Origin of the sequence: Liquorilactobacillus cacaonum DSM 21116, assembly GCF_001436735.1 — a bacterium.
Lineage (GTDB): Bacteria > Bacillota > Bacilli > Lactobacillales > Lactobacillaceae > Liquorilactobacillus > Liquorilactobacillus cacaonum.
In genome coordinates, this window is the sequence record NZ_AYZE01000015.1 from 60,886 (window position 1) to 118,556 (window position 57,671).

Genomic DNA, 57,671 nt, shown 5'->3' on the forward strand with positions numbered 1-57,671 from the left:
ATCAGTTCTGCCCCATTATCAAGCATTGATTGCGCACAGCCCCACGCAATACTTCGCTTATTAGCAACACCCATAATCAAAATTTTTTTACCACTTAGTAACTTTTCCAATTTCTTACCTCCGCTCTCTATATATCCACGTAACAATTGTTCCTTACCACACTCTAAAATTTCCGGAATCGCTCATACCTTTTAGCAAGTAACTCTTCCGTCGAAAGTGTACTTAATCTGCCTAATTCTTGTTCCATTGTTTTTCTTATTGCACGACAAACCCGTTTATGAGAATGTGATTCTGGAATAATTCCTTCAATAACATTTTGTGCTAATAATTTTTCTGGGGTAAGTTGCATCACTTCAGCAGCTTCATCAGCACGTTTACTGTCTTTCCACAAAATTGCTGCAAACCCTTCTGGGGAAAGTACTGAATACATACTATTTTCTACCATCCAGACTGCATCTCCACATGCCAATGCTAATGCACCACCACTGCCACCTTCACCGTAAATTACCGTAATTACCGGAACCTTCACACCACTTATTTCGAGAAGATTGTTAGCCAGTGCTTCACCTTGACCATTTTCTTCTGCAGACTTACCTGGATATGCACCTGCTGTGTTTACAAAAATAAAAACAGGTCGTCCAAATTTTTCAGCCTGTTTAATTAACCGTAATGATTTGCGATAACCTGATGGCTGGGGACAACCAAAATGAGTTAACATTCTTTCTTGTGCACTTTCACCCTTATTAGTTGCAATAACGGTAACTGCCTTGTCTGCTAACATCGCAATTCCACCCACTATAGCAGCATCATCTCCTGAAAGACGATCTCCATGTAATTCAAAAAAATCATCAAAAATTCCATTAATCAAATCATATGCCGACATCTTTTCTTGATTGCGGGCTCCCGCTACAATCTGTGCAGCTGTCTTTTTTCTATCTAATATATTGACCATTATGAGTCCCCCTTTTCATGAATGTTCAATAACCATGCAATCTTTTTTTTCAATTCTCTTCTTTGAACAATTGCGTCGATAAATCCATGCTCAAGCACAGTTTCTGCATCTTGCAAATTATTTGGTACCTTTTGATGAATTGTTTGCTCAATTACTCTTTTCCCAGCAAATCCTATTAAAACTCGTGGCTCAGATAAAATAAGGTCACCTTGCATTGCAAAACTCGCAGTCACGCCACCAGTAGTTGGATCTGTCAAAATAGTAAGATAAAACAACCCTTCATCTGAATGGCGTTTAATTGCAGCAGAAATTTTTGCCATTTGCATTAAGGAAAAAATACCCTCTTGCATTCTTGCACCGCCAGACGCAGTGAATAATACAACTGGAAGTTTTTCAGATGTAGCTTTTTCAAAAAGACGTGTTATTTTTTCACCTGTAACTGAACCCATTGAACCCATAATAAAGTTTGGATCCATGATACCTAATCCAAACTTTTTGTCTTGAATTGTCGCAATTGCAGTCAAAATTGAATCATTTAATTTCGTATTAACACGCGCTTTTTCTAATTTTTTTTTATAATCTGGAAAGTGTAAGGGATCAGTTGTACACATATCAGCATCCAACTCAGAAAAGTCATCAACTAACCAAGAAATTCGTTCTCTAGCCGTAATTCGAAACCCATATTCACAATTTGGACAAACCTGATATATACCTAAGTCCTTATGATATAGAGACTGATGGCACTTAGGACAAGCAATCCACAAACCAGAAGGAACGCGTTCACCAGCTTTTTTATCAGCTTTTATATGTTGCTGCCCAAGCGTTTTTAATTCATTAAATAATTGCATGGCTTACACTTTCTCCTTCCATTTTGTCATAAAAAGATTTTCAAGATAGTCCGTTGTAAAGTGGTTTTGTTGAAAATTATAATCTGATAATAATGCCAAGTGAAATTGTTGATTAGTCTTAATTCCACCCAACACTAGTTCATTTAACAAGCGTTTCATTTTTACAATTGCTTCATCTCTGTTTTGACCATGAGAAACTACCTTGGCAATCATTGAATCATAAAAAGGGGATACCATCGCACCTGCATATAAAGCAGAGTCAATTCGCATGCCCAAATTTCCCACTGGTAAATAAAGATAAGAAATTTTACCCACAGATGGTGCAAACCCATTTGCTGGATCTTCTGCATTAATCCGACATTCAATTGCATGTCCTAAACATTGAATTTCTTCTTGTTTAAAAGGTAGTTCCTCGCCAGCAGCAACCCTGAGTTGTGCCTTTACGAGATCAATTCCGGTAACCATCTCTGTAACCGTGTGCTCCACTTGAATGCGAGTATTCATTTCCATAAAGTAAAAATTATGATCTTTGTCCATCAAGTATTCTAAGGTTCCAGTGTTTACATAATCAATTGCATTTGCTGCTTTAAGTGAAATTTCACCTAAAAAGGCTCTTTGCTTACTAGAAATTAACTCACAAGGACTTTCTTCAATTACTTTTTGCTTATTTCTTTGTAATGAACAATCTCTTTCAGGAAAATAAACAGCATTTCCTTTTTGATCACGAAAGATTTGTACCTCAATATGTTTAACATTTTCCATTATCTTCTCAAGGTACATTCGCTTATCACCAAAAGATACCAATGCTTCTTGTTGTGCTTCCACAAAAGCCTTTTTAAGTTCGTCTTCATTGCGCACACGTCGAATTCCTTTTCCACCACCACCAGCAGCAGCCTTCAACATAACCGGATAGCCAACGTTGCTTGCTACTTTTTGCGCTTGTGCTGCATCGGAAATAAAGCCTTCGCTTCCAGGAATTACTGGCACACCGCTTAAACGCATCTGTTCTCGTGCATTTGCTTTATTACCCATTAAATCAATTGTCTCCGATTTGGGACCAATAAAAGTGATCCCACATGCCTCACACATCTCAACAAAACGACTGTTTTCTGATAAAAAACCAAAGCCAGGATGGATTGCCTCAGCACCCGTTCCAACGGCAGCACTCAAAATATTCTTCATATTTAAATAAGAATTTTTAGCCTTCGCAGTTCCCACACAAACTGCTTCATCTGCCAACTGAACATGAAGACTCTCACGGTCAACATCCGAATAGATGGCAACAGATTTTATTCCCATTTCCTTTAACGAACGAATTATACGTACAGCTATCTCGCCTCGATTAGCAACTAAGACTTTTTTAAACATCAAATCACCTTACCCTTAACCAATCATAAAGGTCAATTCAGCCGAACAAACTTTTTGACCATCTACAGTCGCAAGAGCTCTTCCCAAACCAACATTATTTCTAATTTTATCTAGTTTAACATCAAGAATCATTGTGTCCCCTGGTCGAACAACTTTACGAAACTTAGCATTTTTTATTCCACCAAAATAAGCTGTTTTCCCTTTAAACTCTGGAAGTGATAAAAGTGCAACTGCCCCCGTTTGAGCTAAAGCTTCAATTATTAGGACACCTGGTAAAACTGGATTATTTGGAAAATGACCGCTGAAAACCTCTTCATGTGCGGTTACGTTTCGTCGTGCAACTGCAGATTCCCCAGGAATTAATTCATCAACTCGGTCAATTAAAAGCATGGGATAGCGATGAGGAATTATCTTTTGTATTTCAGTAACATCTAAAACCATCTTTAGCCCTCCTCGATTCTAATCAGTGGTTGCCCAAATTCCACAAGTTCTTCATTAGTCACAAGCACTTCTTTTACTACACCATTTACATCACTTTTAATCTCGGTCATCATCTTCATTGCCTCAATAATGCAGACCACGTCACCTTTTTTTACTACCGAACCAACTTTAACAAAAGATGGTTTCGTGGGCTCTGGCTGAAGATAGACACTGCCAACCATTGGTGCATCAATGGTTATTCCTGGTGTTGGAACATTTGTTGAAACTAGTTTATTACTGTCTTTTTTTCTATCATCCTTAGGTGTTTCCTGTGCAATTATGTTATTTTTCACCTGAGATGACAGCTGCGTTGCTATTTCATTTTTGCTTAATCGTAACTTGAATCCATCCGTTTCAATCTCAAGTTCCCTAGTAGGTGAATCATTGAAATCAGCAATTATTTTTTGTATTTCGATAAAGTCCAAACTTACTCACTCCATTTTCTAAATGCCAAAACAGCATTATGGCCGCCAAATCCAAGAGAATTACTAATTGCATATTCTAAATTCGGAGCCTCTTGTTGATTTTTAGTAACTACATTAACATGACATTCTGGATCTTGACTTTCTAACCCAACATTTACTGGCAACTCACCCTTAGCAAGTGCAGCCAATGTAATCACTGCTTCCAATGCTCCTGCTGCTCCTAATAAATGCCCAGTCATACTTTTTGTACTGCTTACCATAACTTTGCTATTTTCACCAAAAAGTCGATTAATTGCAATTGATTCGCCCACATCATTTGCATGTGTAGCAGTGCCATGTGCATTAATATATCCAACATCAGCTGGTGTTACCCCTGCCTCTTCAATTGCTTGCTGCATTGCACGAGCTGCACCCTCACCAGTTGGATCCGGCGATGTCATATGGAAAGCATCACAGGTACTTCCATATCCAACAACTTCGCCATAAATTTTTGCACCACGCCTTCTTGCATGATCAAGGTTTTCTAAAACAAGTGTTGCTGCACCTTCACCCATCACAAAACCAGAACGATCAACATCAAAAGGAATTGAAGCACGTGTTGGATCTGTTTCCTTAGATAGAGCTGTTAAAGCGGCAAATCCAGCAATTCCAATTTCATTAACAGATGCTTCGGCACCACCGGCTAACATCACCTGTGCACGTCCTTCATGAATTTGACGAAAAGCCTCACCAATTGCATTTGTTCCTGATGAACAAGCAGTTACAACCGCTGTACAAATATTTTTTGCTTTAAAACGAAGTGCAATATTTCCTGCAGCCATATTCACAATTGAAGTTGGCACAAACATTGGTGACACACGCTGTGGCCCTTTTTCATGCATCTTGATAACTTGCTCTTCAATTGTTGTTAACCCACCAATTCCGGAACCATAAATAACACCAAAATCAAAAGAGTCAGTGTTTGTTTCATCAATACCCGCTTGCTCAACTGCCGCTACTGCACTATCAACTGCATATTGTGAAAATAAATCCATTCTCTTTGCAGCCTTTTTCCCAACCCTTAAAGTTGGATCAAAATCCTTAACTTCCGCTGCAATTGTAATTCCAGTTTGTGATGCATCAAATTTTGAAATTTTATCAAATCCAATTTTACCAGAAAAAATGTTGGCAATAAATGTTTCTACATCATTACCAACCGGAGTCACAGCCCCCATACCAGTAATTACAACTCTACTCATGAAAAAATCCTCCTAAATAGTCATTCCACCATCGACAGTGATTACTTGTCCTGTTATATATTCATTCTGTGCAAGAAAAATTGCGGTTTCAGCAATTTCACTTGTTTCTCCAAAACGGCCCAATGGAATTTCTGTTAGAACTTGATCTTTAACCTTTTGGTCTAAAACAGCCGTCATATCACTCACAATCATTCCAGGTGCAATTGCATTACATCTAATATGTCTTAATGCCCCTTCACGTGCAATTGACTTAGTAAAACCAATAATCGCAGCTTTACTAGCCGCATAATTTGCCTGCCCAATGTTGCCGTGCAGTCCAACAACACTTGCCATGTTGATAATTACACCTGTTCGTTTGCGCAACATCTTTTTAAACAATGGTTGAGTAATATTAAATACTCCCATTAAATTTGTTTCAATGACTTGTCGAAAATCTGCTTGCTTCATTCCAATCAATAATTTATCATTTGTAATTCCTGCATTATTGATTAGTACATCTAATTGTGAATTTTCCGCAAAAATTTCCTCTTGCATTTTCTTCACATCATTTACTTCTGAAACATCTCCCAAGACAATTTGATAATCACTACCTATATCCGCTAACTTTTCTAAAAGTTCTTGTGGTATTTCTTTACGAGCATTTAAAATAACTTTGCTACCTTCTTTTGCAAAGGCCAAAGCAATTGCAGCTCCAATCCCACGTGAGCTCCCTGTAATAAAAACCGTTTTATCCTTCAAATTCATATTTAGTAACCTCTTAATCTTGACTTGCTTCCACAAATTTGTTGTAGGTCTCAATGTTTTCAATATTAAAACAATTCAATTTCTTATCAATTTGTTTTGCAAACTTACACAATGTTTTGCCGGGGCCAAGTTCAACCACAGTATCAACCTCATTTACAGAAATCATTTTTTGTAAACATTCACCAAAATGAGTTGGTAAAATAACCTGTTGTGCAAGTACTTGTTTCAAAGTTTCTGATGAAAACACTTCAGCTATTGTATTGCTATATACCGGAAGTCTAGTCTCTTTAATCTCTACACTAGCCAAACGTCGCTCCATTTTAAAACTTGTTTTTTGAAAAAGCGGGGTATGAAACGCCCCGCTAACATTTAATGGAATGACTTTCTTTATATTCTTTTCTTTAAATAGCTTGAGTGCACGTTCCACTGCCTGACGATGCCCACCTATGACAACCTGACTAGGAGAATTATAGTTAGCAACCGTTACAACTTCTTCATCATTGCTTGCCTGTTCACAGATTTGTGTAATAATCTCCAAGTCCGTCTTCATAACAGCTAACATTGCACCATCAATCTCGTCAGCATCCAATTGCATATAAGACGCCCGGTCTTTCAAAACACCTATTCCATCAGAAATACTTAACGCATCAGATGCAATAAGTGCAGCATATTCACCGAGACTCAATCCTAACATTGCACGGATATCTAAATATGGTAAGTCTCTTTTTAGCATCTGAAAAATTCCCAGACTCATCGCAACAATTGTAGGTTGGACATACTTTGTTTGTGCCAATTGCTGATTTTCATTTTTCAAAACCTCTACTAAGTCTATATCAATGGTAGAACTAACATCATCAATTACCTTACGATAAAGTTTATCATTCTGATAAAAATCAAGCCCCATGTTGGTATATTGTGCACCTTGCCCACTAAACAAAAAGCCAATTCTCATAATCAAATCTCCAAACTATTTAGCTGCAACTTCTTTTTTTACATACTCAACAACATCTTTAATTGTCTTGACATTCTCATCAGCTTCCAGCTTAATATCGAGTTCATCTTCCAATTCATTCATAATTTCAAAAACATCTAAACTATCTGCTTCAAGATCTTCTTTAATATCTGCGTCCATCTTTACAGCTGCTGCGTCAACATCAAGTTGTTCTACTACAATACCTTGTACTTTTTCAAAAATTTCTTGTTCTGTCATTTTATAACACTCCTATTTTTAGTATTTTATAATCTGTGTTCCAACTGTCAAGCCACCACCAAAACCACTTAACGCAATAACTTGTCCACGTTTAATTTTTTCGCTTTTTACTAATTCATCTAGCAACAACGGTACACTTGCTGCGGAAGTATTTCCATATTCCTCTATGTTCATCGGGAATTTACTAATTGGTTGTTTTAATTTTTTTGCAATTTGCTCAACAATACGTGAATTTGCTTGATGCATAACAAACCAATCAATTTGCTCAAGTTCAAGACCTGCCTTTTTTGAAGCAGTAACTATCGATTCCGGAACCTTATGTGTTGCAAAAGTATAAACATCCCTTCCTGACATTGAGAAGCCAGAAATAACATGTTCTTTAGTTCTAGGAAAACTTTCAATTGGTTTTGTTTCTCCCGCTTTTAACTTGTCTCCAAGCTCACCATAAGTTTTTAAATCATGTGCCAAAAAAGCAGATTGTTTTGTACTTTTTTCTAATAACACTCCTGCAGCACCATCACCGAACAAAACTGCACTAGAACGTTCAGACCAATCAATTACTTTTGAAAGCACCTCACCACCGATGAGCATCACTTTTTTTATTTCATTTTGCATTAAAAAACTTTGTGCAACTGTAAGCCCATATACAAAACCTGAACATGCTGCACTAATATCAAAAGCAACTGCATTTGTAGCACCGATTTTTCCTTGGACAAGTGCTGCCGTAGCTGGTGTATAACTATCAGGTGACATCGTGGCAACAATAATTAAATCAATTGATGCACACTCCCAATCACTCTCTTGCAATAATTTTTCAGCAACTTTAATACAAAGTTCTGACGTATTTTCTGAAACACTGATATGTCTTTTTTTTATTCCAGTACGACTACTAATCCACTCATCAGAAGTATCCATGATCTCCCCTAAATCATCATTTGTAATCACTTTTGACGGAACATAACTTGCAATCTTACTAATTCTTATATTTTCCAATGTAACCCTTACTCCTTAAACATTACGAGTGCTCTCTTAAAAAATTCTCGAGATTTCGTAAAGCTTTTTCGATTGTCTTAATCTCATCAGGTTCAACATCTTTCAAAAAGCTGTCAACCATCATTCGGTGAAATGCATCATGCGCACGATACATCAATCGGCCTTTTTTCGTTAAGCCAAGTCTAACCACTCTACGATCATTATTGCTACGAATTCGCTTGACATAATCCTTTTTCTCCAAGCGATCGATTGTTGACGTCAATGTTCCAGGGGTTAAATGCAACTCTTTTGCAACTTGAGATGCAGTTTTTTGATCATACATCGTAATTGCACTGATTGCATGCATATCCTTGATTGTTAAGTCCTTGAAACGGCTTTGGCGTAGCTCATTTTCCTCAATCCACAATATGTCTCCGTATATGCGAACCAAGGAATCATTGATTGTCTTTACTCGTTTTTCCATTGCTATACTTCCATTCCTTGTATATTTGCTTACTTTGATTATCAAAGTAAATGAGTAAAAAAACAACCCTTTTGCCTATATTTTTTCATTTCTTTCAGCTACAACAAACATCAATTCCGCTGTACAAGCACTTTTTCCATTCACAACAGCTTTTGTTTCAACAATTCCCATGTTTTCTTTTTTCTTTGTTAGCGTGATATGTAACTTCAAAACATCACCTGGTCGAACAACATGACGAAATTTAGCTTTGTGAATTGCCCCAAGATAAGCCGTCTTCCCAAAAAATTCTGGGGACTTGAGAATCAAAATAGACGCCGCCTGAGCCAATGTTTCAATAATTAATACACCTGGCATGACTGGATTTCCTGGAAAATGTCCTCTAAAAAAAGATTCATTAATTGTTACATTCTTTGTTGCTACTATACTTTCTCCAGCAACCAGTTCATCTACATAATCGATATAAATTATCGGAAAACGATTAGGGATTAAGTCCATTATTTCTTGTGCATCCATAAGCACCACATTCATCACCTCACTAAATAATATTACAATCGATTTAAATTGTCAAATAGTGGTGTTTTTTGATATAGCTTAAATTTATTTTAGTAAAATATATTAATTTTAATTGATTTTTTTCATGTATCATCATTTTTCCCATTTGATTACATTCTTTGACCATACAATAATTATCTTGATAATCAAATTAATTTTTATGTTATACTAACATAAGATTTAAAAATATAAAAAGGACAAATTTTCTCATTATTTCATCTTTAAATATACTTTCTTACGGATTCTAATCTAAAATTAATTTTTAAAATTATTATAATCTCTTTCAAAAAATCGACTTAATTATATATTTATTAAAAAAGGGCTAAATCAAAATAATTATTTTGACTTAGTCCTTTGAGTGAAATACGTTTTATAGGTTTAGCACCTCAAACGTTTCCATATGATATATTATATAATTTTAGTAAATCAAACCTATACCACAAACAAAATAATAATATTATTATTTTGTTTCATCCGATGAATCATTGTTCTCTGGCTTTGAATCTTCAATAACAGAAGGTGATTGTGTACTTTGTTTAATATCTTCACTTGAAGTAACTCTCCCAATTGCAGAGCGATCAAATGTTAAAAAAATCCCATCGCAATCAAGTGTAACTGTTTGATCAACATCATTGATGCTATCAACAACACCATGTAAACGACCAATTGTAATTACTTGATCTCCTTTTTTCAATTGATTCATCATTTCTTTGCGCTTTTGTTGTTGCTTTTTTTGCGGACGAATCATCATAAAATACATTAACGCCATGATAGCAACAAACATAATAATAGTCGAAACTGAAGAACTACTCATTTATACTCACTCCTAATAATTTTACTTAAGTCCTACTTTAGCAAATATTTACACTACTTACTAGTCCTTTAATATAAAAACTAGAAATTTCGTGCATCTTTAGCATTAAATCCATACTCTTCGAAGAATGATTCCTTAAATTCAAGCAAGTTATCATCCATTATCGCCTGACGCACATTTTTCATCAAATTCAATAAAAAGTAAAGATTATGGTAACTTGCTAATCGTAATCCAAATATTTCATCTGCTTTTATCAAATGTCTGATGTAAGCACGTGTAAAATTACGACATGTATAACAATCGCACTTCTCATCTAGTGGTCTAAAATCATGTGCATAAACCGCATTCTTCACAACTAAACGTCCACTTGAAGTCATACAAGTCCCATTTCTAGCAATTCTAGTTGGCAAAACACAATCAAACATGTCCACCCCACGTATTACTCCATCAATTAGTGCATCGGCCGAGCCAACACCCATAAGATAACGTGGTTTATTTTCAGGCAACAAAGGCGTCGTAAAATCCAAGACATGATTCATTTCAGCCTTGCTTTCACCTACAGATAGACCGCCAATTGAATAACCCGGAAAATCCATTCCGACTAACTGTCTTGCACTTAATTCACGTAAATCCTTATGACCTCCACCTTGAACAATTCCAAAAAGGCCTTGACGATCGGCATGAAGATGTGCCTCAAGTCCTCTTTGGGCCCAACGACTTGTCCGTTCAACAGATTTCTTAATATAATCATAACTTTCAAAAAACGGTGGACATTCATCAAAACTCATCATAATATCAGAGCCAAGTGCATTTTGAATATGAATTGCCTTTTCGGGTGATAAGAAAAGTTTCTCACCACTCAGATGACTCTTAAAATGTACTCCTTGTTCAGTAATATCACGCATTTTTGCAAGTGAGAACACCTGAAACCCACCTGAATCGGTCAAAATTCCCTTCTTCCAATTCATAAACTGATGTAATCCACCTGCTTCTTCGACAAGTTTTTCTCCTGGTCTTAACCACAAATGATACGTATTGGAAAGTATGATATTGGCTCCCATTTCATCTAATTCCTCGGGCGCAAGTGATTTTACAGAAGCTTGTGTTCCAACTGGCATGAACATTGGTGTTGGAAAAGTCCCGTGGGGAGTAATTATTTCACCCAAACGAGCTCCGGTATGTTTTTCTTTTTTTATTAAACGATATTTTATCGCCGGTTCAGTCATTTAGTTATTCTCCATTTCTATAAATCAATTATTACTTAATAAACATTGCATCACCAAAACTAAAGAAGCGATATTTTTCATCAACGGCATGTTTATATGCGTTCAAAATATTTTCACGTCCTGTAAAAGCCGAAACCAACATTACTAGGGTTGATTTTGGCAAATGGAAATTAGTAATAAAAGCTTGTACTACTTTCCACTCATATCCTGGTTTAATAAAGATATCGGTCCATCCACTGTCAGGTTTAATTTCACCATTAAATTTTGATCCAATTGTCTCAAGTGTTCTAATTGACGTAGTTCCGGTTGCAACAATTTTTCCACCATTTTTTTTGACATCATTCAAAACTTTAGCTGCTTCTTCATTTAAACGATAAAATTCACTATGCATCTTATGATCTTCAATATTATCAACACTTACAGGTCTAAATGTCCCTAGTCCTACATGCAAAGTTAAGTAAACTAAATGCACACCTTTTTCTTCGATTTTTTGCAAAAGTTCTTTAGTGAAATGCAATCCAGCTGTTGGTGCCGCAGCTGAACCTATTTCCCTTGAGTAAACAGTCTGATACATCTCTGGATCATCAAGTTTTTCTTTAATATAGGGAGGTAATGGCATTTCTCCTAATTTTTCGAGAATTTCCATAAAAATTCCATCATATTCAAATTTAATCATTCTGCCACCATGGTCAAGTTCCTTTGTGACAATCGCACTAAGTTTTCCATCCCCAAAGTTTATCTTTGTTCCAACTTTAGCCCTTTTAGCAGGTTTCACCAAAGTCTCCCAATTATCACCATCCGTATTATTTAACAAAAGTACCTCTAAATGACCCTCAGTGTCAGTTTTTGTGCCGTAAATTCTCGCAGGCATCACACGAGAATCATTCATTACCAAGGCATCACCAGGATTGAGTTGATCAATCACATTATAAAAAATATCATCTTGATAATCGCCTGTCTTACTATCAAGAATCAGCATCCTTGAATGATCGCGTTCTTTTAATGGTGTTTGCGCAATCAATTCTTCTGGTAAATTATAATCGAAATCTTCTGTTGTTAAATGTTTTTCTGACAAAACAGCCACCCTTTTCCAATTCTATTTTTTTTCTATTTTAATGCCTAAATGTTCATAAGCAGCTCGGGTAACAACCCTACCTCTAGGCGTTCTCTTTATAAAGCCAATCTGTAAAAGGTATGGTTCAATCATATCAATAATCGTTTCCATATCTTCACCAATATTGGCCGCAATTGTATTTACTCCGACTGGCCCACCACTATATAAATTAATCATAGTCGTCAAAATTTGCCGATCGGTAGCATCTAATCCTTTGTTATCAACTTTAAGCAAGTCAAGTGAATAATCAGCAATTTTTCCTTCAATAACTTGTTTTTGTGCAACTTGTGCAAAATCTCTGACTCTTTTAAGAAGACGATTTGCAATTCGAGGTGTTCCGCGCGATCGCAGTGCAATCTTCAGTGCTCCCTCAGGGGTAATTGCGGTATCAAAAATACTTGCAGAACGTACAACAATCTCTGCCAGTTCTTCTTTTGAATAATAATTCATATGTGCAATTATACCGAAACGATCTCTTAGGGGTGCAGATAACAATCCAGCTCTTGTCGTTGCACCAATTAATGTAAATGGCGGTAATTCAAAATGAACAGGATGAGCAGTTGGTCCTTGCCCTATTACAATATCTACAAAAAAATCTTCCATTGCAGAATACAAAACTTCTTCAACAATTTTTGGCAAACGATGAATTTCATCAATAAAAAGAACATCGCCAGCTTCAAGTTCATTCAAAAGCGCCACAAGATCTCCAGGCCGTTCAATTGCTGGACCACTTGTTGTCTTTACCTTAACTTGCATCTCATTTGCAATAACCATAGCAAGTGTTGTCTTACCTAAGCCCGGTGGCCCGTACAAAAGAACATGATCGAGTGCTTCTTGCCTTACTTTTGCAGCTTCAATATATACAGACAATTCATTTTTCAAATCTGATTGACCGATATACTGTGCAAAAAAATGCGGTCTCAATGAGAGTTCACTCAAATCATCTTCAAGTGAACTACTTGAGACTATCCGGTCCTTATCAACCATAGATAATTCTCCTTTCCTCTTAAATTATATTTCTCTAATGCATTAGCAACTTGAGAGCTGCACGTAAATATTCATCTGTTGAATTTGCTTGCATTTGCTTTAATTGCTGGGTTATTTTTTTAGTTTCAGTTTTAGTATAACCTAAAGCATCAAGTGCTGCGAGTGCTTCCGTTAAGTAACCACTCTTTAAGTCAGTTTCCTTAATTGGTAATTCTTGTTGTCCTACGAGATTCTCTGAGTTATTAAGATCATCTAACTTTCCTTTTAAATCCAGCACAATTTGTTGCGCAGTCTTTTTGCCTACGCCTGGAAACTTAGTCAAATAAGCAACATTTTCCCCATTAATTGCTTCAACTAACCCTAGATGGTTGTCATTTGCGAGAATTGCAAGCGCACTCTTTGGCCCAATACCAGACACATTCAACAATTTCAGAAAAAGCATTTTTTCATCTAAATTCCAAAAACCATACAGAGTAATTGCATTTTCCCGAACAGCCTGATAAACATATACCTTTTTAGGCTTATTTGTATCAACTTGATATCTAAATGGATTAGCCACATAGACTTGATAGCCAATCCCTTGAATTTCAATAACAATATAATAAGGTGTTACTGCGGTAATCATTCCACTAAAGTATTCGTACATCTAGCTATTCCTTCCTTAGTCCATTGAACGCTTGCTTTGATGTGAATCTTGAATCCGTTTGAACATTTTTTCCATATCTGAATTGCTAAAATGGACAAGAACAGGACGCCCATGTGGACAATTAAACGGATTTTCACATTTTTTTAAATCATTTAATAGTGTTTTTGCCTGTAAGTCGTCTAAATGATGATTTGCCTTTATTGAACGTTTACAACTCATCATGATTGCTGTTTTTTCACGATAAGACGCGATATTAATTGCACCATCCTTTAAAATATAATCAATCATTTCACGTAAAATTGATTCCTCTTGTCCAGCTTTGAACCAAGTCGGATGGTGATGAACAATATAACTATTTCTCCCAAATTCTTCAAGATGAATTCCAACATCTTCTAACTTATCAAGATTTTGGTTAATCATTAAGATATCACTTGTTGAATAATCGAGCACTAGTGGTACTAATAAATTTTGCTGTTCACTTCCAACCTTCCCAATTTCTTTGCGATAAAATTCATACTTACAACGCTCTTGAGCAGCGTGTTGATCAATAATATATAGACCATCTTCACCTTGGGCAAAAAGGTAAGTCCCATGCATCTGGCCAATATAAAGCAATTCTGGAAAGCGGCTTTTTTCACTTTTGGTTTCTGTAGCTAAATCTTCTTTTTTTGGTGCAACTGTATTCGTCTCAGCTTCAATCACACCATTTTCGGTATCTTTATTACTTAAAACATATTTCTTATCCCATGCACTCAATTTTTGGGTTAAATCGCCCTTATTTTCAACAATAAATATATTAGGCTTTATTTCTTCTTTTTTATCGTCCGTAGCTATATTTTTTTGTACGCTTGAATTCTTACTATTTTCATCATCCAAAATTTTTGAACTATTAACTTGATAGTGCCTTGACGACTCATTCAAATCAATTTCAAGTTGTTCTAAGTTCACACTTGCAGTTTCTTTTTTTTCAATATTCTTTAATGCGTCTGGTATTAAATTCTCGGGTGCAATTCGATTTGCAATACTTTCCTTGATTAATTTACATAGTTGTTCTTCTTTGCTAATTCTCACTTCTTGTTTTGTTGGATGGACGTTAACATCAACTAATAATGGATCAAGTACAATTGATACTACAGCAAAAGGATAGCGGCCGACCATCAATTTTGACCCATAACCTTTTATAATTGCTGTGCTCAGTTGGTAATTCTTGATATAGCGACCATTTATCAAAACGCTGATATAATTTTTTGATGCCCTTGTTAATTCTGGCAAAGAAACAAACCCTGAAATTTTAAAGTCTAAGTCTTCATTAGAAAAGTGCAACATTTTTTTTGCATTATTAACTCCATAAATTGCACTTATCGTCTGTTGCAAATTACCATTTCCAGCAGTTTGTAACAAGGTTTTTCCATTACTCGAAAAAGAAAAAGCTATTTGCGTATTACCTATTGCCAGTCGATTCATAATATCACTAATTACAGCTAACTCGGTTTGAACACTTTTCATATATTTTAACCTAGCAGGAATATTAAAGAATAAATTTGCGACTGTAATTGAAGTTCCTTGCGAACGAGAAATCATTTTTCTTTCTAAAATTTGACCACCGTTAATTTTTATTTTTACCCCCGTTGTCAAATTTGTAGCAGTTTCTAATTCCACATCAGCAACAGATGCTATACTTGGTAAAGCCTCTCCTCTAAAACCTAATGTTTTTATCTTAAACAAATCTTTTTTTGTTAAAATCTTACTAGTGGCATGTCTTTTAAAAGCTAATTCTACATCATCGTTAGCGATTCCTTCGCCATTATCGATAACTCGAATTTTTGTAAGCCCACCATCTTCTACTTCAACATCTACCTGTGAACTGCCAGCATCAATCGCATTTTCAACTAATTCTTTAACAACAGAAGCTGGCCGCTCTACAACCTCTCCAGCTGCAATTTGATCAGCTAAAATATTCGTCAACTCATGGATTTTACCCAATATAGTATCCCCCAATCCAAGTCACCATATTATTTTCTTAACTCTTTCTGCCATTCATACAACCTATTGAGTGCATCAAGTGGAGTAAGCGACATTAAATCAGTCTCTTTAATTTTATGCATTATTTTTTCTGTTTTATTTATACTTTTCTTTTTTGGAGTTTCAAATAAAGAAAGTTGCTCTTCTCCAGTAATTTCGACATTTTCTTGTAGCCCTTTTTCAACATCAACAACATTTTCTGCCATATTTTTAACAACTTTTGAAGAACCATTTTTCCCCTTGCTATCACTTTCAAGTTTCATCAATATTTCATTAGCACGTACTAAAAGTTCATCTGGCATCCCTGCCAATTTTGCAACATGAACACCATATGATTTATCGGCAGGTCCTTTTTGTATTTTGTGCAAAAAAATTAACTCTCCATCTTTTTCAACTGCTCCCACATGAATGTTCGATAATTCCTTTAAATTTTCTGAAAGCTCTGTTAATTCATGATAATGTGTAGAAAAAAGCGTTTTTGCATGTACATGATTATGTACATATTCAATAATAGCTTGTGCTAAGGCCATTCCATCATAAGTTGCAGTTCCTCTACCAATTTCATCAAATAAAATAAGTGAATTTTTTGTCGCATGACTAAGTGCCTGGTTTGCTTCTTTCATTTCTACCATAAACGTCGATTGACCCGCAATTAAATCATCCGCTGCTCCAATTCTAGTAAATATTTGATCAAATATTGGTAAAACTGCAGACTTTGCAGGTACAAAGCATCCAATTTGAGCCATCACAACAGTCAAAGCTAATTGCCGCATATAAGTACTCTTCCCAGACATATTAGGTCCAGTAATAAGCAAAATGTTTAAATCATTAGGCATTGAAACGTCATTGGGAACATAGCTTTGCTTTCCCATAACTTCTTGTACAACAGGATGCCACCCAGCTTTTATTTCAACATCTGCACCATTTTCAACTAGCTCTGGCATTGAAAAATGTTGACGCTCGCTCACAACTGCAAACCCTTGAATTACATCTATTGCCGCAATAGCCTTAGCAAGCTTTTGTATCCGTTTGATTTGTTTTTTTACTTGTTCACGAACATCAATAAATAATTGGTACTCTAACTCTGTTGCTTTACTTTGGGCACCAAGAATCAATTCTTCTTTTTCTTTTAATTCAGGCGTAATAAATCTTTCCGCATTTGTCAATGTCTGTTTTCGTTGATATCTTTCTTTGGGGAGCTTATTCAAATTAGCTTTTGTGACTTCAATAAAATATCCAAATACACGGTTAAAACCAATTTTTAATGTTGAAATTCCAGTCTCTTCCCGCTCTTTTTTTTCCATTTTAGCTAACCACTTCTTGCCATTCTTCATAGCATCTGTATACCCATCAAGTTCAGAATTATAGCCATCTTTAATTATTCCACCATCTGTTACAGACAATGGTGGTTCATCGATAATTGCTTTATCAATCAAATTAACTACATCTTCGACAAAATCTAGTTCTGCTATAATCTTTGTCAAGGAACCATCATTAATCGTATCTAAAACATACTTTATTTTAGGTACTTGTTGCAAAGACTGTTTCAATTGAATTAAATCACGCCCATTAACACTACCAAACGCTACTCTCCCGGCAAGTCGTTCTAAATCGTAAACTTGGGTTAAATTTTCCTGTAGTGCGCTTCGTTCAAAATAATACTCCAACAGTAAATTAACCATGTCATATCTACTTGTGATTTTATTCTTTTCTAACAGTGGCCTATCAATCCATTGTTTTAGCAGTCTTCCGCCCATAGCAGTCTTTGTTTCATCAAGAAGCCACAATAATGTTCCATTTTTTTTGCCTGTTCGACTATTTTCAAGAAGCTCTAAATTACGTTTTGAATAATGATCCATCTTCAAAAAATATTTAGGTTCATAGTGAATTGCACGTTGCAAATGTTCCAAACTTCTTTTTTGAGTAGTACTTAAATAGCTAATTAAATGCTCTACTGCCGCAATTTCAATTTTGTTTTGTAAGTCTTGAATTACATAATTTACTTCAGCATTTTCTTTGATTTCATCTTGTTTTGAAATTAAAATTTTTAGCGGTGCTATATCTTCCAAAACAGCAGTGGCCACAGTCTGATCTACAACTAATTCTTTAGTTTGTAGACTAATTAACTCATTAAGGACTTGGTCAAGCGAATTCAAACTTGCAACTTTTAACTCACCCGTAGATAAATCCGTATAGGCTAAGCCAAAACATTTATCCTCTTGATGAAGTGCAGTTAAATAATTATTTGTCTTAGCTTCATTAGCTGAATTATCAATCATGGTTCCAGGTGTTATTAATTGAATTACCTCACGCTTAACCATTCCTTGTGCAAGTTTGGGATCTTCCATCTGTTCGCAAATTGCAACCTTATACCCTTGCTCAACTAAAATATCAATATAGTTTTGTGCCGCATGATGTGGCACTCCACACATAGGAATTTTTTCAGATGCATTCTTATTACGCGTTGTTAACGTCAACTCTAGTATCTGTGAACCTTTAATTGCGTCATCATAAAACATTTCATAAAAATCGCCTAAACGATAAAATAAAAAAGCATCTTGATACTGATTTTTTATTTTTAAATATTGTTCCATCATTGGCGTATTTTTTGTTTTCTGTGGCATTTTCAATCTCCTTTACAACTTTGCCTTTATTCCTCGAAAGGATGATCTGCATTAATTTGAATTGTTTGAATTTTTTTTGCCATTCCATCATCTCCCAAGTCTAATAAACAACCAGATAGATTGGCTCTCCCTTCTTCATCAACTTCAAATCTTGTAGGCATTTGATTTAAAAAACGATCAATCACATTTTCCCGTTTCATTCCAATAATACCATCATAGGGACCAGTCATTCCGACATCTGCCAAAAATGCAGTTCCTTGAGGTAAAATTCGTGCATCATTAGTTTGAACATGTGTATGTGTACCAATAACCGCAGAAAGTTGTCCATCAAAAAACCAAGTAAAAGCTTGCTTTTCACTCGTGGTTTCTGCATGAAAGTCAACGAAAATAAAATCTGTCTCTTTTTTTATTTTCTCAATTAAGCCTGTTGCAACTGCAAAAGGATCATCTGATGGTGTCATAAAAACTCTTCCTTGCATATTAATCACCGCTAATTTTTGTTGATTTATCTGCATTATTACATACCCTACACCAGGTACCTGTTTAGCGGGCAAATTTGCAGGACGCACAATCTTTTTAGCGCTATCAATAAATGATGTAATTTCTGGATTATCCCAAACATGATTTCCCATTGTGATAATATCCGCACCATAACTAAGAATCGCCTTATAGACTTTTTCGTTTATACCTCTTCCTCTGGTTGCATTTTCCGCATTGACGATAGTTGCCTGTGGATGAAATTTTCTTTTTAATTTTGGTAAATATTCCTGAACCATCTTTTGACCGGAGTTTCCCATGACATCGCCTATAAATAAAATTCGCATTTTTTTCCTCTTTCCTGAATAATCCATAAGCTTAATTTTAACATTTTTCTTAGTTTCTTGCTAAAGTTGCTAACTGTTTTGTACTAATAAAAAAAGAGAGTGAAACATAAGTCAAAATTCTCCGTCTAACATCGAATTACCTATAACAAATTCCTGCTATATCATAATTTCGAGCTAGTGCTCAAATTTTGTCGACTTATGTTCACACTCCCGCTAAAAAATTCAACAACTATAAAACTACAAAAAAGTTAATTAATTATTACTACTTTGCATATTCAATTGCTCGAATTTCTCTGATGACCGTAACCTTTATATGACCTGGGTATTCCATTTCCTCTTCAATTTGATTCTTAATATCTCTTGCTAAAACTGTTGATTCTAAATCACTAACTTCATTTGGTTTTACAATTACCCGAACTTCACGTCCAGCTTGAATTGCATAACTTTTCTTTACCCCATCAAATGCATTTGTAATCTCTTCCAGTTTTTCAAGACGATGAATATAACTTTCTAAAGACTCACTACGTGCACCAGGTCTTGCAGCAGAAATTGCATCTGATGCAGCAACCAACACTGCTATAATGTACTTAGCTTCTACATCACCATGATGTGAAGCAATTGTATTAATAATCGTATCACTTTCACGATATTTTTTTGCAAGCTCAACCCCAATTTGTACATGGGAGCCATCCACTTCATGATCAATCGCCTTGCCAATATCATGCAAAAGTCCTGCACGCTTTGCTAAGTTAACATCTTCTCCTAGCTCCGATGCCAAAACGCCTGCAATTTTTGCAACTTCAATCGAATGATCCAATACATTTTGACCATAACTTGTCCGGAACTTCAAGCGTCCAATTGTCTTAATTAAATCAGGATGAACCGAATGTAATCCAAGTTCAAAGATAGCTTCCTCACCAATGTCTCTAACCTTTGCATCCATCTCTTTTGTTGACTTTTCAACCATTTCTTCAATTCTAGCTGGATGAATTCTACCATCTTGAATCAACTTTTCAAGTGTCATCTTAGCAATCTCACGCCTAATTGGGTCAAAACCACTTAAAACAACAGCTTCTGGAGTATCATCAATAATCAAATCAATTCCTGTTAGTGTTTCTAATGTCCTAATATTTCGACCTTCTCGTCCAATAATTCGGCCTTTCATCTCATCATTAGGTAAAGAAACTACAGAAACTGTTGTCTCAGAAACTGTATCAGCCGCACTCCTTTGAATGGCTTGGGCAATCAAAATCTTTGCTGTCTTATCCGCATTTGCCTTTGCTTCGTCTTCACTATCCTTAATCATTACAGCCATTTCGTGGCTCAATGCTTCTTTCGTTTCAGACATAACAATCTTACGTGCTTCTTCATGTGATAATGCTGCAACTTTTTCTAATTCTAATTCTTGCTCTTGAACTAATAATTCAGCTTTTTCTTGCTTTTTATTAATTTCTTTTTGCTGTTTTTCAATTTGATTTTCTTTTTGAACTAGACCTTGTTCTCTTTTTTCGAAAGCTCCGTCTTTTCTATCCAAATTTTCTTCTCTTTGCAACAAACGATTTTCTTGTCTTTGAATCTCTGTTCTACGTTCCTTTAATTCGCTTTCTATCTCGCCACGATAACGATGACTTTCATCCTTAGCTTCTATAATAGCTTCTTTTTTCTGTGTCTCTGCTTCTTTTTCAGCATTCTTCAAAATTCCTTGCGCAGTTTGCGTAGCAATATCAAGTGTCTTTTCATAACTTTTCTTACGAAATACAATGCCCCCAGCAAATCCAATTCCAAAAGTTATAATAGCGATGGCGAGGATAATAATTATATAACTCAATCTTTCACCTCCACATCGTCAAAAAATGATTAAAACATTAAATAATCATTACTTTAAGATGTATTTTTAATTTATCCATACGTATGTATTTTACGTTGTTCAACCATATTATGTCAACCTAAAACATTAACGTTTGTCCGTCACAAACAAATCTTAATCTAGTATAATTCACTACTAAAGCACAGAAAAAGAGCTCTAGCAAATTCATGTCAAGTCATGACTTCAAGAGCTCTTTGCAAATTACATTTCTTTCGGTGCTTGGACACCTAATAACCTTAAAGATTCATTCAATACAATTGAGACACTTTTAACCAAAGCAAGTCGTGAAAGAATTTCTTCATCTTCAACTAAAATTTTAGTATGCGCATAATATTTGTTGAATGCTTTTGCAAGATGCAAAGCATATTTTGCGATAACAGATGGTTCATATTCTTGAACTGCTCTCTTAACAACATCAGGGAATGAAGCAATTTTAGTCACAACTTCCCATGAATCGTTATCACTCAATTGATAAGTATCTGTTATATCAAACTTGGGATTTCCTGCTTTTCTTAAGATACTTGTCGCCCTGGCATGTGAATATTGGACATAAGGCCCAGTTTCACCTTCAAAACGAACAACTTCTTCTAAATCAAAATCAAAGTTATTCATTCTTTCATTTTTTAGATCATGGAAAATCACTGCCCCAACACCAACTTGATTAGCAACTTCTTCTTTGTTAGCCAAATTCGGATTTTTTGCAGCAATTTGCTGCTCAGCTAGCTTAACGGCATCATCTAAAACCTCTTCAAGTAAAATCACACGTCCGGCTCTAGTTGAAAGCTTCTTGCCTCCTTGTGTAATTAAACCAAACGGAATATGGTGAATATCATCAGCCCATTCTTTACCCATCTGCTTTAAAACAGCCTTCAGTTGTTTAAAATGATTAGTCTGTTCATTTCCAACAACATAAAGTGATTGTACAAAATCATATGTTCTTTTACGATAAATTGCAGCTGCCAAATCACGCGTTATATATAATGTTGCCCCATCCGTCTTTTTTATCAAAGCAGGGTTTAGATTGTATTCCTCAAGATCAACAATTTGCGCACCTTGACTTTCCTTTAACAAATGTTGTTTTTCAAGCATTTCAACTACTTCGTCCATCTTGTCATTGTAAAAAGCTTCACCGTTAAACGAATCAAATTCAATCCCTAATTTATCATAAATCTTCATAAAAGACTTAAGTGATTCAGCCCTAAACCACTGCCATAAACGAATTGCTTCTTCATCACCATCTTCTAATTTTTTAAACCATGCCCGTGCTTCTTCATCTAATTCTGGATGATCAATGTCCTCTTGGTGGAAGCGTACATAATATTCGAGCAACTTGTTAATTGGATCTGCTTTAACTTCTTCTTCACTTCCCCAAAGTTTGTAAGCTTCAATTAGTTTTCCAAATTGCGTTCCCCAGTCACCTAAATGATTTATTTTAATTGGATTATAATTGACTTTTTGCAGCATTTTAGCAATTGAATTTCCAATCACCGTAGAACGTAGATGTCCCATTGAAATAGGTTTCGCAATATTAGGTGAAGACATGTCAATAGGAACATTGCCCCCATTACCCAGATTTTGATTTCCAAAATCAGCTTCCTTTTCAATTACTTGTCGCAATATATCTGCACTAAAAAAAGATTTATCCAAGAAAAAGTTCACATATGGACCAACTGCCTCAATTTTTTGAAAATGACTTTGATCAATTTCAGCTACAATTTCTGTTGCAATAATCTGTGGTGCTTTGTGTAAAATTTTAGCCAGCGGAAATGCAGGAAATGCATAATCCCCCAAGTCTAAACTCTTTGGTCTTTCAAGTAACTGATAAATTTTCTCATTTGTAATTTGTCCATCTAAAACCTTGAACAAGGCATCTGTAACTAATTTTTTATAATCCATAACTCTCTCCTTTTTGTAAAAAAAAACTCCTACATTAAAAAATGTAAGAGACGAGCTAAACCCGCGGTACCACTCTAGTTGATTAGTAATCCACTCTATAATCTATTATCATCCTAGAAAGTGCGATTCGCATTAGTTTCAATTCCTGGCTCACACCCACCCAAGATCGCTAAAAAATCTACTAATCTACTATTCTTTCATAATCGGAATTATTATTAATTTTTCTTGTAAAAGCGGGTGACGAGAATCGAACTCGCGACATCAGCTTGGGAAGCTGGGATTTTACCACTAAACTACACCCGCACAACAAAGAGTAGTATAGCATAAAATAATTATTATGTCAGTATTATTTTGCAGATACTTTTTTCATATCTTTCAATCTCACAATTACCCTATTATGAAAATCATTAACAGCAACTGCGTCAGCTGCATCATGCTCAAGAATAGCTACCATCGCCGAATTTTCATATACTTTTTCAATTTCTCCAACAAAATCATGGCTCAATGTTCCAAATTTTTTACATTTGACCTTTTCGCCTACTCTAAATTCATTTTCCAATTAGTCAACCCACCTTCTATTCAATAATCTTTAGCATAATATCAGATTTGTATTGTCAAATCAACAATTTGAACTAAATTTCTACGATACTTAAAAAAAATCATAAGATCTGCTTATCAATTTCATATTGCTTTTTTTTCAACATTCTCATTGCCTTAAAATAAGAAAAAATTAATACACAACAAGATCCCAGCCAAGCAAGCGGATTAGCAAAGCAAGCTCCAACATATCCTACTGTTGTTGCCAAAAAAATGGCAGCTAAACAACGCATCAATAATTCCATAATACCTGCTATTGTAGGTATCATACTTTGTCCTAAACCTTGCAGTGTATATCTTAAAATAAATAAAGTTGCTAGAAGGAGATATAAGCTGCTATTAACATTAAAATAAATTTGCGCTAGTTGCAAAACTTTTTCTTCGGTGCTACCTACAAACAAAATAACCAAATCTCTCCCAAAAATAATTACTAGTGCACCTGCAACAATACTAAATAGTCCAGAAACTAATAGACATTGTCTTACACCTTTAACAATTCTCCCATATTTACCAGCACCATAATTTTGTGCCGTAAAAGTAGCCATTGCAACTCCAAAAGACATCATTGGCTGAATTGCAACTTGATCTATTTTACTAGCTGCAGTGGTAGCTGCAACAGCAGTTGTTCCTAACCCATTCAAAGCCGACTGAATCATAATTCCTCCAATTGCAATAATTGATGCCTGAAAAGCCATTGGAAGGCCAATATAAAGATGCTGCCTAAAATCTCTCCGTGTAAAGGTTGTAAAATCCTTTCTTCTAACTTGAAGCAACGGAATCTTTCTTACAATATAGATAATACATAATATCACTGAAAAAATTTCTGCAAGAACAGTCGCATAACCTGCTCCATCCACACCCATATGAAAGATTAATATAAAAATCAATTCTAAAACAATGTTAACAATCGCAGCAACAATCAAAAAATATAATGGAGTACGGCTATCCCCCAAAGCACGAATAACATTAGCTAATAAATTAAATGCCATCGACGCAAAAATTCCACTAAAAATAATTGAAATAAATAATTGAGCATCAGCTTCAATTGCTTTTGGAGTTTGCATTAAATGAAGAATATCTCCAATAAAGTAGAGACTTAAAAAAGTCAGTACTATTGTTGCAATAATACTAATTATGATACTTACTGCAAAACTTTCACGCACTTTACGATAATTTCCAGCTCCAAAATGTTGTGCTGTAATAATCGATAACCCTGCAGTCAATCCTTGTGCAAAACCAATTATTAAAAATTGAATACTACCTGTTACTCCTACGGCTGCAAGTTGATTAACACCTAATGTTTGACCAACAATTAATGTGTCTGAAATACTGTATAATTGCTGAAAAAGATTTCCTACTAATAGTGGAATGGTAAACATGAAAATAAGTTTAATTGGACTTCCTTCAGTTAGCTCTTTCAAAAATTACCCCCCGTTCAATTTATAAGATACGTAAAAAACACTTTATGAAAATACATTTTAACATGGTATCACACGAAAAAGAACATATGAATACCAAAAGCAATTTTTTTAATTTATCTTTTCATTCGGATAACGTTGTGCCAAATATTTTTGAATTGCTTCAACAAAAGCGCGTGTTGACGGGGTCTGTTTAGTTTCAAAGTGGGAAACCAAACAAATAGTACGATAAAAATGCTCCTTAAATGGGTAATGTTTTACATTTCCTGATAGTTTCTGTAAAGCTAACTCAGGAAGTATCCCCAGCCCAAGTCCACTTTCTACCATTGCAATAATCGATGCATCATCGATACTATATTGGATTGAATTGACTGAAACATCATATGTATCCAATGCTCTTTTTGTATCACGATCATAATCAATTTGCTGTAAAATAAAGTTTTCATCTCGAATATCCGCTTTCGTAACAACCCCAGCTTGTGTATTAAAGGTTCGTGGTGCAATACAATAAATCGGGTCTTTATGTAAGGGCAGTACCTCAAGTTTCTCCTTAATTGGTAATGCGCTAAAACCAATATCCAATGTCCCTAGCCGAACTTGTTCAGCGACTTCATTAAAATTTCCTTGGGTAACTGATAATTTGATATCTGGATATTCTTTCTTAAAAGCTTGGATAATGTCTGGTAACCAATTAATACATACACTACTAAAAGCACCAATTCTGATTTGTCCTTGATTCAAACCGTTTATTTGTGCCGCTTCTTCTGTTAACTTTGCTTCGGAGTTTAAAATATCCAAAATAATTGGCAGAACTCTTTGCCCATCTGGTGTTAATCTCACACCTGTTCTATTACGAATAAATAACGCAAAACCTAATTCCTTTTCTAACCCAGCAATTGAGTGACTAATTGCTGAGGGCGTTACATTTAATTGTGTTGCCGCAGCAAAAAATGTTTTTCGCTTTGCAACTTCACTAAAAACTTCATATGAAAATGTAGACATATTTAACACCTCTATTTTTTTTGGTGAAAATAATTCATTTTTGATTGAAAAAAATGAATTTTACTTAATTATAAAATAACGTTACACTTTAGATATTAAGAAAACAAGTAAAAAATAACGAGGAGGATTTATATTATGATACCAGCTTTTTCAAACCGCATAAATCAAGAACCAACTAGCCTTGATGCCCTATTTAGGCTAAGTGGCCGAGCTGATTTGATTTCTTTTGCGGGTGGCTATCCAGATCCTACTCTATTCCCCAAAAAAGAACTTAATGTTGCATTTGAAAGTAGGATTAAAAATGCATCTGCTGAAATTTTCCAATATCGTTCAACTTTAGGATATGAGCCATTACGCAAAAAAATCTCAAATTATGCTAAAACAATCGGAGTTAGCTGTGAAACTGATAATATCATGCTTACCCAAGGTGCTCAACAAGGAATTAAACTTTTAGCGAGTCTTTTCCTAGATGACTTCGATGGAGTTGTCGTTGAAGCACCTACATATGTTGGTGGACTTGAAGCATTTAATGAGCATAAACCGACATATTATGAAATCCCCATGGAAAAAGATGGGATGAATCTTGACATTTTAGAAGATACACTCGATAAAAATGAAGTTAAACTAATCTATACTATACCCAACTTTCAAAATCCCACAGGTTATTGCATGTCAATTGAGAAAAGAAAACGCCTGGCAAAGTTAGCTTCAGAGTACAATGTAATTGTGATTGAAGATGACCCATACCGTGAATTACGGTATGTTGGTGAATCTCTTCCTTCTATTAAATCGTTTGATATTAGTGAAAATGTTGTTACACTCGGTAGTTTTTCAAAAATTTTGTCTCCTGCACTTCGCTGTGGATGGTTAATTGGTGCAAAAGAAATCGTGAACCAATTATCCTCCCTTCGCTTATCTTATGATTGCCAATCTTCAAATGTTTTACTTGAAGGGATTGATGAATATCTTGAACAAAATGATATTGGTAAACACATCCAAAAATTACGTATTGCTTATAAACAAAAAATGGATACAATGATTCGTGGACTAGCTGATAATCTTCCATCAGAATGCAGTTTTTCAAAACCAAAAGGTGGATTCTTCCTTTGGGTAACACTTCCAAAGGAACTTGATGCAAAGGAACTTCTGAATAATACCAAAAAAGTAACATTTTTAGAAGGATCTTCACTTTTTGCACTCTCTAAGGAAAACAACCATTTGAGATTAAACTTCACAGGAATTACCGAAAAACAAATCATAGAAGGCTGTAATGATTTAGGTAATACTATTAAAGACGCACTTTTGGAATTAGCTGTTTAAATACTTCTAAAACATCATACATTAAAAGACAGATGCATACCAAATGAATTTTGGTTTGTACCTGTCTTTAATTTTTCTTGGAATCCACCCTTCGTTTGTGTCAACTGTTCATTAATCCTTGAAAGCTTTATTGCCAATATCTTTACGGAATCTACAATTTTCAAATTCATAATTTTTCATATAAGAATATGCTTTTTTTTGTGCCTCAATAAGTGTTTTTTGTATTGAAACAACACTTAAAATTCTACCCCCATTGCCGTAAAATTGGTCACCATCTTTGATTACATTAGCATAATCAATTGAAATTCCTGGCTCCTGTGTAAAGCTTGGTAATAATTGGCCTTTTCTTGGATTAGTAGGGTAACCTTCAGCTGCTAAGACGACATTCAAACATGCCTGGGGATTAATACTTAATTTTTCCATTTTCAAACCATTTATACAATCATCGATTACTTGAGCAAAGTCTGATTCTAATCTCGGTAAAACAACCTGTGTCTCTGGATCACCTAACCTGACATTGTATTCAATTACTTTAGGCCCTTGTTCAGTCAAAATTAATCCTATATATAAAATTCCATGATAGTCAAATTGCTCGGAATTTAAGCCCTTGATTGATGGCTCTACAACTTTAACAATCATATTTTGATAATCTTCTTGCGCCAATTGTGGAACTGGACTATATGCCCCCATCCCACCAGTATTAGGCCCACTATCATTGTCAAATGCCCGCTTGTGATCTTGAGCCATTGGAAGAATTTGGAAATCTGAACCATTAACAATTACAAATAACGAATATTCTGGCCCATTTAAAAATTCTTCTAGTACAATTTGTGTTTCGCCATTGTCAAACATTTTTTTTATAACATCAACAGCTTCATCAGACGTATTTGCAATCGTAACACCTTTGCCTCCTGCAAGACCATCAGCTTTAATAACTATTGGTGCAGAAAAATTTGTAAGTGCTTTGATTGCATTTTCTGATTTTTGGAAGGTTTGATATCTAGCTGTCGGAATTTCATGATTAACCATGAAATTTAAAGCAAAGTCCTTAGAGCCTTCTAGTTGTGACGCAATTTTATTAGGACCAAAGATTGCAAGTCCACGTTCCTTAAAATAATCAACAATCCCAGCAACCAAGGCATCTTCTGGTCCAACAAAAGTCCAATCAATTTTATTAGCAATTACAAAATTTGCTAATTCTTCAAAATTTAGTTCAGGAATACTAACAGGTTTAATTTTACTTGATTCCATCGCTACGTTACCAGGAGCGCAATAAACATTTTCAACAATTTGACTCTTACTAAAGGCTTTACAAATTGCATGTTCCCTTCCACCTGATCCCACTACTAACAAGTTAAGTTTATTACTCAAAATTGCAACCTCCACTTTAATGTCTGAAATGACGAATACCGGTTGTCACCATCGTAATTCCATATTTGTTAGCCATTTCAATTGAATCCTTATCTCGAATACTACCACCAGGTTGTACTATTGCTTTAATTCCATGTTCTGCTGCGTATTGAACACAATCATCCATTGGGAAAAATGCATCGCTTGCTAATACAGTAGAATCATCGATATCATTTCCTGCATTTTTGATAGCTATTTTTGTTGAATCAATTCTGTTTGGTTGACCAGCACCAATCCCTAATGTTTGATTAGCATTAGCCACAACAATTGCATTACTTTTAGTATGTTTAACCGCTTTCCAAGCAAACATAAGTGTCTCAAGTTGTTCTTTTGAAGGTTTATTTGCAGTCACAACTGTCCAATCTGCTACATTCTCTTCTAAAACATCTTGTTCCTGTACTAATATTCCGCCCATTATGGAAACAGTTTCTTTTTTGGGTTCTTCGTTCCTATTTGAAAAATCTAACTGGAGTAAACGAATGTTTTTCTTTTTTGCCAAAACTTCAAAAGCATCTTTATCATAAGCAGGTGCAATGATAATTTCTAAAAATAATTCATGCATCTTTTCGGCAGTTGCAAGATCTACTTTACGATTTAATACAATCACGCCACCAAAAATTGAAATTGAATCGGCTGCATATGCCCTATCCCAAGCTTCTTTTAGACTTTTACCTCTTCCAATGCCACAAGGATTCATATGCTTTAGTGCAACTACTGTTGGCTCAGCAAATTCACGTGCAATTCTAATAGCAGCATCTGCATCTTTAATATTATTATATGACAGCTTTTTACCATGTAATTGCTTTGCATTCGTTATCGCATAATCTTTAGGAAGAGCATCCTTATAAAACCATGCTTTTTGATGACTATTTTCGCCATAACGCATTGAGTTCTCCAAATCATATGTCAGTGTTAATTTTTCAGGCGCCTCAATTCCTACTTTTTTTGTTAAATAGTCGGCAATCAATGCATCATAGGCAGCTGTATGTCTAAAAACTTTAGCAGCAAATTCTGCACGTGTTTCTAACTTAGTATCCCCAAAATCATTTAATTCAGTCACTATAACCTCATAATCATTGCTATCAACAACTACAGTCACATCATGATAATTTTTTGCAGCACTACGTAACATACTTGGTCCGCCAATATCAATATTTTCAATTGCATCTTCAAGTGTCACATCTGACTTTTCGATTGTTTCTTTAAACGGGTAAAGATTTACACATACCAAATCAATTGGATTAATATGTAATCTTTCCATTGTTTTAACATGTTCAGGTAAATCTCTTCTCCCTAACAAACCACCGTGAATAAGTGGGTTTAATGTTTTGACACGCCCGTCAAGTATTTCAGGGAAACCAGTTACATCTTCTACAGAAATTGTTTGTATGCCCGCTTCTTCTAAAACTCTTTTTGTGCCACCTGTTGAAATAATTTCAAAATTATTTTCAATTAATTTTTGTGCAAATGGTACTAGCCCTGTTTTGTCAGAAACACTCATTAATGCTCGCTTCATCTTTAGTTAATCTCCTTTTCTAGCTCAATCAAAATATCTCTTACAGTTTTAGGATACAATTCGTGTTCACACTCATGTATTCTAGTTTCCAAGGTTTCAAGCGTATCATCTTTTAGAATTGGAACCTTTCTTTGTGCAATTATTGGCCCAGAATCTAGGCCTGAGTCAATATAATGAACAGTTACTCCTGTCTCTTTTTTATGGTCCTCAAAAGCACGTTCAATTGAATGAAGACCTGGATATTCGGGAAGATAGGCTGGATGTAAATTCACAATATGTCCTTCATAATTATCAAGAATTGCGGGCCCAATTACCCTTAAATAGCCCGCAAGAATTATAAAGTCGATCTCATGTTCTTCCAATAACTTAGCAATTTTTTCCTCGTATAACTTTTTGCCACCCGATTCTTTGACAGTAAAAGTTTCAACTGGTACTTGATGCTTCTGTGCGCGTTCCACCACATATGCATCTGGATGATCACAAAAAAGCAATGCGAGATCACCTGGTATTTCTTTTTTCTCAAACAATTTCGCAAATATTTCAAAATTGGATCCATTGCCTGATGCAAAAACTGCAATTTTCATGTTAAATGCCTCACTTAATACTAATTTTTTCAGAATCAGCGAGTCTGTTTACTAATTCTCCAATAATGTAAAATTCTTCATTTTGGGAAACTAAAATAGCTTTTGCTTTTTCCAATTTATCTGGAGAAATCGCAATTACCATACCAAGTCCCATATTGAAAGCCTCAAAGCAGTCTCGATCTGTTAAATTACCCAACTCCTTAAGATAATTAAAAATTGGTAATACTGGCCATGAACCCTTATTGACTTTTGCCTGTATATTATCAGCGAACATACGTGGTAAATTCTCGATTAATCCCCCACCTGTAATATGGCTAATTCCATTAATAATTCGACTCTCTATGAGAGGTAATACATTCTTAACATAAATTTTTGTTGGTTCAAGAAGTACATCACCTAGGGTTTTGCCTTCAAAAATGATTGGCTTATCGTTGAGATTCAATCCATTCTCTTTAAAAAGAATTTGGCGTACTAAAGAAAAACCATTTGAATGCAACCCACTTGAGGGTAACCCCAATAAAATATCTCCAACTTGAGGTTTTTCATCTGTTAATAAATCTTTTTTTTCTACAACCCCTGTTGAAAAGCCAGCTAGATCATATTCTTCACTAGAATACATATCTGGCATTTCAGCAGTTTCCCCTCCAATTAAAGCCACTTCAGCTTGACGACAACCACTTGCTACTCCTTTTACAATTTCAGCCATTTTTTTAGGATCATTGTGCCCAGTAGCGATATAATCTAAAAAATATAATGGTTTGGCACCTTGCGCAATAATATCATTGACACACATTGCAACACAATCCATTCCAATTGTGTCATGAAGATTTGCCTTCTGTGCAACTAATAATTTTGTACCAACACCATCAGTACCTGACACCAAGATAGGATGTTTTATTGCTAACTCTCCAAGATCAAACAATCCGCCGAAACTTCCAAGTCCTCCGAGAACACCAAGCTGCTTTGTACTTGCAACTTCTTCTTTAATACGAGCAACAAGTTCATATCCGGCATTCACATCTACACCTGCATCTTGATATCTACTCATTTTATGCCAACCTCCAATTTCTGTTGACGTTTCAAGGATTTCAAATAACCATCTTCATAGTCATACAAAGGAGTTGGATAATTACCATCAAAGTAAGCAACACATAGACCACCATTTGGTGCATTTTTTGCATCAGGAATATCAATTGCTTTAATTAGATTTGGAATTGTTAAAAACTCAAGAGAATCTGCTCCAATTTCTTTACACATTTCATCAACAGTATAATTGGCCGCCATCAATTCTGAACGTGTTGAAATATCGATTCCATAAAAACAAGGAAATCTCAAAGGTGGTGAAGCAATTCTCATATGAACTTCCTTTGCTCCAGCTTCCTTTAATAATCTAACAATTTGTTTGCTAGTTGTCCCTCTAACAATCGAATCGTCAATAATTGCAACTTTCTTACCCTCTACAACCCCTCGAACAGCCGATAATTTCATCTTTACACCACGTTCACGCAATTCCTGAGTTGGTTGAATAAAAGTTCTAGCAATATATTGATTTTTGATAAGACCCATTTCATATGGCAAACCACTTTCTTCAGCATATCCACTTGCTGCAGACAAAGAAGAATTAGGAACACCAATGACCATGTCAACATCCAGTGGAGATTGTTGAGCTAATAGCCTACCCATTTTTTTTCGTGCATTATGCACTGTAACTCCATGAATAATTGAATCAGGTCGTGAAAAATAAATATATTCCATTGAACAAATTGCCAATTGAGTATCTTGAGTATATCGATCAATATGCAATCCTTCCTTATCAATGATTACAAGTTCACCTGGTTGCACATCACGCACTAATTTTGCACCAACCATATCTAATGCACATGTCTCACTAACTACAACATATGAACCATTTTCAAGCTGTCCAATCGATAATGGCCTAAATCCATTTGGATCTAGTGCAGCAATCAAACTGTCTTCACGTAATAGCAAAAAAGCAAATCCGCCATGTACTTGGTTTAAACTAGCTTTTAATGCATCTATAAAAGGCATATCTTTTTTTTGACGAATTAAATGAATCAAGATTTCTGTATCAGATGTAGATTGAAAAATCGCACCATCTTTTTCAAGTTCACGTTTCATCGATTCAGCATTTGTTAAATTTCCATTATGAGCTAAAGCAACGTCGCCATCACCAAAATGAAAAAGAAATGGTTGCACATTTGCAAGAATATTATTCCCACTAGTACCATATCGGACATGTCCGATTGCTGCCGTGCCAACTAAATTGTCTAAATTTTCCTTATTAGAAAAGACTTCAGCCAATAGCCCACGATTCCTAAATTGCTTGAGTTTTTTTCCATCACTCACAACAATTCCAGCACCTTCTTGCCCGCGATGTTGTAAACTGTGTAATCCAAAATACGTAAGATGATTAGCTTCGGGTGTTCCAAAGACGCCAAAAACACCACATTCTTCATTTAATCCTTTGATTTCATAAGGCATGGTATTGCTTCCTCCCAAACTTTTTGAGCTTCTTCAACTGAAAAATCAAATTCTGTATCTTGACACTTTATCTGCAATTTTCTATTTGTAGTAACTTCACCAATTTCAGTGCAATCATCTTTCATTAATTCAATAAAATTTTCAACATTTTCAGGAACTACACTAACAACAAATCTACCCGGAGTTTCACTAAATAAAAATGCTGAGCTCATTGTTGTCAAATTAGCTTTGAGTCCTAAGCCACTTGAAAAAAGACTTTCTGCCAATCCAACTGCGAGACCACCTTCACTCAAATCATGCGCACTATCCACAATACCGAGTTCAATTGCCTTTAACAATTTAAAGAACTTCTCACTTTCTGAATTGACATTAATTGACCTCAGATTTCCAGAAATTTTACCTGTCATCATCTTTTGAATTTCAGATCCAGCAAAATCAGCAAAAGTCTCACCAACTAAGAATACTTTTGCCCCACTCTTTCTAAAAGTATTAGTCAAATAACCATTAATATTTTTAATCAACCCAACCATTCCAACCATTGGCGTTGGGTAAATTGCTTCACCATTATTTTCATTGTACAGCGAAACATTCCCTGAAATAACAGGTGTATTCAATACTCGACATACTTCTGACATTCCTAAAACAGATTTATGAAGTTCCCAATAAATTTCTGGGTCATTAGGGTCACCATAATTTAGACAATCTGTCATTGCCAATGGTAAAGCGCCACTTGCAATTAAGTTAGCAGCAGCTTCTAACACAGCAATCTGGCCACCTATCAAGGGATTCAAATAGACAAACCGTCCGTTCCCATCAGAAGTCATTGCAAGACCTTTTTTAGTTCCTCTAATTCTTAAAACAGCTGCATCACTTCCAGGCCCGACAACCGTACTAGTTCTAACTTGTGAATCATAAGTTTGTGTAAAAATTTTTTTTGATGCAACTGTCGGTTGTGCAAGCATTTTCCCTAAAGTTTCTCTAGCATCCAATATATCAGGCACCCAATTGTTAAGCTTTTCAGATACACTTATTCTTTCAGGATTTGTTTCTTCACTAGGTTCTTCCAGTACATCTTCTGTTAAGCTTGAAACAGGAATATTGGTGACAATCTCACCTTTGTGTTTTAATACATAATCATTTCCTTCTGTCACTCGTCCAATAACAACTGCTTCCAAGCCATAGTCTTTAAATAATGATCTTACTTCTTCTTCAAATCCCGCTCGAATACACAACAACATTCTTTCTTGTGATTCGCTCAGCATTATTTCATAAGCCGACATTTCTGGTTCACGCTGTGGAACATAGTCAAGTATTAATTCCATCCCACTTCCCGCCTTAGAAGCCATTTCACAACTTGATGATACTATGCCTGCTGCTCCCATATCTTGAATTCCCACAAGCCAGTCTTTATGTTGTCCAGTCAATTCCAAACAAGCTTCCATCAAAAGCTTCTCCATAAAGGGATCTCCAACCTGAACTGCTGAACGTTGTGTTTCTTTATCATCCGCAAAATCTGCAGAAGCAAAAGTAGCACCATGAATTCCGTCACGACCAGTCTTTGCGCCTACATACATAACCGCATTACCTACTCCTTTTGCCCTTCCTTTTTGCATATCATTTTGGTCCATAATTCCAACACACATTGCATTAACCAAAGGATTACCTGTATAACACTCGTCAAACGTTGTTTCTCCACCAACCGTTGGAATTCCCATGCAATTGCCGTATCCACCGATTCCAGCAACAACTTCATTAATTAAATATCTCGTATGTGCATTATCAACTTCTCCAAAATGTAATGAATCTAGCATTGCAATCGGCCGAGCACCCATACTGAAAATATCACGTATAATTCCTCCTACACCAGTTGCAGCACCTTCATATGGTTCAACAGCAGAAGGATGATTATGACTTTCAGCTTTAAAAACCACTGCTTGGCCATCACCAATATCTACAATTCCAGCACCTTCACCAGGTCCTTGAAGAACACGTTTACTTCTATTAGGAAACTCTCGTAACACAGGCTTGGATTTTTTGTAAGAACAATGTTCACTCCACATAACCGAGAATAGTCCTGTTTCAGTGTAATTAGGTAATCTTCCTAGCAATTGTTCTGAAATAAAATCAAATTCTTTTTCAGTTAAACCCCATTCAATGTAAGGTTTCGTCTCTTTTATTTCTTTTGGACTCATTTCAGCTTTGATGGCCATTAAAATGCTGCCTCCTCAATCGTATTTTTCCCACTTTCAAGTAATGATTTAAATACCCGCAACCCATCTTCATTACCTAACAAAGCTTCAACAGCTCTTTCAGGATGAGGCATCATTCCAAGAACATTTCCTGCTTCATTAGTTATCCCAGCAATATCATTCAAACTTCCATTGGGATTTTCTCCTGCATATCGAAATACAATTTGGTGATTTTCTTCTAGTTTTGCCAATGTTTCTTGATCAGCATAGTAGCTACCATCAGCATGTGCAATTGGTAATGAAATCTGTTCTTTTTCCCCATACTGCGATGTAAAAGGTGTTTTTGTATTTTCAACAGTCAAATCAACTGTTTTACAAACAAATTTTAAACTGTTGTTTTGTTTTAAAGCCCCTGGTAATAGTCCTGCTTCAGTCAAAATTTGAAATCCATTACAAGTTCCAAAAACTGGTTTTCCTTGTTTTGCAAATTCCACAATTGCTGGCATAATATTACTAAATCTTGCAATTGCACCACAGCGTAAATAATCCCCATATGAAAAACCACCCGGTAGCATCACAGCATCAAATGATTCCAAGCTTTTTTCTTTATGTGAAACGTATTCAACATCTGCTTGGCAAACGGTATGCAAAGCCTCAAAAAGATCAACATCACAATTTGATCCTGGAAAAACTACAACCGCAATCTTCATTACGCTTCCTCCATTACATCATATCGGTAAGTTTCTAAATTAAAATTAACTAGCAATTGTTCTGAAACCTCTTTTACAACTTCTTCAACTTTCTTGTCACTTGAATCAATTTGTAAATCAAAAAATTTCCCAACATTTACTTTTTTTACATTAGAAAACCCTAAACTATGAATTGCATCTGTAATCGTTTCTCCTTGAGGGTCAAAAACAGATTCTTTATATGTTACAAAAATTCGTACGTTAACCATAATTAGTTTTCCTCCATAAGAACTCTTTTGAGTCGTTTCAATACTTCTTCGTATACAGTTGTTAAGTTCCCAATATCACGTCGATAAACATCTTTATCCATATGGGCATTATCTGAAATATTCCACAAGCGACAATTGTCAGGAGAAAATTCATCTGCTAATACGATTTGACCATTTTTTAATTTCCCAAATTCCAATTTAAAATCAATTAGTTTTAAGTCCATTTTTGCAAATAAGTCAGTCAATAACTGATTCACTTTTCTTGAAATGCTCCACATTTTTTCAATTTCTTCTTTGGTAGCAATTTTTAAAGCCAAAATCTGAGAATCATTCATAAAAGGATCATCTAATTTATCACTCTTAAAGTAAGTTTCTTCAACGGGTGTCTGAAATTTTTTTCCTTCTTCAACACCAAAACGAGTAGCAAAATGTCCAGCTGCTACGTTTCGAGTTACCATCTCAAGTGGTAAAATTTTTACTTTTTTAACCAATTCTTCAGTAGGCGACACCTTTTTTATAAAATGATTTTCAATTCCCTTTTGTGCAAGATATTCAAAAATCAAAGATGATATTTGATTGTTAAGAACTCCTTTTCCATAAATTTGGTCTTTTTTCTTACCATTTAAAGCCGTTGCTTGATCCATATATACAACTCTTAAAACATCTTCATCAGCAGTTGTCCACATTTGTTTGGCTTTTCCTTCATAAATCAATTTTTCCATCTTTTCAATCCAATCCCTTCAACTAAAAACGAATATTAAGAATAAAAACTACTATTAATGGTCATTAATTCACTTAAAGATTAACAATAAAGAAACAATTAGTCAATACATAAAAGCCGAACTTTATTTTAATATGTGGTAAATTTGTTAGCTTTTTTATAAATATTTACTAAATTGTCAAATTGAATTAACATGTTAATAAATTATTACGAACAATACGTTGTGTACAATAAATAAAAAAAGTATAGGTCAAAAGTACTTGACCTATACCACTTATTTTCTATATATATTAAACTAATTTAAACCAACACGTTCAAAAATTTCATCTACTCGACGTAAATGCCAATGATAATCAAATGCATCATCTAATTCCTCTTTTGACAAACGACTTGTAATTCTTTCGTCTTGTTCCAATAAAGGTCTAAATTGTACCTGCTTATCCCAAGATTCTGCAGTTTTTGGCTGAATTAAATCATACGCTTCTTCTCGACTCATTCCTGTATCAATTAATTTAAGTAACACACGACCACTATAAATCAAGCCGAATGTTCTACCCATATTTCTTAACATATTTTCTGGAAAAACCGTTAAATTCTCTAAGATTTTACCAAAACGATTCAACATATAATCAACTAAAATTGTTGTATCTGGCAAAATTATTCTTTCTGCTGAAGAATGAGAAATATCTCGCTCATGCCACAAACTTATATCTTCAAATGACGTTAGCATATGGCCGCGCACGACGCGCGCTAAACCACAAATATTTTCTGAACCAATTGGATTACGTTTATGAGGCATCGCTGAAGATCCTTTTTGCCCTTTAGCAAAATGTTCTTCAACTTCTCTAGTCTCGGACTTTTGTAATCCACGAATTTCAGTTGCAAATTTTTCTAAACTAGTAGCAATTAAGGCTAATGCAGAAAGATATTCCGCATGTAAATCACGTGGTAAAACTTGACTAGAAATTTCTTGAGGTCGAATTCCAAGTTTTTCGCAAACATACTTTTCCACAAAAGGATCGATATTTGCAAAAGTCCCGACTGCACCACTTATTTTACCGGCCTCAACACCTCTAGCAGCATGTTCAAAGCGTTCAATATCTCGTTTGATTTCAGAATACCATCTAGCTAACTTCAAGCCAAAAGTAGTAGGTTCAGCATGTACTCCGTGAGTTCTACCCATCATAACAGTATTTTTATATTTTTTCGCCTGATTAGCAACAATCCCCTTAAAGTGCGCTAAATCTGCTCGCAATAATTCATTAACTTGTTTCAATTGATATCCATAGGCTGTGTCAACAACATCTGTACTAGTCAAGCCATAGTGAACCCATTTTTTTTCTTCACCCAATGATTCAGATACACATCGAGTAAAAGCAATTACATCATGGTGCGTTGTCTGCTCTATCTCCAGAATTCTATCAACATTAAATTTAGCATTCTTCCTTATTTTTTCAACATCATTTGCTGGAATATGTCCAAGCTTTGACCAAGCTTCATCAGCAGCTATTTCTACTTCAAGCCAACACTCATATTTCTTTTCATCTTCCCAAATTGTTGCCATCTCTGGTCGTGAATATCGTGAAATCATTAATTTTACTCCTTTAGTCCCATACTTTTGTATTTTTTATTTCTGAAAGAGTTTCCTCTATATCATCTGTCAAAACTGTAATATGGCCCATTTTTCGGTCTTGTCGCACATCACCTTTTCCGTAATCATGAAACTGCCATTGAGACTTTTCAGGAATTAGCCGCTCAACACCTTCTACATGTTGTCCCAGTACGTTAACCATGACAACAGGTTTTAATAATTCAATTTTTGGCATTGGCCAATTGCAGATTGCACGATTGTGAGCATCAAATTGAGAAAAATTACAAGCTTCAATTGAATAGTGTCCTGAATTATGCGGACGAGGTGCAAGCTCATTAACATAAAGTTCTCCGTCTTCTCCTACAAACATCTCTACTCCAAGAACGCCACACAAATCGATGCTCATTGCAATTTTTTTTGCCATACTTTGAGCTCTTTTTTGTAACTCATTTGTTATTCTAGCAGGTACAATACTCTCATGCAAAATTTGATTTCGATGAATATTTTCACTAACAGGAAACATTGAAATTTCTCCATCCAGATTACGAGCAACCATCACAGAAATCTCTTTAGAAAATTTAACCCAACCTTCTAGAATACATTGTCCTTGATAAATTATTTCTGTTGCCTTCTCTAAATCAGTAGCATTATGCAACACTAATTGCGCTTTACCATCATATCCACCTTGACAAGTTTTCAAAACAGAAGGATACCCAATTTTTTGAACCGCAGTAACTAATTCAGCGCTTGAATTAACTTCTTCAAAAGGTGCTACTTTCAGACCATTTGTCACAAGAAAGTTTTTTTCATTTAATCGATCTTTAGTAATTGCTAAAAGTTTTGTACCTTGTGGAACTGAGACTGTATTTTGTACATCTTCTAAAGCTTTTAAATCAACATTTTCAAATTCATAAGTTAAAACGTCAGCTTGCGAAGCCAATTCTTCTATTGCAGAAATATTTTCATACTCAGCAACGATTTGATTATCAGAAACTTGCCCAGCTGAACAATCAGGATTAGGATCTAATATCACTACGCGAAACCCTGCTGACTTAGCAGAGTATGCAAGCATCTGGCCTAATTGTCCACCCCCAATTATTCCAATAGTTTGTCCTTGTACTATCATTTTAGACAAGTTCTTCACCACTTTTCAAGGCTTTATCATGTAACTTTTTACGATAAGCTTTAATTTTTTGCGAAATTTCCTTATTTTGAATTCCTAATATTTGAAGAGCTAATAAAGCAGCGTTTTTTGCCCCAGCAACACCTATAGCGGTTGTTGCTACAGGAACACCTGCCGGCATTTGAACAATTGATAATAATGAATCAAGTCCATTTAGTGCATGACTTTGAACTGGAACACCTATAACTGGCAAAATCGTATTAGCTGCTATCATGCCTGGAAGATGCGCTGCCCCACCTGCACCAGCAATGATAACTTTAACTCCACTATCTGCAGCATCATTAGCAAATTTAAACATCTCTTGCGGCATTCTATGTGCAGAAATAACCTGTTTATCAAAATTGACACCAAATTCTTCTATTATAAGGGCAGCTTCTTTCATTGTTTCCCAATCCGAAGAACTTCCCATTATAATACTGATTTCATTACTCACTGCTATCCCTCCTAAACTACAGACCTAGCTTAGCAAAGGTGTACATAATTGTCAAAGTAAAAATCGAACTTTATCCACAAAAAGAACCCATTTATCCGGATTATCTATTACTCAGACCCAAATAACACAAAATAATTAGCTTATCTTCGTATTCTATTATTTCCAAAAAAAACTTATCAGGAAATTTACTAATAAAAAAAGAATATACCAAAACTAAACGTGTTAGTATACTCTCTTTTTTATTTTTGTTAATTGCTTACTTTGATTTAATCTTCTGCAGCATTCATTGCTTCTAAAATAATCTCAAGTTGTTCACGTTCTTCTTCAACATCACGTTTTTTCTCATCGTAAGCACTTAATAAGTGGCGTCCTCGCTTAGAATTGCTGATTCTCATGCAAACATCATCGAGTTCAGCAATTTTAGCAACCGTCTCTTGATAATCATGTAGAATATCAAGTTTGTTTCCCATGACTAAAGTCCTCCCAAATTAATTGAATTATCGACTTGAATAATCTAACACTTTTTGTCATGTTTGTGAATAGTTTTATATTACGATTTTATTACAAAAAGCTGCATAAATCACTATATTATCTATACCAATTTAATGCTTTAATTTCTTTTTCATTATTTTATTAACATCACGTGCAATCATCAGTTCTTCATCAGTTGGAATTACAAGTACCTGTACTTTAGAATTATCAGTTGAAATTAATAAATTTTGTCCTCTTAGTGCGTTTTTCTTTTCATCCACTTCAATTCCCATATACGCCAATCTATTCAAAATTTTGCTACGAATCTCGGTAGAATTTTCGCCAATACCAGCTGTAAAAATAATTCCATCTACTCCTCCCATTTCAGCAGTGTATGCGCCAATATACTTCACTATATCCTTAACAAAAACATCAATCGCTAATTTTGCACGTAAATTTGTTTCACGTTTCGCTAAAATATCACGCATATCAGAAGATACACCCGAAATTCCTAATAATCCAGATCGCTTATTCAAATCATAAATTGCTTCAGGCATCGAATGCATATCTAATTTTTGCATCATAAAAGACAACATTGCAACATCTGTATCCCCTGAACGAGTTGCCATGGTAATACCTGTCAGTGGTGTAAATCCCATTGACGTATCAAATGACAAACCATTTTTTATTGCGCAAATTGAGGCCCCAGCACCCAGATGACAACTAATCAATTTTAATTTTTCTAATGGTCTATCTAACATTGAAGCTGCAACTTTTGCAACATAGCGGTGACTTGTCCCGTGAGCCCCGTATCTTCTAACACCATATTCTTGATACCATTCATAAGGCACACTAAAAATAAAATTCTCTTTAGGCATTGTTTGATGAAATGAAGTATCAAAAACAGCAACAGCAGTCGCAAATGGTAATACTTTTTTAAATGCCTTGATTCCCATTAAGTTAGCCGGATTATGGATTGGAGCGTACTCAGCTAACGAATTTATTTTTCGTATAACTTTACTTGTAATCTCCACAGAATGCTTAAAAACTTCGCCACCAGCAACTACGCGATGTCCAACTCCTTCAATCTCAGAAAAATCGCGAATAATTTTTAAGTCAAGTAACAATCCCAATAATCTCTTTACCGCATATGCATGATCTTTTACTTTCTCATCAACCTCAAACTTTTTATTAGTTTGATACTCAATTTTTATTTTACTCATTTCGAGTCCAATTCTATCAAAAATTCCTTCAGCTAGAACCTTTTCTGAATCGATTTCAAATAACTTGAACTTCAAACTAGAACTTCCTGCATTAATAGCTATAACCTTTGTCATGGAGATGCCTCCTTTATTCAATTAAAACGTTTTCATACTAATAATATAACAAATTTTAAATATCCACACCACTTAATGAGGATTTAATAATTAATAATATTGCCTTTCAATATTCTCGCAAAGATATTACAATTAACTTTAGCACTTTTTTATGGAGGAATTAAATGAATTACGAACAGCAATTAATTAGACTATTAAAATCCAATATTGAACTTAATGAAATTTTTCATATTTTAAAAAAAAATCATCTTAGTAATGCATTTGTTTGTAGTGGCACAATACGTACAATTATCTGGAATATCCTTGCCCATAAGAAAACTAACTTAGTTTTAGAAAATATTGATGTTATTTATGCAGATACGAGCGAAACCTATGAAGAGTTTCTAACTAAAAAAGCTGTTCTTTCTCAAAATTTTTCTAAATACTTTTGGAATCTTGAGAATGTATGCCTTAACAATAAAAAATCTATGCAACCTTTTGGTAAGAATATTTCACTTGCACTAGAAACAATTCCCGAAACATGCAATAGTATCGCAGTTAACTTTAATAACAGTAAATCTGAGCTTATTGCGCCTTTCAGCTTAGATCACCTTTTTGATTTTGAAGTTCATCCAACTCCAAGGTTTCAACAAGATTCTACGATACTTGCAGATTACAAGTCGCGTGTTACAAATAAAAAATGGCAAGAAAAATGGCCGAGTATTACATTCTTTGCAGATTGAAATTTTGCAATGAACTATTCTTTAAATAAACTACATCTTTATGCATCAAAAAAAGACTAAGTCGAATTCTTTTGACTTAGTCTTTTTTTTAATAATACATATAAGTATACTCATATCACTATCAATAATAAATTGTTCCTAATTTTAGAGAATTCCCGGTTCTTTTCGTCTATCTTTCAAATTTAAAACTTTTAAAAAGAATAACTTATCAACTTGTTCTATATAAACCAAATCTTATAGGCATCTCTATCTTAATAACCCAAATATTAACTGTTATTTTGCACTTGCACTCTATCATAACAATTATTTTTTATACTTTATCTTTATTTGCTAAGTATGAATTCTTCATTCCGTATGCAAAGTATATAACTAACCCAATTGCAAACCAGATTAATGCATATAACTTTGCATCATCCCCTAGACCCCAAAAAACTCCAAAAGATCCCAGAAAAGCGATTCCTGGTAAAATTGGATAAAATGGCATTTTAAACCCTGGAATAGGTAAATCTTTTCCTTCACGAGGGCGTAATGCATAAATTCCAATAGAAACAAACATAAACGCAATTAACGTCCCAGCCGAAATCAATTGGGCTAAAAAGGCAAAAGGAAATAAGGCTCCAATCACAACACCGATTGCTGCAAGCGTGTAAGTAGAATGATTAGGTAATTTATTTTTACTCAGTTTGCCTAACCATTTTGGTAACATCCCATCCCTTCCAAATGAGTACAATAAACGTGAACCAGCCATCATCATGCCAATTAATGCAGTCACCATTCCAATAACCGCAATTGTTTGGACAACTGTTGCAATAATTGGGTGACCACTCTGTCGTAAGGCCCATCCAATTGGTTCAGCATTGTTGGCATAATTTCTATAATTAAACATTCCAACAATTACTAGTGACACAACAATAAATAACACAACCGCTATGAGCAATGAGCCTAGTATGCCACGTGGCATTGTTTTTTGTGGGTTTTTTGCCTCAGCTGCGTTGGCTGCGATTGAATCAAATCCAATATATGACAAAAAAATTGCAGAAATCCCTGCATAAATTCCTTGCCATCCACCAAAAGCAGAACCATCAGAATTTAAATGGTACTTAGGAATAAAAGGAAAATAATTAGTTTTATGCAGAGCTGTCATTCCGACTACAATAAATAAAATAATTGCTGAAACTTTAAGCAGCACTAAAATATTCTCAATTCGTGCAACTCCAGAAACTCCCTTTGATAATAAAATTGCAACCGCAATAACAACGATTAATGCCACTAAGTCAATAATTCCCCCCTCTGTGCCATATGCATTTGCCAATTGCTTAGGAAAACTAATACCCAAAGGTTCAAGTAACCCACGAAAATTAGCTGATATTCCAGATGCAACAAATGCGACTGCAATAAAATATTCAGCTAATAAAGCCCATCCAGCAATCCAGGCAAAAAACTCTCCAAAAACTACATTTATCCATGAATAAGCAGACCCTGCAAAAGGCATTACTGATGACATCTCAGCATAAGCAAAAGCAACTAATCCTGCAACAATTGCAGCCAATAAAAAGGATATAACAACTGCTGGCCCAGCATGTGATGCTGCAACAACACCAGGGAGAGTAAATATTGATGTTGAAACAATTGTGCCTACCCCTAATGCCAGAAAATCTTTAACAGTCAAAACTTGTGCTAAATGCGCATCTTTATTTTTATAAACATTTGGATCTTCTTTTAAAAATAACCTTTTTAAAAAACTTTTCATATGTAATTAACCCCTCCTGTAAATTAATAAATAACAAGATTATATCAATTTCATTAGAAAAGTCAACAGCAAAACTTTTTTTTATTCACAAAAAACACCACAAAAATTAATAAAATTAATGAATTTCACAAAATAACTTACTTTTTAAAATTAACATCCTCAATTTCATTAATTCATGATTACTTTTTGTAAAAAAATTACTGGAGCAAGGATAATAAAAAAACAATGTTTCATAAAACTCAAAAAAAAGTTCAATAATATATCTCTTGAATCATTTTCCCTATTATTATTTCTCTGTGATCTTTTCATTCTTTGCTCTTCTTGCTGTAATGAAGTAAATTCCTTATTAGTTCTACTCATAACCTCTGAAATAACTTCTTTATCTTTTTTTATCTCAATATTCATCATATTAAATGGATTTAATAGAAGAAAGTTACTGATCAAGTAGTAATCCAACACAAGTTTCCAATTATATGCAGCTATTAATTGTACTAGAGCAAACAAAACGATAAATGAACAGATGCTATTAATTAATGCTTTCCCATATTTTCCAAAATTAGCCATAATAAATTCCTCAATTCAGTTTAAATTATCCGCGCAAACAAAATTTTGTTCAATAAAAAAGCCAAGGTTAAAAAACGACCCCAGCTATATTCCCTTGCAAAAACTTAGATAGTTCTACAATTTAATAAGTTCAGAAAAAACTTTTCTATTTACAAGATTTATATAAATCACAGTTACCGTATATAAATCAAGAAAATAAATGACTAACCCAAGATTTCCTTGCATCATCATTACTATCGATACCCAAAATAAACATTGGCTTAACAAAGTCCATCTTTTTCGAACTTTAATTGCATCTACTATATTTTTATTTGCATCCTCTGTAAGCTTTATCTTTCTCCCATTATTTAGCTTATCTTTTAATTTTCTTACCACTAGTCCTAATTTAATATTATATGCCATTAAGCCAATTAAACTAACAAAGGCAATTAATTCAATGATTGTCATTGCAATAACCTCGCTTTCAACCAACAACTAATACATCGCAGCTAGCAGTTCTAATAACTCCATCAGTTACAGAACCCACAAATATTCTGCTAACAGTTGACATTCCCGTTTTTCCTAATACAATCAAGTCTATTGGATAGTCATCTACAAAATCCTTAGCAATTACTACTCTTGGAGAACCGAATCTAGCATGCACCTCAACATTATTGAAACCATCCTTAAGAATTCTTTCCTTCAATTTTTCAAGATACTGCTTCACTGTCTCAAAGGTTGAATATACTACATCACCAGATATGCTAATAATTCCACCAAAATTATTTGTAAACTGCTTTGTATCAATTACATTTAAAATTTCAAGAGAACTATTATTTCGCTTAGCAATTTCAATCGCTTTTTCAAGTGCTTTCTCTGCATTTTTGGAACCATCAACCGGAACTAAAATACTTCTGTAATTCTGTTCCATTGGTCTTCCCCCTTACCTTTCGCAATTAATATAACATCTTATCTATATAATTTCTTCAAAAATACTATATCGTTAAGTAATCTTAACCTCCTGTACATCATCAAACCTTACTATAATTTTAAATGTTATCCCTCTACTATTCAAGTATTTCGAAATTATTGTTCTTTTATTTTATACGAGTATATTGTATAATATCTTGGTATTATTATTTCTTGCCCTCGTGGCGGAATTGGCAGACGCGCAGCGTTCAGGTCGCTGTTTGGTTTTCCAAGTACAGGTTCGACTCCTGCCGAGGGCATAGAGTGGCACTGGTTTAAAGGCATTTTTGAATGATTTGTGCAACATTTGTGCAACATTATTCGAAAATGCTTTTTTTGTCTTTTGCGTACTTAATATTGAACAGAAAATTCAATAAGGAGTTTTGCAAAATGACAAGAAATGAATTGATCAATAACTTAATAGGTACGGAAATAATCATAAAAGAAAATCACTACTCTAAAATATTAAATAAAGTAGTGACTGCCGAGTATCCTATATATTATGTATAGTAGAAACTGAAAAATTAGTTGACTCAATTAGCTGGCATGAAAAAAGTATTGAAGAAATTCTTCTGTTAGTTGAAGAGTATTAATCTTCTTAAAAAATTAACTCCCCGTTGCTGTGCCAACGTTGACCATCAAAGCAGATGAACTTGATTTTAAAGTTTGTTTACTTTTTTGAGCTAAGCATATAATCATCTCTGTCTTGAAAGCAAACACATCATTTTAATAAGTTATTAAATTGGAATCTATTACCTTTTAAAAAGTTTGCACTCATATTTCTGTAGACGTGTTGATTCTGACTGCTACCCCTCTGCACCACTCGACGTCCTCTTTTATAATTTAAACAAATATAATGAGTTTGCCACCCATCAAAAATAGAATCTTTTAACTCTGAACTTCCATATCCCGAACAAAATAATAAATGTTCGGCCCATTTTTTTCCAGAATACAACTGTTCTATAATTTCTTCCTTCCTGCAATTAGTATTCTTTAACTCAATAAAAATTACCAATTTTAAACTTTCATTTAATATAACATAATCACAGTCCTTTGGTTCAGACTTAAGATAATGGGCATAGTTTTTTAGCTCTTCTAAATTTTTCAAAATTAAAAACTTCTGTTTTCTTAAATCTTCTGTTAATTCAATAATAAAACTATAAGATTTAGTATTTTTGTTTCCATCATTATTTTTTTCGGAAAGCTTAATTGATCTTTTATTCTCTATTATCTCAAAATAACTCGATTTCAATGTTTGACTCACCATATTCCCAAGTTCATCATCAGTCATCATGTTTTTCACACTCGCTATACTTCTCTATTAACTTATCAAACTCATTCTGAAGTGTTTCATACGGAGAATCGAAATTGCTTAGATAATCATCTTCCCAAATTTTATCATTTCCGTGAATTTCGCCATTTTCAAAATTAAAAGTTGAGATTGTTGAAGCTTCACCCTTTAACTTAATTTTTTCAGATAATGCTATATTAGTCATGGCTCTCATTATATAATCACTATGAGTTGATATGAATAATTTAATTCCTCTATTTGATAATTCATAAAGTATTTTGCTTAACTCAACTTGTTTAAATGGATCTAAATTCATTTCTGGTTCATCTATAAACAATACACCCTTAGCCATTCCACTTGCATTTAACATAACTTCCATATAGATGTCCATACCATACAGAGACTTAATGGATGAAGAAGTTACGTTGAATGGATATGACTTCTTCTTAAATTTAACTACCCCACCTTTAGTAATTGAATATAATTGCCGAAACGCTAACTGCGAATCTTTATTTCTTACATATTTTCCTCCCAAAACATTTAGCAAGAAATCATCATTTCTTTGTTTATCACTAGGTTCGAAAAGGGGCCTTATCCATTGTACAGTGTTTAGAAAAATTATATAGTCAGAAATCGGAGCAGGATAATTGGGATATTTTTTTATGTTTTCGCTAACTTTATTAGATCGTTCAGCATTAATCTCTTCTCTAAAAACGTTAACTCCATTACGCTCCGCAGGAATGTAAACATCGCCGAAAAAATTACTTCCCTGAAAGAATCCCTGCATGACTTTGTTAGCCATTAAGATAGCAGACTTTTTTGTAACTTTTTTTTCTGCCGCTTCCTCCCCTTCAATTTCCTTCTTAAGACGCAACGATGGCTCTCTCACATATTTAAATACTATAGTTACTTTATCATTTGCTTTATTATTTTCACTTTGAACAAGTTGGCTGTAAACTCCTTGTTCAGACAACCTTAATCCAAAACTTTTTTCTTTAGCCTCATAAATATTATCAACATTGTTATTAATAACGAGCCTTTTTAAATCCTGTTCGCTCAATTCAAGTTCCATATCCTTAAATTCGTCCTTAGGTAAAGAAAAAACATTTGTCGTAATAGAAATATAATTTTCAGTTATATCCTTTAAAATTTTCGATATTAATCTATCCTCCAGCGTAGATACTTCACTAATTTCTATTATAAATCCTTGAGAGTCTGTTTCCATAATTTTAATAGAATTATCAGCTATAAATTTATACTCTTCTCTTCTCACATATTTTAATATTCCATAAAAAAGGTAAGACAAATACGTTTTACCACTATTATTTTTACCAAAAAAAACATTTACATTATTGAGAGAAAAATTTGCTCTCCTTATTGGTCCTAAATTTTCTATTTTCATTACTATACCTACTTAAAATTGAATTCTTTTTATATGAATTAGTATAGTCTATATATTTCTTAATGCAAATAAAAGCCTAATCCAAAAACCACTTTCAATTAAGGCAGTGGGGCTTTTTTTATTCAATATAATATAGACGATTATCTTAAGTCTACTTGAATTAAACAAGCACCAAGTATAACCCCTGACTCAAACTCTACTTTTTGCTTTTATTTTACTAGATTAATTAATCTGTTTGGCGTACTTAATATTGAACAGAAAATTTTTTTGTTCAATTTTTAAATATCGGAATAGATCTCAGCGCGTATGCTATACCATCCTCTATGTTTGACTTAGTAATGTACGTTGCTTTTGCTTTAATCTCAGGAAAAGCATTACCCATTGCAATTTTATATGAAACTCTATCAAACATTGCTAAGTCGTTAAATCCGTTACCAAAACATGCAGTTTCATCAATATTCAATTTTTCGCATCCAATTATATAGTCAATTCCACGAGACTTTTTAGCATCAATACTGGTAATCTCTAAATGTGTATCATCTGATTGTTGAATGTTCACATCTGGTAAAGATAATTTTTCAAAAAATTCTTTTAGCTTACTCATTTCAGTAGTATCAAACGTAATTAACATAACTTTAAATAACGGTGTACTACTCCTATCAAATACTTTTGAGAATGGCATTAAAGAAGGATATTGATTAGTCAATGACGATTCAAAAACGGTACCATCATCATTTTCTTCTGCTAGCCACTGTTCACGATTATATAAGCTAAGACTAACTTCTGGAAACAGCTCCTGAATTTTTCTAACAATCAATTGAACAGTTGTTAAATCTATAGGACATTCACTTAATGCTGTGATGCCATGTTCTTGTGGCAAATATATCAAGCCACCATTAAAAGCAATTTGTGGTTCGGTTAATCCTAATGCTCGAATAGCATCTTGCATTTCCAGCGGAGCACGTGCTGATACAAGTGTTAAAGGTATCTGTGCTGTTTTAACTGCCTCAACTGTCACAGGCGACACTTGCCCAAAGTCATTTAAAAGAGTACCATCCATATCGGAAAAAATATGTTTTATCATTTATAGTCCTCCTTAAATTTCTATAAGTATATTGCCTTGCTTCAGAAAACTCCATAATAATAATTACCCAAACGCCATTTTACACCCTTCCTCACCCCAGATACAACATATAAAGGAACAGAACAGTTAGTTCTTTTAGAGTTAAAAAATTTCGAATTAAAGTTGAATTAAAGTGGTATTATAAAAATAAAGGTCTGATTTTTATGCGGTTAGTCGGGAAAAGTGGCAAATCATTATTCCGTGAACAAAATTGTTTAATAGATATGCTAACTAAAGACATCGAGAATCATGGAAATTTTAGGTGTTGGTATCATTTTAAAATCTTTGATGGAATTAAATTGTATACTTCCTATACAAAAATTGAGGATTACCATTCAGAATTAATTTCTAAAGCTCAATGTTGTGAAGATGGAGAATACTTTGAAAGTATTCAAGCTACTGACTTACTAAAAATACTGAAAAGGCGAAATAAGGTTGATTAAAAAAAACCCACTCAATTAAGAGTGAGACATGTCTAGGTTGCATATAAAACACAAGCTATATTTTAACTTATTTATATATGCTTTTCAATACAGTTCACTAAAAAACATATAAAATATATTTTGGAGGCATATATTTTATATAGGTTGCATTATAGCACTAATGCCAAAAATATAAACCCTTATTTATACAAAAATAACCCCCACTCAATTAAGAATGGGGGTTTTAATATGCTAACAATATTCAATTTAAAGGATTCTTGATGTTTACTATCTAGTTCTGAGTGATTGTCCAACATAAATATAGTTAACATTCTTTAGCCCATTTAATGATTTGATATTAGCTACCGTTGTCCCATAATGCTTAGCAATCTCACTTAAAGTATCACCCTTTCTAACTGTGTAGTATAATTTTGAACTTATAGTTACGGATCCTGAAACTTTTAAAGCTTGACCAGAATAAATAATGTATGGTGCCTTAATATTATTCAGTGTGGCCAACTTTCCGTAAGTGGTATTATAGTTAGCTGCTATTTTCGATAATGTGTCACCAGATTTAACTGTGTACGTTGAGCTTGCACCAGTTGATGTAGCTTGTTTTGCTGTCTGCAAAATTTCAACATTACTCTTATCAATCCAACTTAAAATATTAGCTAACAATACTTGGTTCCCACTTACTTGTTGAACCGTATAGCTCTTTCCTTTGACCCATGATGGAATGGTTGAACCATTAGACCATTTAGTTGCTGAAAAGTTTACTTTAACAGTATCACCAGTCTTTATTTCAGACTTTCTTGTGTTATTTGCAGTCTGACCTTGCTTGATAGCAGCAGTTGTACTGTTGGTTACAACTTTAGTAGCACCAGAGTTACTTGCTGTCGAAGTACCATCATAACCTTTTTTTGTGACCCCCAACAAGTCAACGTTCCCATCTAATCCGCCAGCTTTGCAGTAATCTGTAAACTGCCAGATAGCAACGTACTTATGGATTGGAAAGCCTGAATAATCAGGTGTTTGAGTCACATAGGAATGAGGATATCCAGCAATCCATATAAAATTATTACCAAATTAGCTATTGGTTCATAGTCAATATTGGCATCCATATAAGGCTTATAAGAATAAAGCATAGGTGGTGTACCCTTCATCTTGAATCCTTTGTAAGGCATTCTTTATACATTTTATGCAATTCTGAAAGTCTTAAAACGTTGATTTTAAGGCTTTTTTACGTACACCAATTGTAAATTTAAAGCAGCTCCAATGAACAAACTTTGGATTCTGTAACTATCACCATCTTATTTTCAAGAATTAAGCTACAACAAATGCAAGTTAAATCTACAAAATAAAAAAACCAGAAGTGAGTTAACTTCTGATTCTAAATAAATTTAAATCACCACGGGTTGTTTGACAGAACGTCACTGATTTCCAAAGCGTAGAGCTAATAGGCTATCGGCATACGACAAGTCAAAATCACTAATTAAATACTTTTCTAACACTTATAAATTAATTCAATTTTAAAAAAATGGTTACTATTCTTTAGTATCAGAAGGACGATAAAAATTCCTACCGTCCATTCCAAAAATTCGTTCGGAAAACTCTCCAGGTTCGGTATGTTCTAAAGTCCCCTTTAACATCTGTATTGAAGCATCTAATTGATCAATTTGATGCAAAATTTCTGCCTCCAAAATATGTGGTTGCACAGGTGAGCCATATTCAAGTAACCCATGATGAGCCAATATCATGTGCCGTAGTAACACCATATCTTCACTGTTTATATCAATTTTTAATTGTTCACTTGCCTTAATGATTTGTTCATCAATCAAGACAATATGCCCTATTAAATTTCCTGCCAAAGTATATTGTGTCGCAACAGGTCCAGATAATTCGATTACTTTTCCCAAATCGTGTAAAATAGTTGCTGCATATAACAATGAAGCATTTATATCGTCATATTCCTTAACAATCGCATGAGCTAAGTGCAACATTGAAAGTGTATGAAAAGCTAGTCCTCCCGCAAAAGCATGATGATTCTTTTTAGCTGCTGGGTAGTTAAAAAAATCATCATGATATTCTGCGAGTAAATATCTTACAATTCGATTCCAATTTGCATTCGTTATTTCGAAAAGTGTTGCATTAATTTCATCTTCCATATCGTTAATAGAAACAGGTGCCTTTTTAACAAATGAACTTACATTGCTAGGTTCCTGTTCAGTTGCTAACCTCATCTTAAATATTTTAACTTGTGGATTTCCTTGATAAACCTCACGTTTCCCCTTTACAAACACTATTTTTCCAGGAACAAAAGATGCAATATCTTCATCAGATGCGTCCCAAAATTTTGCACTAATTTCACCGGAACTATCTGTAAATATAAAAGCAATGAATTTATTACCGTTTTTTGCTATTCTAACATCGGCTGCCTTTATTAGCACAAATAATTCCATGTTATCATCAACTGCGTAATCATATATTTTATTTTGAATCAAACTTAATCCTCCCTTTCCAGCTTCTAAATGGCCAAAATACTTTCTTTACTTACCTTATCACAGATAATCGAAATATCGACCGTAAAACATAATATTTGTGTTTCTTTGCTAATTTCTAATAATAAATCAATAATTTGTGATTTCCGTTCCTCATCAAAATTAACAAATCCATCATCTATTATCATTGGCAATCCAATTTTTTTATTAAAAATAACTATAAATGCTATTCTTAGCGCAAAATACAATTGTTCCGCAGTAGCTCTAGACAATTCATTTACAGTAAAAATTTGATTGTCAATCGTCTTTAAAAAAAGTTGATTATTTCCAACAGAAATCTTAACAAAATGTTTATTTGTCAACACCTCAAAAAATTTGCTTGCCCTCTCCATAACTAATGGTAATTGATGCTTAGATAGCGTTGCAAGATATTCATCTAACCATTTATTTGCAAGGGACATTGTCAACCATTCTTCAATCGTATTATTTATATTGGATCTTTCATTTGCCATTTCTTGTTGAAGTGTGGCAAACTCAACAGAATTGCCAATATTATCTAACTGTATCTTATACTCAATCAATTGTGCAATTCTTTGTTCATTTTTTACTCGTTTTTCTTCATAGTTCTTCTTTGTACTAAAAATATCTTTTTCAAGTTCAATTTTAGTTGAATATTTTTTTAAAGCATTTATCTTTTCATCAGAAAGCTGTGATTTCAATCCAATTATCGTGCTTTCCAGTTTTAATTTACCTTGTTCTTTAAAAAAGTTTTCTCTTAGCGAGTTAAAATTATTAAATCCCATTTCTTCTAACTGTTTTGCAAGTTTAACTTGTTCTACTCTTAAACTTGATAAATTTATACTCCTTTCTTGCTCCAATATTTTTTCCTTTACTTTAGTATTGTCTCTCAATTTAATTTTTTTCTCAATTTGTAATTTAAAGTTCAAAATTTTTCTCATGTTAGCTGTATAATCATCAGAAAGTTGTAATTTTTTCTTACAAAAATCAAAAATTTCTTGGTTCTCTTGAGTAATCCCACTCGTCGAATATACAGGGTTTAAATCTTTGATAAAAAGATAACCACCAAAAAAGATCCCAATCATTCCTAAAATTCTAATAAAAATATTTGGAATAAATATGATTGCTAAAATTGAAATAACTACAATAGCTATAGTCGTATAATTTGGTTGCTTATTCTTTGACTTTGTATGGCTACGACGCCGCAACACTTGACTATTCTCATTTGAACTATCTTCAACATAACTACTTGTAGAGCGTTCTCCACCAACAATCTGATTAAATTTTTCCTTATTATTCAAATAAAAGTCGATATCTTCACCATTTGAATCTAATTTTCTAACCTCCTGTCTAACATCTTCCAACTGTTTTTCAAGGCTTTGAATTGAACTTTCAATTGAGTTAACTTTCGTATTTTGCAGTTGTATTTTATCAAAAACTTCAATAGGTATATTCAGCGCATTTTCATTGTAGTTTTTAGATGCACCTAACCACTTTTGATAAATATCCCAAGTAGATTCTAATTGGTTTAATCTTGCTAATTTATTTTCATATTCCATCTTTTCTTGTGAAAATTTAGAAGTCTTTTCTTTTAGATTCTCAATTTTTTCCTCAATCATTTTGAAATCATCCAAATTATTAGATATCTCTTGAAATTTTTGATAAGTTCCTTCATATTTTTTTAGCATTAAATTTATTTGTGGCACTCTACCATTTGGTTTATATAACTGGTTTGCTTCTTTTATTAATTTTTTTTGTTTTTCAAATATTTCTTGGCTACCGCTAGTTGCAATGCTATAAAAGATGCGTTCTAGTTCATCAGGTTTTAAATTTAATATCGTAGAGAGTTCACTTTGATTTACAGAGTAAATATCATCAAAAACTGTTTTATCTACTTTCGTTATCCATTTTTCTAACAAACTTTCAGGTAATTTTTCCTTTGTTTCTTGGTTAATTATTGTTAGACTATTATTTTTTTCATTACCAATACGTTCAATTAAATACTTTTGCTCATTTTGTAAAATTAAAAGATTGCCACCATAGACACTTCCTTTTCGCGGAATATATGTTTCCTTTTTTCCACGTTTTGTTGGAAACCCAAATAAGATTGAACTGATAAAGGATCTGAGTGTTGATTTACCTGATTCGTTTGGCCCTGTAATAACTTGAAAATGATGTGCAACATCAAAATGACAATCAACAAACCTTCCGTATCCATAGATATTAGCTTCTAAAATTTTCATAGCTATCAATATCTCCACTCAACTTTAGTTTTGTTTTTTCAAATATATCTTCTAGTTCATTCTCATTTTTAAAATATTCTTCTATGAACTCATACTCCTTTAGATTTCCTAATAAATTCAGAATTATTGATTTTTCAAAAATTTTGTTTTTAACGTCCAACAAAATATTTTCATCCAACATATTATCCCCAAAGAATGCTTCCGTTGTATAACTTATTTTTCTGATGAATATTTTCTCATCCATTCTTCTTCTTAGACTACGTAACATATACCCATTTTGAAGATTCTTTACCAATTCAGCATTTGGACTGAGCACATTTATTACAACACTAACTATTACTAACTTGCTTTCTTCAACAGTTTGTTTCTCGATACTTTTAATCATGGTATCTTCAATTTCAGAAAATGTTTGTTCTTTCACTACTTTTAAATTTAAGGTTACCCACTTAAGCACTGTCAACTCTCTAAACCTTGGACATAATTTACCATCTTTTGACTCCACGATCACAAAGCCTTTTTTTGTTATTTCTTTATTATTTTTTCCTTGCAACGATCCGGGATAAATAATCGAAGGTAAAGTACTAAGTTCATGATAGCTATGAATGTGACCTAATGCCCAATAATCATAATTTTTGCTTATTAACTCGGAGACTTTGAATGGTGCATAATTTTGCAGATTATCTTCCTCAAAGACAGAGCCATGCAACATTCCAATATGCCATTTAACATCTAAGCGTTTTGGATAACTTTGTATTTGCCTATCTACCCATCTTTTTTTATAACTAAAACCAGTAACAGCAATTTCTTCATTTTTTATTATTACTTTTTTAGTAGACACTTGATTAGGGAATACATAAACATTTTCTGGAAAATAAAAACTATAGTTGTCTAAATCTTGAAAGTCATGATTACCTAGAGACAAAAACACATAGATACCATGTTTTTCCAATTTTTCAAAGATATCTCTAAGCTTAAGCTGTATTGTAATATTAATTTTATGATTATCAAAAATATCTCCTACAAATAAAATAAAATCGATTTCTTCGTTAATTGCAATATCAACCATTTGATTTAAAGCATCTATGCCTGAATCAATTAAAATTTTCATTTGAGAATCGCTAACACCATTCAGTCCCTCAAAAGAGTTACCTAAATGTAAATCTGCACAATGAATAAATTTCATACTAACCCTAACCTCCTCTATTTTCTAAATTATACGAACAAAAATAACTTGCTAACCATTCTAAATTTAAATAATTTAAAAATAAACCTATTAATATTAAAAACATGATAATATGGTCAAGTTTATTAGTGAATAAATTAGAAATTAAAGGTTTTATCTCAACTCCAAATAAAAAAACATGAATTATCCGGTGCTAATAATTCATGTTTCAAAAATTTTTAGTCCTCGTATAACTCACTGACCGGTTTGAACATGATTTGATTAATCTCATCAATTAACTGAGCCAATATTTTTTCTTTATTCATCAAATTCATGATTACTTCAACTTTTTCAACCTGTTCCCCTAATTCCTTAATACTATCAATATCTTGTTCTTGAACAGTACCTTGCATTTGTTTATTTTGAAAATCAATTTGGGTCTTTTGAAACTCCTTAAATTGTTTAAATGCTATCGGATCTTTTTTTACATCCTCATACGCTATTTTCAAATCTGCATATTCTTTTGTTTTTCTTAAATCTTGTTCCAATTGGTTAGCCGAATCATATATATTAATCACAGTTCTACCTCCTATTATATCTCTCTAATTGTACCATCTCTTCTTAATAAAACTCAATTTTTTGATGACTAATTTCCGAACCATTGTTGAATTTTTTCTTTTCCCTCATCAAACCAGCTACTTGCCTTTTCTCTAAGACTATTAGCTGATTTCGACACACTTTCACCCGCATTTTTTAAACCATTCCAGATACTATCAGATGAACTATTATTTGAGCTTGCCAACCTTGACGAGGCACTTTTAACTGAAAATGAAGTTTTTGCAGTATATGGCAAAATATTTTCCATCTCATTTTTAAACAGTGCTGATCCTCCCCGCACACCTTCATTATTAAGACTATACTTCGAAGAATCAAAACCAACCCATGTAGCAACTACGATATCCGGTGTATACCCAATATACCAATGATCTTTATCACTTGTATC

General features: G+C 34.0%; 56 protein-coding genes and 2 tRNA genes (2 of these 58 only partly in view). 4 read left to right on the plus strand and 54 right to left on the minus strand.

Translation table 11 applies throughout. The annotated features are described in order from the left end of the window. The 27 genes from fabI to FC80_RS07080 all read right to left on the minus strand — a co-directional run. Window positions 1-110, minus strand: partial view of an enoyl-ACP reductase FabI gene (gene fabI, locus FC80_RS06950; RefSeq protein ID WP_083486948.1) — the beginning only. It extends 649 nt beyond the left edge of the window; only the first 110 of its 759 coding nucleotides appear in the window; it begins with the start codon at window positions 108-110; the stop codon falls past the left edge of the window. Window positions 111-163: 53 nt separating this feature from the next. After that, on the minus strand, window positions 164-952 hold the full coding sequence (accA, locus tag FC80_RS06955) for a carboxyltransferase subunit alpha (protein WP_057829420.1): 789 nt from the start codon (window positions 950-952) through the stop codon (window positions 164-166). Continuing rightward, entirely contained in the window at window positions 952-1,800 is an 849-nt protein-coding gene (accD, locus tag FC80_RS06960) for an acetyl-CoA carboxylase, carboxyltransferase subunit beta (RefSeq protein ID WP_057829421.1), read from the minus strand. The genes accA and accD overlap by 1 nt, the downstream gene beginning before the upstream one ends. Window positions 1,801-1,803: 3 nt before the next feature. Next, window positions 1,804-3,168, minus strand: coding sequence for an acetyl-CoA carboxylase biotin carboxylase subunit (accC, locus tag FC80_RS06965; protein ID WP_057829422.1), 1,365 nt, complete (start codon window positions 3,166-3,168; stop codon window positions 1,804-1,806). Between the two features lie 15 nt (window positions 3,169-3,183). Then, a complete protein-coding gene (gene fabZ, locus FC80_RS06970) occupies window positions 3,184-3,609 on the minus strand; it encodes a 3-hydroxyacyl-ACP dehydratase FabZ (protein ID WP_057829423.1) in 426 nt (141 codons plus the stop codon). 2 nt (window positions 3,610-3,611) lie between these two features. Next, on the minus strand, window positions 3,612-4,073 hold the full coding sequence (gene accB, locus FC80_RS06975; protein WP_057829424.1) for an acetyl-CoA carboxylase biotin carboxyl carrier protein: 462 nt from the start codon (window positions 4,071-4,073) through the stop codon (window positions 3,612-3,614). A gap of 2 nt (window positions 4,074-4,075) precedes the next feature. After that, window positions 4,076-5,311, minus strand: coding sequence for a beta-ketoacyl-ACP synthase II (gene fabF, locus FC80_RS06980; RefSeq protein WP_057829425.1), 1,236 nt, complete (start codon window positions 5,309-5,311; stop codon window positions 4,076-4,078). Window positions 5,312-5,323: 12 nt separating this feature from the next. After that, complete coding sequence (fabG, locus tag FC80_RS06985; RefSeq protein WP_057829426.1) at window positions 5,324-6,055, minus strand: 3-oxoacyl-[acyl-carrier-protein] reductase; 732 nt, start codon at window positions 6,053-6,055, stop codon at window positions 5,324-5,326. Window positions 6,056-6,068: 13 nt separating this feature from the next. Then, a complete protein-coding gene (locus FC80_RS06990) occupies window positions 6,069-7,007 on the minus strand; it encodes an ACP S-malonyltransferase (RefSeq protein ID WP_057829427.1) in 939 nt (312 codons plus the stop codon). 15 nt (window positions 7,008-7,022) lie between these two features. Further along, window positions 7,023-7,265 (minus strand): acyl carrier protein, encoded by a 243-nt coding sequence (locus tag FC80_RS06995; RefSeq protein WP_057829428.1) that lies wholly within the window; start codon window positions 7,263-7,265, stop codon window positions 7,023-7,025. Window positions 7,266-7,283: 18 nt separating this feature from the next. Continuing rightward, window positions 7,284-8,258: a beta-ketoacyl-ACP synthase III gene (locus FC80_RS07000; RefSeq protein ID WP_057829429.1), complete on the minus strand. Its 975-nt coding sequence runs from the start codon at window positions 8,256-8,258 to the stop codon at window positions 7,284-7,286. 22 nt (window positions 8,259-8,280) lie between these two features. After that, the gene (locus tag FC80_RS07005; RefSeq protein ID WP_057829430.1) at window positions 8,281-8,721 is read right to left on the minus strand and encodes a MarR family winged helix-turn-helix transcriptional regulator; all 441 of its coding nucleotides are present in this window, start codon (window positions 8,719-8,721) and stop codon (window positions 8,281-8,283) included. 75 nt (window positions 8,722-8,796) lie between these two features. Next, on the minus strand, window positions 8,797-9,243 hold the full coding sequence (gene fabZ, locus FC80_RS07010; RefSeq protein WP_057829431.1) for a 3-hydroxyacyl-ACP dehydratase FabZ: 447 nt from the start codon (window positions 9,241-9,243) through the stop codon (window positions 8,797-8,799). A 490-nt stretch (window positions 9,244-9,733) separates the two neighbouring features. After that, entirely contained in the window at window positions 9,734-10,087 is a 354-nt protein-coding gene (yajC, locus tag FC80_RS07015) for a preprotein translocase subunit YajC (RefSeq protein ID WP_057829432.1), read from the minus strand. A gap of 80 nt (window positions 10,088-10,167) precedes the next feature. Further along, entirely contained in the window at window positions 10,168-11,313 is a 1,146-nt protein-coding gene (gene tgt / locus FC80_RS07020; protein WP_057829433.1) for a tRNA guanosine(34) transglycosylase Tgt, read from the minus strand. Window positions 11,314-11,344: 31 nt separating this feature from the next. Beyond that, window positions 11,345-12,388 carry a tRNA preQ1(34) S-adenosylmethionine ribosyltransferase-isomerase QueA gene (gene queA, locus FC80_RS07025; RefSeq protein WP_057829434.1) on the minus strand — a complete coding sequence of 348 codons (1,044 nt, stop codon included), beginning with the start codon at window positions 12,386-12,388 and terminating at the stop codon, window positions 11,345-11,347. Window positions 12,389-12,409: 21 nt separating this feature from the next. Then, the gene (gene ruvB / locus FC80_RS07030) at window positions 12,410-13,414 is read right to left on the minus strand and encodes a Holliday junction branch migration DNA helicase RuvB (RefSeq protein WP_057829435.1); all 1,005 of its coding nucleotides are present in this window, start codon (window positions 13,412-13,414) and stop codon (window positions 12,410-12,412) included. 34 nt (window positions 13,415-13,448) lie between these two features. Then, entirely contained in the window at window positions 13,449-14,060 is a 612-nt protein-coding gene (gene ruvA, locus FC80_RS07035; RefSeq protein ID WP_057829436.1) for a Holliday junction branch migration protein RuvA, read from the minus strand. Window positions 14,061-14,075: 15 nt separating this feature from the next. Then, complete coding sequence (gene mutL / locus FC80_RS07040; protein WP_057829437.1) at window positions 14,076-16,043, minus strand: DNA mismatch repair endonuclease MutL; 1,968 nt, start codon at window positions 16,041-16,043, stop codon at window positions 14,076-14,078. 29 nt (window positions 16,044-16,072) lie between these two features. Next, window positions 16,073-18,706 (minus strand): DNA mismatch repair protein MutS, encoded by a 2,634-nt coding sequence (gene mutS / locus FC80_RS07045; RefSeq protein ID WP_057829438.1) that lies wholly within the window; start codon window positions 18,704-18,706, stop codon window positions 16,073-16,075. Window positions 18,707-18,732: 26 nt separating this feature from the next. Further along, the gene (locus FC80_RS07050; protein ID WP_057829439.1) at window positions 18,733-19,530 is read right to left on the minus strand and encodes a TIGR00282 family metallophosphoesterase; all 798 of its coding nucleotides are present in this window, start codon (window positions 19,528-19,530) and stop codon (window positions 18,733-18,735) included. Window positions 19,531-19,792: 262 nt separating this feature from the next. Then, window positions 19,793-21,358, minus strand: a complete 1,566-nt coding sequence (gene rny / locus FC80_RS07055; RefSeq protein WP_057829440.1) for a ribonuclease Y — start codon at window positions 21,356-21,358, stop codon at window positions 19,793-19,795. A gap of 240 nt (window positions 21,359-21,598) precedes the next feature. After that, window positions 21,599-23,293: an arginine--tRNA ligase gene (gene argS / locus FC80_RS07060; protein ID WP_057829441.1), complete on the minus strand. Its 1,695-nt coding sequence runs from the start codon at window positions 23,291-23,293 to the stop codon at window positions 21,599-21,601. 232 nt (window positions 23,294-23,525) lie between these two features. Next, a tRNA-Gly gene (locus FC80_RS07065) sits at window positions 23,526-23,596 on the minus strand. A 43-nt stretch (window positions 23,597-23,639) separates the two neighbouring features. Continuing rightward, the gene (locus tag FC80_RS07070) at window positions 23,640-23,852 is read right to left on the minus strand and encodes a hypothetical protein (RefSeq protein ID WP_057829442.1); all 213 of its coding nucleotides are present in this window, start codon (window positions 23,850-23,852) and stop codon (window positions 23,640-23,642) included. A gap of 100 nt (window positions 23,853-23,952) precedes the next feature. Then, on the minus strand, window positions 23,953-25,311 hold the full coding sequence (locus tag FC80_RS07075; RefSeq protein ID WP_057829443.1) for an MATE family efflux transporter: 1,359 nt from the start codon (window positions 25,309-25,311) through the stop codon (window positions 23,953-23,955). A gap of 108 nt (window positions 25,312-25,419) precedes the next feature. After that, window positions 25,420-26,310 carry a LysR family transcriptional regulator gene (locus FC80_RS07080; protein WP_057829444.1) on the minus strand — a complete coding sequence of 297 codons (891 nt, stop codon included), beginning with the start codon at window positions 26,308-26,310 and terminating at the stop codon, window positions 25,420-25,422. Between the two features lie 135 nt (window positions 26,311-26,445). Between FC80_RS07080 and FC80_RS07085 the strand changes: the two genes are divergently transcribed. Next, window positions 26,446-27,630, plus strand: a complete 1,185-nt coding sequence (locus tag FC80_RS07085) for an aminotransferase-like domain-containing protein (protein ID WP_057829445.1) — start codon at window positions 26,446-26,448, stop codon at window positions 27,628-27,630. 111 nt (window positions 27,631-27,741) lie between these two features. Here the strand turns inward: FC80_RS07085 and purD are convergent, their stop codons facing one another. The 14 genes from purD to FC80_RS07155 form a co-directional block, all read right to left on the minus strand. Further along, window positions 27,742-29,001: a phosphoribosylamine--glycine ligase gene (gene purD, locus FC80_RS07090; RefSeq protein WP_057829446.1), complete on the minus strand. Its 1,260-nt coding sequence runs from the start codon at window positions 28,999-29,001 to the stop codon at window positions 27,742-27,744. 16 nt (window positions 29,002-29,017) lie between these two features. Then, complete coding sequence (gene purH, locus FC80_RS07095; protein ID WP_057829447.1) at window positions 29,018-30,556, minus strand: bifunctional phosphoribosylaminoimidazolecarboxamide formyltransferase/IMP cyclohydrolase; 1,539 nt, start codon at window positions 30,554-30,556, stop codon at window positions 29,018-29,020. 2 nt (window positions 30,557-30,558) lie between these two features. Beyond that, a complete protein-coding gene (gene purN, locus FC80_RS07100; protein WP_057829448.1) occupies window positions 30,559-31,140 on the minus strand; it encodes a phosphoribosylglycinamide formyltransferase in 582 nt (193 codons plus the stop codon). A 10-nt stretch (window positions 31,141-31,150) separates the two neighbouring features. Further along, the gene (gene purM, locus FC80_RS07105) at window positions 31,151-32,188 is read right to left on the minus strand and encodes a phosphoribosylformylglycinamidine cyclo-ligase (RefSeq protein ID WP_057829449.1); all 1,038 of its coding nucleotides are present in this window, start codon (window positions 32,186-32,188) and stop codon (window positions 31,151-31,153) included. Then, window positions 32,185-33,642 carry an amidophosphoribosyltransferase gene (gene purF / locus FC80_RS07110; RefSeq protein ID WP_057829450.1) on the minus strand — a complete coding sequence of 486 codons (1,458 nt, stop codon included), beginning with the start codon at window positions 33,640-33,642 and terminating at the stop codon, window positions 32,185-32,187. Before purF ends, purM begins: the two co-directional genes overlap by 4 nt. Beyond that, window positions 33,618-35,846, minus strand: coding sequence for a phosphoribosylformylglycinamidine synthase subunit PurL (purL, locus tag FC80_RS07115; RefSeq protein WP_083486952.1), 2,229 nt, complete (start codon window positions 35,844-35,846; stop codon window positions 33,618-33,620). Before purL ends, purF begins: the two co-directional genes overlap by 25 nt. Before the next feature lie 5 nt (window positions 35,847-35,851). After that, the gene (purQ, locus tag FC80_RS07120; protein ID WP_057829452.1) at window positions 35,852-36,541 is read right to left on the minus strand and encodes a phosphoribosylformylglycinamidine synthase subunit PurQ; all 690 of its coding nucleotides are present in this window, start codon (window positions 36,539-36,541) and stop codon (window positions 35,852-35,854) included. Further along, the gene (gene purS, locus FC80_RS07125; RefSeq protein WP_057829453.1) at window positions 36,541-36,789 is read right to left on the minus strand and encodes a phosphoribosylformylglycinamidine synthase subunit PurS; all 249 of its coding nucleotides are present in this window, start codon (window positions 36,787-36,789) and stop codon (window positions 36,541-36,543) included. The genes purQ and purS overlap by 1 nt, the downstream gene beginning before the upstream one ends. Window positions 36,790-36,791: 2 nt before the next feature. Continuing rightward, window positions 36,792-37,511 carry a phosphoribosylaminoimidazolesuccinocarboxamide synthase gene (purC, locus tag FC80_RS07130; protein WP_057829454.1) on the minus strand — a complete coding sequence of 240 codons (720 nt, stop codon included), beginning with the start codon at window positions 37,509-37,511 and terminating at the stop codon, window positions 36,792-36,794. A 294-nt stretch (window positions 37,512-37,805) separates the two neighbouring features. Beyond that, window positions 37,806-39,101 (minus strand): adenylosuccinate lyase, encoded by a 1,296-nt coding sequence (gene purB / locus FC80_RS07135; protein ID WP_057829455.1) that lies wholly within the window; start codon window positions 39,099-39,101, stop codon window positions 37,806-37,808. A 13-nt stretch (window positions 39,102-39,114) separates the two neighbouring features. Beyond that, the gene (purK, locus tag FC80_RS07140; RefSeq protein WP_083486953.1) at window positions 39,115-40,227 is read right to left on the minus strand and encodes a 5-(carboxyamino)imidazole ribonucleotide synthase; all 1,113 of its coding nucleotides are present in this window, start codon (window positions 40,225-40,227) and stop codon (window positions 39,115-39,117) included. 1 nt (window position 40,228) lies between these two features. After that, entirely contained in the window at window positions 40,229-40,717 is a 489-nt protein-coding gene (gene purE, locus FC80_RS07145) for a 5-(carboxyamino)imidazole ribonucleotide mutase (RefSeq protein WP_157055601.1), read from the minus strand. Between the two features lie 266 nt (window positions 40,718-40,983). Further along, the gene (locus tag FC80_RS07150) at window positions 40,984-41,187 is read right to left on the minus strand and encodes a hypothetical protein (protein ID WP_057829457.1); all 204 of its coding nucleotides are present in this window, start codon (window positions 41,185-41,187) and stop codon (window positions 40,984-40,986) included. Between the two features lie 132 nt (window positions 41,188-41,319). Continuing rightward, window positions 41,320-42,525: an acetate/propionate family kinase gene (locus FC80_RS07155; protein WP_057829458.1), complete on the minus strand. Its 1,206-nt coding sequence runs from the start codon at window positions 42,523-42,525 to the stop codon at window positions 41,320-41,322. Window positions 42,526-42,689: 164 nt separating this feature from the next. Between FC80_RS07155 and FC80_RS07160 the strand changes: the two genes are divergently transcribed. After that, on the plus strand, window positions 42,690-43,247 hold the full coding sequence (locus FC80_RS07160; RefSeq protein ID WP_057829459.1) for a nucleotidyltransferase family protein: 558 nt from the start codon (window positions 42,690-42,692) through the stop codon (window positions 43,245-43,247). A gap of 310 nt (window positions 43,248-43,557) precedes the next feature. On the opposite strand, the gene FC80_RS07165 is transcribed toward FC80_RS07160, so the two are convergent. The 4 genes from FC80_RS07165 to FC80_RS07180 form a co-directional block, all read right to left on the minus strand. Beyond that, window positions 43,558-44,997 (minus strand): APC family permease, encoded by a 1,440-nt coding sequence (locus tag FC80_RS07165; protein ID WP_057829460.1) that lies wholly within the window; start codon window positions 44,995-44,997, stop codon window positions 43,558-43,560. A gap of 168 nt (window positions 44,998-45,165) precedes the next feature. Next, entirely contained in the window at window positions 45,166-45,561 is a 396-nt protein-coding gene (locus tag FC80_RS07170) for a hypothetical protein (protein ID WP_057829461.1), read from the minus strand. 114 nt (window positions 45,562-45,675) lie between these two features. Beyond that, on the minus strand, window positions 45,676-46,008 hold the full coding sequence (locus tag FC80_RS07175) for a hypothetical protein (RefSeq protein ID WP_057829615.1): 333 nt from the start codon (window positions 46,006-46,008) through the stop codon (window positions 45,676-45,678). A gap of 16 nt (window positions 46,009-46,024) precedes the next feature. Further along, window positions 46,025-46,471: a universal stress protein gene (locus FC80_RS07180; protein ID WP_057829462.1), complete on the minus strand. Its 447-nt coding sequence runs from the start codon at window positions 46,469-46,471 to the stop codon at window positions 46,025-46,027. A 214-nt stretch (window positions 46,472-46,685) separates the two neighbouring features. Between FC80_RS07180 and FC80_RS07185 the strand changes: the two genes are divergently transcribed. After that, window positions 46,686-46,769: transfer RNA gene (locus tag FC80_RS07185), tRNA-Leu, on the plus strand. A gap of 461 nt (window positions 46,770-47,230) precedes the next feature. Here the strand turns inward: FC80_RS07185 and FC80_RS07190 are convergent. From FC80_RS07190 to FC80_RS07200, 3 genes are all read right to left on the minus strand, one after another. Beyond that, window positions 47,231-47,800, minus strand: a complete 570-nt coding sequence (locus FC80_RS07190; RefSeq protein WP_162260508.1) for a hypothetical protein — start codon at window positions 47,798-47,800, stop codon at window positions 47,231-47,233. Further along, a complete protein-coding gene (locus tag FC80_RS07195; RefSeq protein ID WP_057829464.1) occupies window positions 47,793-49,202 on the minus strand; it encodes an AAA family ATPase in 1,410 nt (469 codons plus the stop codon). Before FC80_RS07195 ends, FC80_RS07190 begins: the two co-directional genes overlap by 8 nt. A 271-nt stretch (window positions 49,203-49,473) precedes the next feature. Continuing rightward, on the minus strand, window positions 49,474-50,286 hold the full coding sequence (locus FC80_RS07200) for a Cof-type HAD-IIB family hydrolase (RefSeq protein WP_057829465.1): 813 nt from the start codon (window positions 50,284-50,286) through the stop codon (window positions 49,474-49,476). Between the two features lie 203 nt (window positions 50,287-50,489). Between FC80_RS07200 and FC80_RS07205 the strand changes: the two genes are divergently transcribed. Beyond that, complete coding sequence (locus FC80_RS07205) at window positions 50,490-50,768, plus strand: hypothetical protein (RefSeq protein ID WP_057829466.1); 279 nt, start codon at window positions 50,490-50,492, stop codon at window positions 50,766-50,768. 267 nt (window positions 50,769-51,035) lie between these two features. Here FC80_RS07205 and FC80_RS07210 read toward each other — a convergent pair whose 3' ends face one another. From FC80_RS07210 to FC80_RS07235, 6 genes are all read right to left on the minus strand, one after another. Beyond that, window positions 51,036-51,788 carry a LysM peptidoglycan-binding domain-containing protein gene (locus tag FC80_RS07210; protein ID WP_057829467.1) on the minus strand — a complete coding sequence of 251 codons (753 nt, stop codon included), beginning with the start codon at window positions 51,786-51,788 and terminating at the stop codon, window positions 51,036-51,038. Between the two features lie 503 nt (window positions 51,789-52,291). Then, window positions 52,292-53,206 (minus strand): 3'-5' exoribonuclease YhaM family protein, encoded by a 915-nt coding sequence (locus FC80_RS07215; RefSeq protein WP_187327444.1) that lies wholly within the window; start codon window positions 53,204-53,206, stop codon window positions 52,292-52,294. Between the two features lie 65 nt (window positions 53,207-53,271). Beyond that, window positions 53,272-55,506 carry an ATP-binding protein gene (locus tag FC80_RS07220; RefSeq protein ID WP_057829469.1) on the minus strand — a complete coding sequence of 745 codons (2,235 nt, stop codon included), beginning with the start codon at window positions 55,504-55,506 and terminating at the stop codon, window positions 53,272-53,274. Continuing rightward, on the minus strand, window positions 55,487-56,689 hold the full coding sequence (locus FC80_RS07225; protein ID WP_057829470.1) for a metallophosphoesterase family protein: 1,203 nt from the start codon (window positions 56,687-56,689) through the stop codon (window positions 55,487-55,489). The genes FC80_RS07220 and FC80_RS07225 overlap by 20 nt, the downstream gene beginning before the upstream one ends. A gap of 218 nt (window positions 56,690-56,907) precedes the next feature. Continuing rightward, a complete protein-coding gene (locus tag FC80_RS07230) occupies window positions 56,908-57,246 on the minus strand; it encodes a YlbF family regulator (protein WP_057829471.1) in 339 nt (112 codons plus the stop codon). A gap of 68 nt (window positions 57,247-57,314) precedes the next feature. After that, a protein-coding gene (locus FC80_RS07235) for a PBP1A family penicillin-binding protein (protein ID WP_057829472.1) crosses the window boundary here: on the minus strand, window positions 57,315-57,671 show its 3' portion. Its footprint extends 1,761 nt past the window's final position; only the last 357 of its 2,118 coding nucleotides appear in the window; its start codon lies beyond the right edge, outside the window — the gene reads right to left on this strand; it ends in the stop codon at window positions 57,315-57,317.

Bases quoted from the DNA above. Each gene is read 5' to 3' on its own strand.
- FC80_RS07190 (WP_162260508.1), bottom strand. From the start codon at position 47,800: ATGACTGATGATGAACTTGGGAATATGGTGAGTCAAACATTGAAATCG.
- purH (WP_057829447.1), bottom strand. From the start codon at position 30,556: ATGAAGCGAGCATTAATGAGTGTTTCTGACAAAACAGGGCTAGTACCA.
- fabG (WP_057829426.1), bottom strand. From the start codon at position 6,055: ATGAATTTGAAGGATAAAACGGTTTTTATTACAGGGAGCTCACGTGGG.
- FC80_RS07165 (WP_057829460.1), bottom strand. From the start codon at position 44,997: ATGAAAAGTTTTTTAAAAAGGTTATTTTTAAAAGAAGATCCAAATGTT.
- FC80_RS07080 (WP_057829444.1), bottom strand. From the start codon at position 26,310: ATGTCTACATTTTCATATGAAGTTTTTAGTGAAGTTGCAAAGCGAAAA.
- mutS (WP_057829438.1), bottom strand. From the start codon at position 18,706: ATGCCACAGAAAACAAAAAATACGCCAATGATGGAACAATATTTAAAA.
- purN (WP_057829448.1), bottom strand. From the start codon at position 31,140: ATGAAAATTGCAGTTTTTGCATCAGGCAATGGATCCAATTTTGAAATA.
- purQ (WP_057829452.1), bottom strand. From the start codon at position 36,541: ATGAAGATTGCGGTTGTAGTTTTTCCAGGATCAAATTGTGATGTTGAT.
- FC80_RS07005 (WP_057829430.1), bottom strand. From the start codon at position 8,721: ATGGAAAAACGAGTAAAGACAATCAATGATTCCTTGGTTCGCATATAC.
- FC80_RS07195 (WP_057829464.1), bottom strand. From the start codon at position 49,202: ATGAAAATAGAAAATTTAGGACCAATAAGGAGAGCAAATTTTTCTCTC.
- tgt (WP_057829433.1), bottom strand. From the start codon at position 11,313: ATGACTGAACCGGCGATAAAATATCGTTTAATAAAAAAAGAAAAACAT.
- purS (WP_057829453.1), bottom strand. From the start codon at position 36,789: ATGGTTAACGTACGAATTTTTGTAACATATAAAGAATCTGTTTTTGAC.
- fabF (WP_057829425.1), bottom strand. From the start codon at position 5,311: ATGAGTAGAGTTGTAATTACTGGTATGGGGGCTGTGACTCCGGTTGGT.
- FC80_RS07200 (WP_057829465.1), bottom strand. From the start codon at position 50,286: ATGATAAAACATATTTTTTCCGATATGGATGGTACTCTTTTAAATGAC.
- purB (WP_057829455.1), bottom strand. From the start codon at position 39,101: ATGATTTCACGATATTCACGACCAGAGATGGCAACAATTTGGGAAGAT.
- accA (WP_057829420.1), bottom strand. From the start codon at position 952: ATGGTCAATATATTAGATAGAAAAAAGACAGCTGCACAGATTGTAGCG.
- FC80_RS06990 (WP_057829427.1), bottom strand. From the start codon at position 7,007: ATGAGAATTGGCTTTTTGTTTAGTGGGCAAGGTGCACAATATACCAAC.
- purC (WP_057829454.1), bottom strand. From the start codon at position 37,511: ATGGAAAAATTGATTTATGAAGGAAAAGCCAAACAAATGTGGACAACT.
- purM (WP_057829449.1), bottom strand. From the start codon at position 32,188: ATGAGTAGATATCAAGATGCAGGTGTAGATGTGAATGCCGGATATGAA.
- FC80_RS07160 (WP_057829459.1), top strand. From the start codon at position 42,690: ATGAATTACGAACAGCAATTAATTAGACTATTAAAATCCAATATTGAA.
- argS (WP_057829441.1), bottom strand. From the start codon at position 23,293: ATGGATTATAAAAAATTAGTTACAGATGCCTTGTTCAAGGTTTTAGAT.
- FC80_RS07215 (WP_187327444.1), bottom strand. From the start codon at position 53,206: ATGGAATTATTTGTGCTAATAAAGGCAGCCGATGTTAGAATAGCAAAA.
- FC80_RS07205 (WP_057829466.1), top strand. From the start codon at position 50,490: ATGCGGTTAGTCGGGAAAAGTGGCAAATCATTATTCCGTGAACAAAAT.
- FC80_RS07155 (WP_057829458.1), bottom strand. From the start codon at position 42,525: ATGACAAAGGTTATAGCTATTAATGCAGGAAGTTCTAGTTTGAAGTTC.
- ruvB (WP_057829435.1), bottom strand. From the start codon at position 13,414: ATGGTTGATAAGGACCGGATAGTCTCAAGTAGTTCACTTGAAGATGAT.
- FC80_RS07170 (WP_057829461.1), bottom strand. From the start codon at position 45,561: ATGGCTAATTTTGGAAAATATGGGAAAGCATTAATTAATAGCATCTGT.
- accC (WP_057829422.1), bottom strand. From the start codon at position 3,168: ATGTTTAAAAAAGTCTTAGTTGCTAATCGAGGCGAGATAGCTGTACGT.
- purF (WP_057829450.1), bottom strand. From the start codon at position 33,642: ATGCCTTATGAAATCAAAGGATTAAATGAAGAATGTGGTGTTTTTGGC.
- accD (WP_057829421.1), bottom strand. From the start codon at position 1,800: ATGCAATTATTTAATGAATTAAAAACGCTTGGGCAGCAACATATAAAA.
- FC80_RS07050 (WP_057829439.1), bottom strand. From the start codon at position 19,530: ATGCGAATTTTATTTATAGGCGATGTCATGGGAAACTCCGGTCAAAAG.
- FC80_RS07225 (WP_057829470.1), bottom strand. From the start codon at position 56,689: ATGAAATTTATTCATTGTGCAGATTTACATTTAGGTAACTCTTTTGAG.
- FC80_RS07085 (WP_057829445.1), top strand. From the start codon at position 26,446: ATGATACCAGCTTTTTCAAACCGCATAAATCAAGAACCAACTAGCCTT.
- yajC (WP_057829432.1), bottom strand. From the start codon at position 10,087: ATGAGTAGTTCTTCAGTTTCGACTATTATTATGTTTGTTGCTATCATG.
- FC80_RS07220 (WP_057829469.1), bottom strand. From the start codon at position 55,506: ATGAAAATTTTAGAAGCTAATATCTATGGATACGGAAGGTTTGTTGAT.
- FC80_RS06995 (WP_057829428.1), bottom strand. From the start codon at position 7,265: ATGACAGAACAAGAAATTTTTGAAAAAGTACAAGGTATTGTAGTAGAA.
- ruvA (WP_057829436.1), bottom strand. From the start codon at position 14,060: ATGTACGAATACTTTAGTGGAATGATTACCGCAGTAACACCTTATTAT.
- FC80_RS07180 (WP_057829462.1), bottom strand. From the start codon at position 46,471: ATGGAACAGAATTACAGAAGTATTTTAGTTCCGGTTGATGGTTCCAAA.
- purK (WP_083486953.1), bottom strand. From the start codon at position 40,227: ATGATAGTACAAGGACAAACTATTGGAATAATTGGGGGTGGACAATTA.
- FC80_RS07150 (WP_057829457.1), bottom strand. From the start codon at position 41,187: ATGGGAAACAAACTTGATATTCTACATGATTATCAAGAGACGGTTGCT.
- FC80_RS07175 (WP_057829615.1), bottom strand. From the start codon at position 46,008: ATGACAATCATTGAATTAATTGCCTTTGTTAGTTTAATTGGCTTAATG.
- fabZ (WP_057829423.1), bottom strand. From the start codon at position 3,609: ATGGTTTTAGATGTTACTGAAATACAAAAGATAATTCCTCATCGCTAT.